The organism is Novilysobacter longmucuonensis, from assembly GCF_046600735.1.
GTDB classification, from domain to species: Bacteria; Pseudomonadota; Gammaproteobacteria; order Xanthomonadales; family Xanthomonadaceae; genus Novilysobacter_A; species Novilysobacter_A longmucuonensis.
Window position 1 is genome coordinate 1 of sequence record NZ_JBJMAW010000008.1, and the last position, 55,817, is coordinate 55,817.

Annotated in this window: 52 protein-coding genes and 1 pseudogene (1 of these 53 running past the window's edge); 31 read left to right on the forward strand and 22 right to left on the reverse strand. The window is 68.8% G+C overall.

Annotated elements, in window-relative coordinates; translation table 11 throughout:
• The first annotated feature begins 899 nt into the window (after nucleotides 1–899).
• From ACJQWM_RS09100 to ACJQWM_RS09115, 4 genes are all read left to right on the forward strand, one after another.
• Entirely contained in the window at nucleotides 900–2,420 is a 1,521-nt protein-coding gene (locus ACJQWM_RS09100) for an amidohydrolase family protein (protein WP_332706890.1), read from the forward strand.
• A gap of 244 nt (nucleotides 2,421–2,664) precedes the next feature.
• Nucleotides 2,665–2,886, forward strand: coding sequence for a hypothetical protein (locus tag ACJQWM_RS09105; RefSeq protein ID WP_332706886.1), 222 nt, complete (start codon nucleotides 2,665–2,667; stop codon nucleotides 2,884–2,886).
• Nucleotides 2,887–3,155: 269 nt separating this feature from the next.
• Nucleotides 3,156–3,656 (forward strand): P-loop NTPase family protein, encoded by a 501-nt coding sequence (locus ACJQWM_RS09110; RefSeq protein WP_332706883.1) that lies wholly within the window; start codon nucleotides 3,156–3,158, stop codon nucleotides 3,654–3,656.
• 251 nt (nucleotides 3,657–3,907) lie between these two features.
• Complete coding sequence (locus tag ACJQWM_RS09115) at nucleotides 3,908–4,369, forward strand: hypothetical protein (protein WP_332706880.1); 462 nt, start codon at nucleotides 3,908–3,910, stop codon at nucleotides 4,367–4,369.
• 63 nt (nucleotides 4,370–4,432) lie between these two features.
• Here ACJQWM_RS09115 and ACJQWM_RS09120 read toward each other — a convergent pair whose 3' ends face one another.
• From ACJQWM_RS09120 to ACJQWM_RS09140, 5 genes are all read right to left on the reverse strand, one after another.
• A complete protein-coding gene (locus tag ACJQWM_RS09120) occupies nucleotides 4,433–5,299 on the reverse strand; it encodes a pirin family protein (RefSeq protein ID WP_332706877.1) in 867 nt (288 codons plus the stop codon).
• Between the two features lie 194 nt (nucleotides 5,300–5,493).
• A complete protein-coding gene (locus tag ACJQWM_RS09125) occupies nucleotides 5,494–5,970 on the reverse strand; it encodes a class I SAM-dependent methyltransferase (RefSeq protein WP_332706874.1) in 477 nt (158 codons plus the stop codon).
• 363 nt (nucleotides 5,971–6,333) lie between these two features.
• On the reverse strand, nucleotides 6,334–8,688 hold the full coding sequence (gene rlmKL, locus ACJQWM_RS09130; RefSeq protein WP_332706871.1) for a bifunctional 23S rRNA (guanine(2069)-N(7))-methyltransferase RlmK/23S rRNA (guanine(2445)-N(2))-methyltransferase RlmL: 2,355 nt from the start codon (nucleotides 8,686–8,688) through the stop codon (nucleotides 6,334–6,336).
• 110 nt (nucleotides 8,689–8,798) lie between these two features.
• A complete protein-coding gene (locus ACJQWM_RS09135; RefSeq protein ID WP_332706868.1) occupies nucleotides 8,799–9,323 on the reverse strand; it encodes an alpha/beta family hydrolase in 525 nt (174 codons plus the stop codon).
• A gap of 1 nt (nucleotide 9,324) precedes the next feature.
• The gene (locus ACJQWM_RS09140; RefSeq protein WP_332706865.1) at nucleotides 9,325–9,852 is read right to left on the reverse strand and encodes an MOSC domain-containing protein; all 528 of its coding nucleotides are present in this window, start codon (nucleotides 9,850–9,852) and stop codon (nucleotides 9,325–9,327) included.
• A 110-nt stretch (nucleotides 9,853–9,962) separates the two neighbouring features.
• Between ACJQWM_RS09140 and ACJQWM_RS09145 the strand changes: the two genes are divergently transcribed.
• From ACJQWM_RS09145 to ACJQWM_RS09165, 5 genes are all read left to right on the forward strand, one after another.
• Nucleotides 9,963–10,547 carry an N-acetylmuramoyl-L-alanine amidase gene (locus ACJQWM_RS09145; RefSeq protein WP_332706899.1) on the forward strand — a complete coding sequence of 195 codons (585 nt, stop codon included), beginning with the start codon at nucleotides 9,963–9,965 and terminating at the stop codon, nucleotides 10,545–10,547.
• 128 nt (nucleotides 10,548–10,675) lie between these two features.
• Nucleotides 10,676–11,572 carry an acyl-CoA thioesterase II gene (gene tesB, locus ACJQWM_RS09150; RefSeq protein WP_332706862.1) on the forward strand — a complete coding sequence of 299 codons (897 nt, stop codon included), beginning with the start codon at nucleotides 10,676–10,678 and terminating at the stop codon, nucleotides 11,570–11,572.
• A gap of 3 nt (nucleotides 11,573–11,575) precedes the next feature.
• The gene (locus ACJQWM_RS09155; RefSeq protein ID WP_332706859.1) at nucleotides 11,576–12,397 is read left to right on the forward strand and encodes a putative signal transducing protein; all 822 of its coding nucleotides are present in this window, start codon (nucleotides 11,576–11,578) and stop codon (nucleotides 12,395–12,397) included.
• Nucleotides 12,398–12,581: 184 nt separating this feature from the next.
• Nucleotides 12,582–13,331 carry an arginyltransferase gene (locus ACJQWM_RS09160; protein ID WP_332706856.1) on the forward strand — a complete coding sequence of 250 codons (750 nt, stop codon included), beginning with the start codon at nucleotides 12,582–12,584 and terminating at the stop codon, nucleotides 13,329–13,331.
• Nucleotides 13,332–13,402: 71 nt separating this feature from the next.
• Nucleotides 13,403–14,608, forward strand: coding sequence for an endonuclease/exonuclease/phosphatase family protein (locus ACJQWM_RS09165; protein WP_411306793.1), 1,206 nt, complete (start codon nucleotides 13,403–13,405; stop codon nucleotides 14,606–14,608).
• Between the two features lie 116 nt (nucleotides 14,609–14,724).
• On the opposite strand, the gene ACJQWM_RS09170 is transcribed toward ACJQWM_RS09165, so the two are convergent.
• On the reverse strand, nucleotides 14,725–15,150 hold the full coding sequence (locus tag ACJQWM_RS09170; protein ID WP_332706853.1) for a hypothetical protein: 426 nt from the start codon (nucleotides 15,148–15,150) through the stop codon (nucleotides 14,725–14,727).
• A 44-nt stretch (nucleotides 15,151–15,194) separates the two neighbouring features.
• Nucleotides 15,195–16,418, reverse strand: coding sequence for a formate-dependent phosphoribosylglycinamide formyltransferase (gene purT / locus ACJQWM_RS09175; protein ID WP_332706850.1), 1,224 nt, complete (start codon nucleotides 16,416–16,418; stop codon nucleotides 15,195–15,197).
• Between the two features lie 166 nt (nucleotides 16,419–16,584).
• On the opposite strand from purT, the gene ACJQWM_RS09180 reads away from it, so the two are divergent.
• From ACJQWM_RS09180 to ACJQWM_RS09205, 7 genes and pseudogenes are all read left to right on the forward strand, one after another.
• On the forward strand, nucleotides 16,585–17,463 hold the full coding sequence (locus tag ACJQWM_RS09180; RefSeq protein ID WP_332706847.1) for a hypothetical protein: 879 nt from the start codon (nucleotides 16,585–16,587) through the stop codon (nucleotides 17,461–17,463).
• A gap of 302 nt (nucleotides 17,464–17,765) precedes the next feature.
• Nucleotides 17,766–18,626, forward strand: a complete 861-nt coding sequence (locus ACJQWM_RS09185) for an SPFH domain-containing protein (RefSeq protein WP_332706844.1) — start codon at nucleotides 17,766–17,768, stop codon at nucleotides 18,624–18,626.
• 187 nt (nucleotides 18,627–18,813) lie between these two features.
• On the forward strand, nucleotides 18,814–19,020 hold the full coding sequence (locus ACJQWM_RS09190; protein WP_332706841.1) for a type II toxin-antitoxin system antitoxin: 207 nt from the start codon (nucleotides 18,814–18,816) through the stop codon (nucleotides 19,018–19,020).
• Nucleotides 19,021–19,077: 57 nt separating this feature from the next.
• A pseudogene (locus tag ACJQWM_RS14250) lies at nucleotides 19,078–19,194 on the forward strand (hypothetical protein); the annotation flags it as partial.
• A gap of 112 nt (nucleotides 19,195–19,306) precedes the next feature.
• Entirely contained in the window at nucleotides 19,307–19,444 is a 138-nt protein-coding gene (locus tag ACJQWM_RS09195) for a hypothetical protein (RefSeq protein WP_332706838.1), read from the forward strand.
• A complete protein-coding gene (locus tag ACJQWM_RS09200; RefSeq protein WP_332706836.1) occupies nucleotides 19,441–20,049 on the forward strand; it encodes a PH domain-containing protein in 609 nt (202 codons plus the stop codon). Before ACJQWM_RS09195 ends, ACJQWM_RS09200 begins: the two co-directional genes overlap by 4 nt.
• 9 nt (nucleotides 20,050–20,058) lie before the next feature.
• Nucleotides 20,059–20,859: a M15 family metallopeptidase gene (locus ACJQWM_RS09205; protein ID WP_332706833.1), complete on the forward strand. Its 801-nt coding sequence runs from the start codon at nucleotides 20,059–20,061 to the stop codon at nucleotides 20,857–20,859.
• A 184-nt stretch (nucleotides 20,860–21,043) separates the two neighbouring features.
• Here ACJQWM_RS09205 and ACJQWM_RS09210 read toward each other — a convergent pair whose 3' ends face one another.
• The 5 genes from ACJQWM_RS09210 to ACJQWM_RS09230 all read right to left on the reverse strand — a co-directional run bounded on the left by ACJQWM_RS09210 (nucleotide 21,044) and on the right by ACJQWM_RS09230 (nucleotide 25,634).
• Nucleotides 21,044–21,718, reverse strand: a complete 675-nt coding sequence (locus ACJQWM_RS09210; RefSeq protein WP_332706830.1) for a DNA-3-methyladenine glycosylase family protein — start codon at nucleotides 21,716–21,718, stop codon at nucleotides 21,044–21,046.
• Nucleotide 21,719: 1 nt separating this feature from the next.
• A complete protein-coding gene (locus ACJQWM_RS09215) occupies nucleotides 21,720–22,097 on the reverse strand; it encodes a DUF423 domain-containing protein (RefSeq protein WP_411306780.1) in 378 nt (125 codons plus the stop codon).
• Nucleotides 22,098–22,238: 141 nt separating this feature from the next.
• Nucleotides 22,239–23,408: a polyketide cyclase gene (locus ACJQWM_RS09220; protein ID WP_332706725.1), complete on the reverse strand. Its 1,170-nt coding sequence runs from the start codon at nucleotides 23,406–23,408 to the stop codon at nucleotides 22,239–22,241.
• Nucleotides 23,409–23,781: 373 nt separating this feature from the next.
• Entirely contained in the window at nucleotides 23,782–24,423 is a 642-nt protein-coding gene (locus ACJQWM_RS09225; RefSeq protein ID WP_332706728.1) for a response regulator, read from the reverse strand.
• Nucleotides 24,420–25,634 carry a sensor histidine kinase gene (locus ACJQWM_RS09230; protein ID WP_332706732.1) on the reverse strand — a complete coding sequence of 405 codons (1,215 nt, stop codon included), beginning with the start codon at nucleotides 25,632–25,634 and terminating at the stop codon, nucleotides 24,420–24,422. The genes ACJQWM_RS09225 and ACJQWM_RS09230 overlap by 4 nt, the downstream gene beginning before the upstream one ends.
• A 181-nt stretch (nucleotides 25,635–25,815) precedes the next feature.
• On the opposite strand from ACJQWM_RS09230, the gene ACJQWM_RS09235 reads away from it, so the two are divergent.
• The 11 genes from ACJQWM_RS09235 (at nucleotide 25,816) to ACJQWM_RS09285 (ending at nucleotide 42,091) form a co-directional block, all read left to right on the forward strand.
• Complete coding sequence (locus ACJQWM_RS09235; RefSeq protein WP_332706735.1) at nucleotides 25,816–26,442, forward strand: GNAT family N-acetyltransferase; 627 nt, start codon at nucleotides 25,816–25,818, stop codon at nucleotides 26,440–26,442.
• Nucleotides 26,439–27,224, forward strand: a complete 786-nt coding sequence (gene minC / locus ACJQWM_RS09240) for a septum site-determining protein MinC (RefSeq protein ID WP_332706738.1) — start codon at nucleotides 26,439–26,441, stop codon at nucleotides 27,222–27,224. The genes ACJQWM_RS09235 and minC overlap by 4 nt, the downstream gene beginning before the upstream one ends.
• Before the next feature lie 145 nt (nucleotides 27,225–27,369).
• The gene (gene minD / locus ACJQWM_RS09245) at nucleotides 27,370–28,179 is read left to right on the forward strand and encodes a septum site-determining protein MinD (RefSeq protein ID WP_332706741.1); all 810 of its coding nucleotides are present in this window, start codon (nucleotides 27,370–27,372) and stop codon (nucleotides 28,177–28,179) included.
• A 3-nt stretch (nucleotides 28,180–28,182) separates the two neighbouring features.
• Complete coding sequence (gene minE, locus ACJQWM_RS09250) at nucleotides 28,183–28,464, forward strand: cell division topological specificity factor MinE (RefSeq protein ID WP_332706744.1); 282 nt, start codon at nucleotides 28,183–28,185, stop codon at nucleotides 28,462–28,464.
• Between the two features lie 130 nt (nucleotides 28,465–28,594).
• Nucleotides 28,595–29,044 (forward strand): hypothetical protein, encoded by a 450-nt coding sequence (locus ACJQWM_RS09255; protein WP_411306781.1) that lies wholly within the window; start codon nucleotides 28,595–28,597, stop codon nucleotides 29,042–29,044.
• A gap of 71 nt (nucleotides 29,045–29,115) precedes the next feature.
• Nucleotides 29,116–29,787, forward strand: a complete 672-nt coding sequence (locus tag ACJQWM_RS09260; protein WP_332706750.1) for a YrbL family protein — start codon at nucleotides 29,116–29,118, stop codon at nucleotides 29,785–29,787.
• Between the two features lie 447 nt (nucleotides 29,788–30,234).
• Nucleotides 30,235–32,229: a M2 family metallopeptidase gene (locus ACJQWM_RS09265; RefSeq protein ID WP_332706753.1), complete on the forward strand. Its 1,995-nt coding sequence runs from the start codon at nucleotides 30,235–30,237 to the stop codon at nucleotides 32,227–32,229.
• A gap of 419 nt (nucleotides 32,230–32,648) precedes the next feature.
• The gene (locus tag ACJQWM_RS09270; protein WP_332706756.1) at nucleotides 32,649–38,099 is read left to right on the forward strand and encodes a HAMP domain-containing protein; all 5,451 of its coding nucleotides are present in this window, start codon (nucleotides 32,649–32,651) and stop codon (nucleotides 38,097–38,099) included.
• Nucleotides 38,099–39,940, forward strand: a complete 1,842-nt coding sequence (locus tag ACJQWM_RS09275) for a response regulator (protein ID WP_332706760.1) — start codon at nucleotides 38,099–38,101, stop codon at nucleotides 39,938–39,940. Before ACJQWM_RS09270 ends, ACJQWM_RS09275 begins: the two co-directional genes overlap by 1 nt.
• Nucleotides 39,937–40,608 carry a sensor histidine kinase gene (locus ACJQWM_RS09280; protein WP_332706763.1) on the forward strand — a complete coding sequence of 224 codons (672 nt, stop codon included), beginning with the start codon at nucleotides 39,937–39,939 and terminating at the stop codon, nucleotides 40,606–40,608. The genes ACJQWM_RS09275 and ACJQWM_RS09280 overlap by 4 nt, the downstream gene beginning before the upstream one ends.
• Before the next feature lie 322 nt (nucleotides 40,609–40,930).
• Nucleotides 40,931–42,091, forward strand: coding sequence for an aromatic ring-hydroxylating oxygenase subunit alpha (locus ACJQWM_RS09285; RefSeq protein ID WP_332706766.1), 1,161 nt, complete (start codon nucleotides 40,931–40,933; stop codon nucleotides 42,089–42,091).
• A gap of 183 nt (nucleotides 42,092–42,274) precedes the next feature.
• On the opposite strand, the gene ACJQWM_RS09290 is transcribed toward ACJQWM_RS09285, so the two are convergent.
• Complete coding sequence (locus tag ACJQWM_RS09290; protein WP_332706769.1) at nucleotides 42,275–43,555, reverse strand: multidrug effflux MFS transporter; 1,281 nt, start codon at nucleotides 43,553–43,555, stop codon at nucleotides 42,275–42,277.
• 496 nt (nucleotides 43,556–44,051) lie between these two features.
• Here ACJQWM_RS09290 and ACJQWM_RS09295 point away from each other — a divergent pair, with 496 nt between their 5' ends.
• On the forward strand, nucleotides 44,052–44,597 hold the full coding sequence (locus tag ACJQWM_RS09295; RefSeq protein ID WP_332706772.1) for a DUF2058 domain-containing protein: 546 nt from the start codon (nucleotides 44,052–44,054) through the stop codon (nucleotides 44,595–44,597).
• Between the two features lie 84 nt (nucleotides 44,598–44,681).
• Here the strand turns inward: ACJQWM_RS09295 and ACJQWM_RS09300 are convergent, their stop codons facing one another.
• Complete coding sequence (locus ACJQWM_RS09300) at nucleotides 44,682–45,428, reverse strand: anti-sigma factor family protein (RefSeq protein WP_411306782.1); 747 nt, start codon at nucleotides 45,426–45,428, stop codon at nucleotides 44,682–44,684.
• Nucleotides 45,425–45,901 carry an RNA polymerase sigma factor gene (locus ACJQWM_RS09305; RefSeq protein ID WP_332704226.1) on the reverse strand — a complete coding sequence of 159 codons (477 nt, stop codon included), beginning with the start codon at nucleotides 45,899–45,901 and terminating at the stop codon, nucleotides 45,425–45,427. The genes ACJQWM_RS09300 and ACJQWM_RS09305 overlap by 4 nt, the downstream gene beginning before the upstream one ends.
• Nucleotides 45,902–46,129: 228 nt before the next feature.
• On the opposite strand from ACJQWM_RS09305, the gene ACJQWM_RS09310 reads away from it, so the two are divergent.
• The 3 genes from ACJQWM_RS09310 to ACJQWM_RS09320 all read left to right on the forward strand — a co-directional run bounded on the left by ACJQWM_RS09310 (nucleotide 46,130) and on the right by ACJQWM_RS09320 (nucleotide 49,139).
• Nucleotides 46,130–47,437, forward strand: a complete 1,308-nt coding sequence (locus tag ACJQWM_RS09310; protein ID WP_411306783.1) for a S8 family serine peptidase — start codon at nucleotides 46,130–46,132, stop codon at nucleotides 47,435–47,437.
• A gap of 103 nt (nucleotides 47,438–47,540) precedes the next feature.
• Complete coding sequence (locus ACJQWM_RS09315) at nucleotides 47,541–48,251, forward strand: hypothetical protein (RefSeq protein ID WP_332704220.1); 711 nt, start codon at nucleotides 47,541–47,543, stop codon at nucleotides 48,249–48,251.
• 69 nt (nucleotides 48,252–48,320) lie between these two features.
• Nucleotides 48,321–49,139 (forward strand): transporter, encoded by an 819-nt coding sequence (locus ACJQWM_RS09320; RefSeq protein ID WP_332704218.1) that lies wholly within the window; start codon nucleotides 48,321–48,323, stop codon nucleotides 49,137–49,139.
• A 119-nt stretch (nucleotides 49,140–49,258) separates the two neighbouring features.
• On the opposite strand, the gene ACJQWM_RS09325 is transcribed toward ACJQWM_RS09320, so the two are convergent.
• From ACJQWM_RS09325 to hfq, 7 genes are all read right to left on the reverse strand, one after another.
• Nucleotides 49,259–49,756, reverse strand: coding sequence for a metallophosphoesterase family protein (locus ACJQWM_RS09325; protein ID WP_332704216.1), 498 nt, complete (start codon nucleotides 49,754–49,756; stop codon nucleotides 49,259–49,261).
• A 315-nt stretch (nucleotides 49,757–50,071) separates the two neighbouring features.
• Nucleotides 50,072–51,364: an adenylosuccinate synthase gene (locus ACJQWM_RS09330; RefSeq protein WP_332704214.1), complete on the reverse strand. Its 1,293-nt coding sequence runs from the start codon at nucleotides 51,362–51,364 to the stop codon at nucleotides 50,072–50,074.
• Between the two features lie 408 nt (nucleotides 51,365–51,772).
• On the reverse strand, nucleotides 51,773–51,961 hold the full coding sequence (locus ACJQWM_RS09335; protein WP_332704212.1) for a DUF2065 domain-containing protein: 189 nt from the start codon (nucleotides 51,959–51,961) through the stop codon (nucleotides 51,773–51,775).
• Nucleotides 51,962–51,964: 3 nt separating this feature from the next.
• Entirely contained in the window at nucleotides 51,965–52,828 is an 864-nt protein-coding gene (hflC, locus tag ACJQWM_RS09340) for a protease modulator HflC (RefSeq protein ID WP_332704210.1), read from the reverse strand.
• Nucleotides 52,825–53,946, reverse strand: a complete 1,122-nt coding sequence (gene hflK / locus ACJQWM_RS09345) for an FtsH protease activity modulator HflK (RefSeq protein ID WP_332704208.1) — start codon at nucleotides 53,944–53,946, stop codon at nucleotides 52,825–52,827. The genes hflC and hflK overlap by 4 nt, the downstream gene beginning before the upstream one ends.
• A 146-nt stretch (nucleotides 53,947–54,092) precedes the next feature.
• Nucleotides 54,093–55,493, reverse strand: a complete 1,401-nt coding sequence (hflX, locus tag ACJQWM_RS09350) for a ribosome rescue GTPase HflX (RefSeq protein ID WP_332704206.1) — start codon at nucleotides 55,491–55,493, stop codon at nucleotides 54,093–54,095.
• Between the two features lie 80 nt (nucleotides 55,494–55,573).
• Nucleotides 55,574–55,817: the 3' portion of an RNA chaperone Hfq gene (gene hfq / locus ACJQWM_RS09355; RefSeq protein ID WP_332704205.1), read on the reverse strand. The gene runs 41 nt beyond the window's last position; 244 of the gene's 285 nt are visible here — the last part of the coding sequence; the start codon falls outside the window, past its right edge — the gene reads right to left on this strand; it ends in the stop codon at nucleotides 55,574–55,576.

Consider the following 55,817-nt stretch of genomic DNA (forward strand, 5'->3'; position numbering starts at 1 on the left):
GCTGACCCCGAGCGCCTACGCCGAGCAGCTGGCAGCCGATACCACTACGATGAACCCCGGACTCTAGATAGCCCCGCTACTGAAGGCGGGGGGACGTCGCATCTAAACATCACAGTTGAGTGGATCGATACGGGCGAGCTTGGCATCAACCTGTTAGCGCTCGGCATGCTGGTGTGGGCATTACGGCGGCGCGCACCTGGCAACTCATTCAAGGCGCAGCCACTTCGCGGCTCGGCCTAATTCAGACGTCAAGCGGTATGAAATATTTTCTCGCGTCCCTCGCACTCCCAGTCGTGGCCTTCTCTGCGCCGCAGGGCATTCCCCACGCCGAACTGGCTCTGGGTGGAATCTCCATTGACGCTACGGAACAACAGGTCCGTGAACGCCTAGGTCAACCTGTCGGTGTCTCTGAGGAGTTGGACTATCTCAATCGTCATCTGCGCTACCCGAACCTCATCGTTTCCTTCAGTGGTGACGTTGCCGCAAGCTTGTTCAGCGAAAGTCCACAGGCCTGCACACCTGCGGGCCTGTGCCCCGGCGACCCGCTCGAAAGCGCCCTAGGGCTCTATGGAGCACCCGAGCTGGTGGAACGAGAAGATGGCGCCACTTATTGGGAGTACTACACCAGCTTCCCATGTTGGCTTCAGATCGCCCCGAAAGGGAGTGAGGTCGGCACAATTCGGGTGGCATGCCAACCGTAACCTGCCGCCTAGCAACTCGTCCTGGCCGACGCCGCTTCGCGCGCGGCTTAACCAGCATTGGGCCGCAGGTGGCTCATCGCTATATTCCCCGGTTTCGTCGGAGCCTAGGCTGGTTTCGTCGCAAGCTCATTGCCGAGCACTTTCGGGGATCCCAAGCTCTTCGCCTGCCCCGTCACGGGTAGCCGTATGAAGGTTGGGATGGATCGCATGATCAGTGCTGCATCAGTTAAGAAGTGGACCCTGCTCTCGCTCATCCTCGTGCTGGCGCTCTGCGCGGCTTCGATCCTGTGGGTCGATCATCAACTCAGGCGCTTTGCGGGGGCTGCTACGGCGGTCGTCGATCACGTAGGCTTCGATGCGATGTCCGGGCCCACGGCCATCACTGATGTCCATGTCTTGTCTGCGGATGGGAATACGATGATCGGCGGCCACACCGTGCTGTTCGACCAAGGCAGAGTCGTGGCCATCGGAGAGAGATTGGAACTCCCCGAAGGCGTCAACGTAGTCGACGGCAGCGGGCGTTATCTGATTCCCGGACTAGTCGACGCCCATGTCCATCTGAAGCAGAGTCCGAACGACCTGTTGATCTACGTGGCCAACGGAGTCACGGGCATCCGCGAGATGAGCGGCAACGCGGATCATCTGGTCTGGCGCGACGAGATCGACGCGGGGCGCTTGGGCCCGCGAATGTTCGTGGCATCGGAGAAGCTGGAAAGCTGGGGATGGTTTGCGGGTCACTTTCAGCGTTGGACGCGCAACCGGATCAACGTCCGGCGGCCACAGGATGCCGAGGCAGTGGTCCGCTCACTGGTCGGGGATGGCTACGATGCGGTCAAGCTGGGAAGTATCCTGGACGAGGAGACATACCGGGAGATTGATCGGGCTGCGTCGGAGTCAGAGGTTGCGCTAATCGGACATTTTCCGGTGTCAGCCCCGCTCGATGCGCTTTGGACATCCGGGCAAAGCGAGCTTTCGCACATCGAGGAGATCGCGAAGGCGCTCAATGCGGAGTTCGGCTTCTTCACCACTGCCAACGCGGACGAGTACCTCGAATTCGTTGCACGACGGAGCGATGACGTGGCCGCGAAGCTGGCGGAGCATGACATCGCGGTGGTGTCGTCCCTGTGGCTGATCGAGAGCATTGCGCGGCAGAAGGTGGCCCCCGCGGATTTGGTCGAGGAGATAGAGCTGCGTTACGCCAATCCCGGGCTGGTCGAGGGGACGCCGCTGTCAAAGGGCTGGCTTCCCGGAAACAACGCTTATGAGATGGGCCCGGAGGCCAGCCCTGCCGAGCGCGAGGCGGCGGCGGCCTACTGGATGACCTTCGCCGAGGCGCATCGCATTCTACTGAGGGCAATGCGCGACAGGGGGGTCCATGTGCTGGCCGGCACCGACGCCAATACGGCCGGCACGGTTCCAGGTTTCTCCCTGCACGACGAGTTGAAGTCCTTGACCAGCGCGGGGCTAAGCCCGGCGCAAAGCTTGCGTTCGGCCACCGCTGCGCCTGCGGAGCGGATGAACCGGGAGGCCGGCAGGATCGCGCCGGGATACCGCGCCGACATGGTGCTGTTGCGCGCCAACCCGCTGGTGGATATCGCCAATACGCGGGCCATCGAAGGCGTGATCGTCGACGGCCGCTTTCTTGATCGCGCGCAACTGGATTCGATCTTGGCCACAGTGGAAGAAGCAAACGAAAGAAGTCGTACAATCGCGTTCTAGAAGCCCGAGGAACATGAGTGCTTTCAGATAATCTGTTCTAGAAATCGGCATCGCCGTAACAGCCGAAGCCGCTTTGCGGCACGGCGTGGTTCGGGCGTTGGACCTCCGGGAGTTCGTCGCCTAATTTGGCGTTTGATCCAGTGCTCCGGCCGTTCCATCGGGTATCACTTGCCGCCACGCACCGGGACTGCAAGCCTTCCGGGGCCAAGTTCGGTGCCGCTTACCGGACCAAAAGGAGCAGCGTATGAAAGCACTCATTGCCACGGTTGTTTGGTGCATTCTCTTTGTCCTGTGCTGGCCGCTGGCGCTGCTGGCCTTGGTTCTGTGGCCAATCGCTTGGCTGCTCGCCCTGCCGTTTCGCCTGGTGGGGATCACGTTCTCTGCTATGTTCGCGCTCTTGCATGCCATTCTGCTTCTACCTGCCCGCCTCTTTGGTTGGCGGCCGGGACATGCCGCGGCGGCCTAGCGGTTCGTTCAAGCCAAGGCCGCCTGGCGGCTCGGCTTGACTCAGGCGTTAGGCGCCAGGGTACCTAGCGATTCGTTCAAGCCAAAGCCGGTTCGCAGTTCGGCTTAACTCAGTCATGCGGCACGGAATGGAAGTGCTGGGGCTTGGCCGCATTCCTCGGCTTGGTGGAGCGGGAGAACTGGGCTCCGTGCGCTCCTATCCCCGACAGTGTTCCGTCGGCTGGCTGGCAGCAGCTTGCCGCCAGCTCGGTCCAGGCAACGGTCCCCGTCATGAAGATCCTTGTTTTCGGAAACTCCGGCTCGGGCAAGAGCACCTACGCCAAGGCACTCGCCGATGCGCATGGTCTGGCACACCTCGACCTGGATTCCATCGTCTGGGAGCCTGGCCAGATTGCCGTCCAGCGCGACCCGCAGGCAATCGCCGCCTCGCTGGGTGAGTTCGTGTCGTCCGAGGCGGCCTGGGTGATCGAGGGCTGTTACGGCGAACTCATCGAGCGGGCGTCCGCGTACTGCACTGAGCTGGTCTTCCTCAACCCGGGGTTGGCGGCGTGCCAGGCGAACAACCGCAGGCGCCCCTGGGAGCCTCACAAGTACGCCTCGATCGAGCAGCAGGATTCGTTGCTGGACGCACTGCAGTCGTGGGTGGCCGAGTACTACACCCGGGGCGATGCGTGGTCGTACCGGGCACATCGCCGGATATTCGATGCGCATGGTGGCGAAAAGGTCGAGTACGCCTGCACTCCACCGGTGTGCGCCGGCAGCGTAGCCTGACAACCGACCCTCTTCCGGTTTTCTGGCGCGGCCCTATCCGTGCGTTGGCCATGCGGCTGGCGGCGGCGCAGGGGCTTGGTCGCTGCAATTGCGCTGCGCCCACGCCCTCCATACGGCGTGGGCAATGCGGAACACGTGGCGTTTTGCGACCGACCGCAACACTGAATGGGCATGATTTGTCAATGCCCGGGCAGTGGACTAAGGTCGGACACGCGACAGGCGTCATCTGGACGCGAACAGGGGGCTATCACATGAACAAGACGGCGTTATGCATGCCGATGTTGCTGCTGGCGGGACTGGCGGCACCGGCCCAGGCACAGGATCCGGGGGCATGTCCGCGCCTGCCCGCCGACACGGGGTTGACCTGGGAACACCGCGGCAGCGGCAACTCGGATTTCTGCCGGGCGCTGCGCGGGGACGGCTCGGAGGCGTTCGGGCTGTACATCGCCGCGGAGTCGCCGTTCGAGCCCAAGCGCGGCAACCGGGAGGAGCAGGGCCGCATCGACGGCCGATCGGTGCAGTGGTACCGCGCCGAGATCGCGATCAGGCCGAACATCGAGGCGCGCGAGGCGCTGGTCGAACTCGATGACGGCCGTGTCGCGCATATCTGGCTGCAGTCCCCTTCGGGCGAGCAGCTTGATCGCGCGTTCCAGCTGACCGAGAGCCTGCAGTTCGGGCCCGACCGCAGCACACAAGTGGCGGCCGGCCAGTAGACCGGGCGGGTTTTCCGCCGAGACACGGGATGCGCCAGCCGCCGTCGCCATGCGGCTGCGGCGTCAGAATCGCCCTTCCTGGAAATCGGCGAACGCCTGCATCAGTTCCTGCCGGGTGTTCATGACGAACGGCCCGTGGCGCGCAACCGGCTCGCGCAGCGGGCGCCCCGCGACCAGGATCAGGCGCCCGCCCGCATCGCCGGCCTGCACCTCGAACAGCGGGCCACCACCCAGCACCGCCAGCTCCTGCGCGGCCAGCGGGCGCGCCGCTTCGCCGGCGCCGATCACCGCCGCGCCCTCGAACAGGTACGCGAACACGCTGTGGCCTTCGGGCAGCGGGTGCTCCCAACGGGCCCCGGCCGCGAGTTCGATATCCAGGTACACCGGGTCGGTCGCCGGCTGCGCGATCGGCCCCTGCGCCTCGCCGACCATCCCCGCGATCAGCTTCACCCTCACGCCTTCGGCCGGTTGCAGCTGAGGGATGCGCTCGGGCGCGAATTCCTGGTAACGCGGCGCAGTCATCTTGTCGCGCGCAGGCAGGTTGACCCACAACTGGAACCCACGCATGCGGCCTTCGAGCTGCTCGGGCATCTCCGAATGCACCAAGCCGCGGCCGGCGGTCATCCACTGCACGCTGCCGGGCACCAGCACGCCCTCGTTGCCGTGGTTGTCCTTGTGCCGCATGCGGCCGTCGAGCATGTAGGTGACGGTCTCGAACCCGCGGTGCGGGTGTTCGGGGAATCCGGCGAGGTAGTCCTCGGGACGGTCGGTGCCGAACTCGTCGAGCAGCAGGAACGGGTCGAGGTCCGGCAGTTGCGGGCTGCCGATGACGCGGGTGAGCTTGACCCCGGCGCCATCGGACGCGGGCTGGCCGCGCACGGTGCGGACGATGCGGGCGTGGCGGGTGGTGTCGGAGGTGACGGTGGGCATCGGTGGCTCCTGTGGCTCCTGTGGATCGCGCCGCGCCGACAGCGGCGCAGTGAACAGGATGGCGCCGGCGTGGTGAAGGGCCCAGCGTCGAAAGCGAAAACCTGTGTTGCGGAGGTGGAGGTAATGCGTAGGGCGGGTTTCAACCCGCCACCTCGGCTGGAATCGACGGGTTGAAACCCGCCCTACCGAGCTCTTCAGCGCGAGTAGACGTACACCGTCGCGGGCGGTACGTTGCGCAGCACGAAGGCGCCGCGGCGCACCTGCAGGGCCAGCTCGCGCAGCACCGGCTCGGCCACCGGAGCGTTGCGCCCGTAGGTGAACTGCACGAACACGCCACCGGCGCGCAGGCACGACAGTGCCCCCAGCAGGATGTCGCGCTGCAATGGGTGCGGCATCGCCAGCAGGCCGAGCCCGGACACGATGGCATCGGCGTGCCCGGCGGCCAGCCAGCCGCTGTCGGCGACCAGTTGCGGCAGCGAGCGGGCATCGCCGAGCACCACCGGCACCCGCGGGAACTGCCGTTGCAGATGCGCCTGCAGTTCCTCGTTGAGTTCGAGCACGAGCAGGTGCTCGTCGGCGATGCCGGCGTCGAGCAGCGCCTGGGTGATCGCGCCGGTGCCGCCGCCGAGCTCGATTACCCGCGCAGTGTCATCGGGCAACTGGGCGATCATCGCCGCGGCCAGCTCGAAACTGGACGGGGCGACGGCAGCGGTGCGGAGCGGGTTCTTCAGCCACTGGCGGAAGAAGGTCCATGCGGGCGGCTTGATGGCAGGTCACCTGGGCGATGCATCGCCGGTATCGTGACCGAGGCGATGTTCGGCAGCCGTTAATTGCTTCGTGGAGGGGGCGCCCGGTGGACGGTCCTGTTCCGCACGACGATCGCCGATCGCGAGAGCCAACCCATCCGCATCCCACCCTGTCCGGCCCCCAAGCACAGCTTGAGGGCGTTCATCGGCCCGCGAGCCAATGGCTCGCGAGCGGCCCTCTTCACCCCCTTGAAGGGGAAGGAGCTAAAAGCAGCAGCGTGGCGGACGTTACTTCACATCACTGTGGCGCCGGCGCAATCGCCAGCAGCGGTGGATGCGCGCGTCGCGGGCGAAGTCCGGCGGGATGGTCTGTGCGCTGATCTCCTCGCAGTCGGCGAACGCTTCGATGCTGGCCTGGTCCATGCGGAAGCGGCGGAAGTTGTTGGAGAAATACAGCACCCCCTCGCGCGCCAGCCGTGCCACCGCGGCGCGCAGCAGGCGCACGTGCTCGGCCTGCACGTCGAAATCCTGCGCGCGCTTGGAATTGGAGAAGGTGGGCGGGTCGCAGAAGATCAGGTCGTACTCGCCGCTGTCGTTTTCCAGCCAGGCCAGCGCGTCGGCCTGCACCAGGCGGTGGCGGGCGCCGCCCATGCCATTCTCGCCCAGGTTGTCGGCGCACCATTGCAGGTACGTTGCCGACAGGTCGACGGTGGTGGTCTGGCGCGCGCGGCCGACCGCCGCATGCATGGTGGCCGCACCGGTGTAGCCGAACAGGTTGAGGAAGCGGGTGTCCTCGGCCTCCTCGGAGATGCGCAGGCGCAGCGGACGGTGGTCCAGGAACAGGCCAGTGTCGAGGTAATCGAACAGGTTGACGCGCAGGCGTGCATCGCCCTCGCGCACGGTGACGAATTCGCCGCGCGCGTCGAGGTTTCCCGCTCTTAGATCCGCATACTTGCTGCCGCCCTTGCCCCGCGCGCGGGTCTTCATCGCGATCTGCTCGCGCGGCACCGCGAACACCTCGCGGGCCGCGGCGAGCAGCTCGTTGCGGCGGCGGCGCTGGTCGGGCTCGGGGATGTCGGCCGGCGCGGCGTACTCCTGCACGTGCAGGAAGATGCGCGGCGGGCTCTCCTCGGTCTGGTAGACGTCGATCGCGGAGGCGTACTCGGGCAGGTCGGCGTCGTAGGCGCGGAAGCAGGTGACGTGTTCGAGCTCGCGCCACGCCTTGAGCTTGCGCAGGTTCTTGCGCAGCCGGTTTGCGACCATCTGCGCACCTTCCGACAGCACCGGCGCCGACGCGGTGTCGGGTGAATCACGTTGCGGCAGCGCGATCGGGTCGCTGACGATCAGGGTGCATTCGATCGCGCCGTTGAACACCTGGTACTTCTTCGCCGCGCGCAGGCCGGTGGCGTAGGCCAGTTCGGCGTCGCCGCACAGCAGGCTGGCGCGCCAGGTCGGCACCGTGGTTTTCAGCGCGGTGCCGAGGGCGCGGTACAGCGCCGGGTCGGCGGCGAGGCGGGCGTCGTAGGGCGGGTTGCAGACGACGAGGCCGCTTGGCTGCACAGATCCGGCAAGCGGCTCCTGCGATTGGTGCTGTTGCTCGTCATCCCCGCGCAGGCCCGGATCCAGCGACTGTGCCTTCGCTTCTGCCTCTGCCCAAGGTCCGGCCGCCACCTTGTCATGGGCAGCGGAAACCGCTGGGTCCCCGCCTTCGCGGGGATGACCGATCATCTGGGGCAACGGCAATGTCTGCTGTTGTGCAACGTCCGCGACCTTCAGGTCGATCACGCCGGCCAGGCCGGCCATGACCTCGTTGTCGCGCGCGGAACGGATCGCGTGCGGGTCGATGTCGCGGCCAAAGAACACCGGGCGCAGCGCGGCGCGGCCGGCGGTCTCGCGCTGGCGGGCATCCTCGACCAGCGCCTGCCATGCGGCGCGGTCGAAGCCGCGCCAGAGGGTCGGCGGTTTGCCGCCGTGGCGCAACAGGCCGGGGGCGACGTCGGCGGCCATCAGCGCGCCTTCGATCAGCAATGTACCGCTGCCGCACATCGGGTCGAGCAGCGCGCCGCCGTCGGCGTACACCTGTGGCCAGCGGCCGCGCAGCAGCACCGCGGCGGCGAGGTTCTCCTTGAGCGGCGCCTCGCCCTGCTTCTGGCGCCAGCCGCGGCGGTGCAGCGAGCCGCCGCCCAGGTCGATCGACAGGATCGCGCGGCCTTTGCGCACCACCAGGTTCAGGCGCAGGTCGGGCGAGTCGACATCCACGTCCGGGCGCGCGCCGGTCTGGTCGCGCATGACGTCGACCACCGCGTCCTTGACCCGCTGCGCGGCGTAGCGCGCATGGGTGATGGCACTGCCGGAGACATGCGCATCGACGGCAAGGGTATTGCCGTTGTCGAGATGTTCCGGCCATGGCAATGCGGCGACGCCGGCGTACAGGGCGTGCTCGTCGGGACAGTCGAACTCGGTGATCGGCCACAGCACGCGGCTGGCCAGGCGCGACCACATGACCGCGCGCTGCGCATCAGCCAGATCGCCCTCGGCGTTGGCGCCGGCGAGCGCGGCGGTCGCGCGCGTGCAGCCGAGCGCGACCAGCTCATCGGCGAGCAGGTACTCGAGGCCTTTGCCGCAGCTTGCGAAGAATTTCAATGTCGGTCCGTTTGAAAAGTGCAGCGGGGTGTGGGTGGGATCTACCACGGGTGGGGCAATACAGCTCCGTTGCCCCCTCACCCCAACCCTCTCCCGAGGGGAGAGGGGGTTTAGAGGCTCGCGAGCAGCGCGCCGAACGCGTCGGCGCTGGTTTGCACGCTTGCGGCGAGACGGTGGCTGTCGTCGACCAGCAGCAGGCGGGCGCTGCGCGGTTGCGCCCAGTCGACCACCTGCGCGGCCGGGATCAGCTCGTCGTGCCAGCCGTGGATGATCGTGGTCGGCACGCGTGCGGCGTCGAGCGGGTGGTCCTGGTTGAGCCGGATCGGCGGCGCCATCAGGAACAGCCCGGCGACCGGCACCTGCATCGACACCAGCCCGGAGATCCAGGCGCCCAGGCTCGACCCGGCCAGCACCAGCGGCCCCTGCGCCGATGCGGCGCGGGCCAGATCGAGCAGGCGCTGGCGGCGCGCGGCGACGTCGCCGAGTTCGCCGGCCTCGCGCCGTGCATCCAGGTCGGTGTAGTCCGGGCGCTGGTGGGTCCAGCCGAGGCGCTCGGCGGCCTCGGCCAGCGCGGTGACCTTGGTCGCGTCGGGACCGCTTTCGAAGCCGTGGGAAAGAATGCAGTGTCCGCGCATGTCAGGCCGTTCCCGGCTCGGTGGCGGTGTCGAAGGCCAGCGCCGTCACCGCATCGCCCAGGCGGATGGTGCCGCCCTCGAGGATCCGCGCACACAGTCCGCCCATGCCGCGCATCGCGTTGTAACCGCCAGGTCCGAGCGCCTGCTCCATGCGCGAACACGGGTCGCAGGGATCGGTGCCTTCCAGCAGCGCCTCGCCGATGCGGAAGCGCCGGCCCTTGAGCGCGATCAGCGGCAGGCCGGAGACCACCAGGTTGCGGCGCAGCAGCGCCGGCAGCACCCGGGCGTGGCCGGACAGCGCCGCGATCACCGGCAGGTGCTCGGCCTGGATCAGGGTGACGTCGCGCTTGCCGCTGCCGCCTTTGTAGCGGTCACCGACCAGGCCGCCACCCAGCTCGGCGACCACCGCCTCCACCGCCACCATCGGCACGCCGCGCGCAGGGCGCAGGCCGATCCAGTCGACACGGCCGCAACGCGGCAGGTTGGCCATCAATCGGCCGAGCGCGGAATCGGCGGGAGGCAGTTTCATCGAGGCTGTCCAGTGGAACCGGAGCGGCGGAACCGGAGCGGGCGGAACCGCACGGATGGGGCCGGGCGGACCGGGCCGCAGCGGGGCCGAATGGTAGCATCCGGGCGATGCTGCCCGACCTGCCGCCGGCCCCGCTCCACGTCGATCCGCTGCCCTATGAGGCTCGGCTTGAGCCGCGTCCGCGCGAGCAGATCGACCTGGTGGTGATCCACTGCACCGAGGTGCCGGACTTGGCCACGGCGCGGCGCTTTGGTGAGCGGGAGATGTATCCCGGCTCGCGCACCGGCAACAGCGGGCACTACTACGTCGACCGCGACGGCAGCCTGCACCAGTACGTGGCCGCCGGGCGCGTGGCCAACCACACGCGCGGCTACAACCTGCGTTCGGTCGGGATCGAACTGGTCAATACCGGGCGTTTCCCCGACTGGCTGGACTCGCGCCACCAGGCGATGGAGGAGCCCTACACCGAGGCGCAGATCGTCGCGCTGATCGCGCTGCTGCAGCGGCTTCGCGCAGAGTTGCCCGGCCTGCGGTTCATCGCCGGGCACGAGGAGTTGGACACCACACTGGTGGCGGCGAGCGACGATGCCTCGCTGCAGGTGCACCGCAAGCGCGATCCGGGGCCGTTGTTCCCGTGGGAGCGGGTGATGGAGGCGATCGACCTGCAGCGCCTGCGGCCGGGCAACGCACTATAGGAGCGGCTTCAGCCGCGATCGGATACCTGGCTGATTGCGCCGATTTGGGACCGCGGCTGAAGCTGCTCCTACAGGGGCAGTGGCAGCCGACGGCTATACTGGCGCGCCTGTTTCCGACGACCGTGCGCATGACCTCCACCGTTTCCGAGTTGATCGAATTGCTCTCGCTCGAACGCCTCGAGGACAACCTGTTCCGTGGTCAGAGCCGCGACATCGGCACCAAGTACGTGTTCGGCGGGCAAGTGCTCGGACAGGCGCTTTCGGCGGCCCAGGCGACGCTGGAGGCCTCGCGCGCGGCGCATTCGCTGCACGCGTATTTTCTCAAGGCCGGCGACATCCGCGCGCCGATCGTCTACCAGGTCGACCGCACCCGCGATGGCGGCAGTTTCTCGGTGCGCCGGGTCACCGCGATCCAGCACGGTCAGCCGATCTTCTTTCTCGCCGCCTCGTTCCAGGAAGCGCAGGACGGCGGCGAGCACCAACTGACGATGCCCGAGGTGCCGGGGCCGGAGGACCTCGAGCCGGCGGCCGCGGTGCCGGACAAGGTGATGGCCACGCTGCCCGACAAGATCCAGCGCTGGCTGTCGCGGCAGGGACCGTTCGAGTTCCGCCACGTCTATCCTCGCGACGAGCTCAAGCCGCCCAAGCGACCGCCCTACCAGCAGGTCTGGTTCCGCCTGGGCGAGCGCGTCGGCGATGCGCCCGAGCTGCACCGGACCCTGCTCGCCTATGCCTCGGACTTCCACCTGCTCGGCACCACGACCTTCCCGCACGGCATCAGCTACTACCAGCCGAACGTGCAGATGGCCTCGCTCGACCACGCGCTGTGGTTCCACCGCCCGTTCCGGGCCGACGAGTGGCTGCTGTACTCGATCGACAGCCCCAGCGCCCAGGGCGCGCGCGGGCTCGCCCGCGGGCAGATCTTCGACCGCGAGGGCCGGCTGGTCGCCAGCACCGCGCAGGAAGGCCTGATCCGTGTCGTCGCCGATGCGCAGGCCGCCGCGCAAGTGCCGGCGAGGGGCTGAGCGATGCGCCAGGTCTTCAGCAGTCCGCGCCTGGAAAACGTCGAGAAGCTCGCCGAGCTGCTGCGCGAGGCCGACATCGAGGTACGCATCACCGACGGGCGCTCCTACCAGGGCAGCCGCCGCAAACGGTTCAGCTACGGCGACAGCGAGGGGTCACGGCCGGCGCTGTGGGTGGTGCGCTCGGAGGACCAGGTCAAGGCGCGCGCGATCCTGCGCGAGGCGGGCCTGCTCGACAGCACGCGGCCCGGCAGCTTTGCCGGCCCGTCGTTCCGGATGGAGCCGCCGCCCACCCCGCAGGCCGTCTCGCGCAAGAAGCGCGCATTCCGGGTCAAGCTGTTCCTGCTGGCGGGTATCTCGGTGGTGCTGGCGCTGATGATGTCGCACATCATCAACTACGAGCCGCCGCAGCAGCTCGCCTCGCCGCCGTTCGACGGCACCGCCGCACCCACGCTGCTGCCGGTGGCGCGCGCGGTGTTCGCCAGCGAGATTCCCGCCGCGCGCATTCCGATCGTCTGCCTGGCGGTCGACGGCAAGGACGCGCCGCAGCCGATGATCGAGGCATTGAGCAGCGATGCGGTGGCGGTGGTGCCGGCTTCGTACTGCGTGCGCGTGGCCGACGAGGACCGCGGCAGCTATCACCGCGCGTCGGGACGTGAGGCGATGCTGCTGGACGTGCACGGCTTCCGTGCGTCGTCCCCTGAACTCGCGCAGGTCCAATTCAGCGCCTACCACCACCGCCTGTTCGGCTCCTACAAGACCCTGGAAGTGCGGCGGGTGGACGAAAAGTGGCAGGTGACGCGGGTGCTCCGTCACGTGGCGTCCTGACGCCTCGGCATAGGGAAAAGTCAAAGGCAAATCTCCCCCGGCCCCTCTCTGTCAAAGAGGGGCTGGGGAGATTTGCTGTTGCTGTTGCTGTTGCGGTCGCAGAACCCGCTCCATCGCGGTCCACGCCGCGCCGGGACGTTCAAGTGAAGAGCGACCATGACACCGCCGGCGCTATGCTGCCGGCATGGGCACCGAGCACCACGACACCGACGACCTGCGCCTGTTCCACACCGGCGAGCACCCCTGCGGCTACTGGCCCGACCGCATTGCCCGCGACTTGGTGCTCGACCCGCGCGATTCGCGTCTGTCGCAGTGGTATCCGCTGGCGCTGGGCTGGGGATTCCGCCGCTCCGGCGACATTGTCTACCGCCCGCATTGCCAGGGCTGCCGGGCGTGCGTGGCGGTGCGCGTTCCGGTCGAGCAGTTCGTCCCCGACCGCAGCCAGCGTCGCTGCCTGGCGCGCAATACCGACCTGGAAATACGGGTATGCCCGGCGCAACGCAGCGACGAGCACCTCGCGCTGTACCGCCGCTATCTCTCCGCGCGCCATGCGGGTGCGGGCATGGACGGCCACGGCGCGCTGGAGTTCGACCAGTTCCTGATAGGGACCTGGAGCGAGAACCGGTTCCTGGAGCTGCGCGAGCGCGCCGAGCACGGCCAGGGACGCCTGCTCGCGGTGGCGGTTACCGACGTCGCCGAGCGGGCGCTGTCGGCGGTGTACACCTTCTTCGAACCCGAGGCCGCCGCGCGCGGACTCGGCACGCTGGCGATCCTCAAGCAGATCGAATGGGCCCGGCGCGAGCAGCGCAGCCACTTGTACCTGGGCTACTGGATCCAGGCGCACGCCAAGATGGACTACAAACGCCGTTTCCGGCCGCTGGAAGCGTTCGACGGTCGCAGCTGGCGCGATCTCGATGCCGGAGACTGTGTGTGACGTGGTCGACCCGTTTCGCCCTGGCAGCGGCTTGCCTGCTGGCCGCCGGCGCCATCGCCGGCTGCGTGCGACTGAAGGTCCACGGCGACAGACCCCCGGAGCTGCAGCCACAGGCCGACACGATGGCAACCGACCGGCCGCTGCGCGTGGCGACCTACAACACCTCGCTGTACGAGGACGCCGCGGGCGGCCTGGTCCGCCGCCTCGAGCACGGCGATCCCGAGGCACGCAACATCGCCGCGGTGCTGCAGCGGGTGCGGCCGGACCTGGTGCTGCTCAACGAGTTCGACCACGACCCGGCGCAGCGCGCGGCCGACCTGTTCCAGCGCGAGTACCTGGAGGTGGCGCAAGCCGGCGGCGGCGAGCCGCTGCACTATCGCTACCGCTATCTCGCACCGGTCAACACCGGCGTGCCGAGCGGGCTGGACCTGGACCGCGATGGCGTGGCGCGCGACAGCCGAGCCGCTGATGCGGACCGTGCGCACGGCAACGACGCCTGGGGCTACGGCCTGCACCCGGGCCAGTACGGGATGCTGGTGCTGTCGCGCTACCCGATCGATGGCGAGGCGGTACGCACCTTCCAGAGGCTGCGATGGAGCGCGCTGCCGGGCGCGAGGCAACCGCGCGATCCCGGCACCGGCCAGGCCTGGTACCGGCCGCAGGTCTGGTCGCAATTGCGGCTGTCGTCCAAGTCGCATTGGGACGTGCCGGTGCATACCCCGTTGGGCACCGTACACCTGCTGGCATCGCACCCGACGCCTCCGGTGTTCGACGGACCGGAGGATCGCAACGGCGCGCGCAACTTCGACGAGATCCGGCTGTGGCCCGAGTACCTGTCGGCCGACCCGGCGGCGGGCGATGCGTCCGACTGGCTGTGCGACGACCAAGGCCGGTGCGGCGGGCTGGCGCCGCAGGCGCGCTTCGTGATTGCCGGCGATCTCAACGCCGACCCGCACGATGGCGATGGCGCGCCCGGCGCGATCGCGCAGCTGCTGCAGCATCCGCGGGTGGATGCGCGGGTGGTCCCGCGCAGCGCCGGCGCGGTCGAGCGGGCGAGGCAGCGCGACCTGCCGCGCGACGGCGATATCGCCAGCCACACCGGTGATTTCGGTCCCGGCGGCGGCACCTTGCGGCTGGACTACGTGCTGCCCTCGCAAGGTTTCGCGGTGCGCGACGCGGGGGTGTTCTGGCCGGCGGACGGCACGGCGGAGGCGTCGATTGCCGGGGCCAGCGACCATTACCTGGTCTGGATCGATCTGGCCGACCCGGCCGAGTGACCGGCGCCGGCTCCCCGCAACCGCAGGAGCCGTAGGCTGGGCTGGCAAGCCCAGCACCGGGATCCACGAGTGCTGGGCTTGTCAGCCCAGCCTACGATCCGAAAGGGCCACAGGACTCACGCCTTGCCAGCACCCTCGCCCGCCTCCGAGGCCGCGGCCTCCTTGGTCGACGTCGCCTCCGGTCCGGCCGCGGCGTCGGTCGGCGGCTCCGCGCCAGTTTCGCCGGGGCCGACGGCCGGCAGTTGCGTGACCGGCCGCGGGCCGAAACCGAACGCCTCGTCGCTGCGCGCCGACACGATCATCCGCACCATGCTGGACGGCACCATCAGTTCCAGCTCGACCGGCTCGCCGCTGACGGTGTGGCCGTCGAGCGTCATCTCGATCAGCGCGCCGGCGGTGTCGATCTCCTGGCACAGCACGTGCGGGCCGCCCTTGCCGTCCTGCAGGTAAGGCTTGATCGCCTCGCCCAGGGCTTCCAGCGCCTGCGGGAACAGGAACACGGCGTAACCCTGGCTGTTGTGTTTCAGCAGTCTGTCGACCATCGATACGTCCTGTGACGGGGTGGGTGGTGGTACGGCGCGTCCGATCAGCGCAGCTCGATCCGCAAGGCGGCCGCGGCGGTGCGCGCGCGCTCGCGGGCCTGCTCGATGTCCTCGCCCAGCGCCAGCGTCACCGCGACGCGGCGCTGGCCGTCCACCCGCGGTTTGCCGAACAGCCGCAATTGTGTGCCGGCCTGCGCGAGCGCAGCGTCGACGCCACCGAATACCGGCACGCCGTGCCCATGCGCCAGCACCGCACATGACGCCGCCGTCCCGCTGGAACGGACCGACGGGATCGGCAGGCCGAGGATCGCGCGCGCGTGCAGCGCGAACTGGCTGAGCTCCTGCGAGGCCAGGGTCACCAGGCCGGTGTCGTGCGGCCGTGGCGAGACTTCGCTGAACCAGACCTCGTCGCCCTTGACGAACAGCTCGACACCGAACACCCCGAAGCCGCCGAGGTCGTCGGTGATCGCGCGCGCGATGTGCTGCGAGCGCTCCAGCGCGAGCGGCGACATCGGCTGCGGCTGCCAGCTTTCGCGGTAGTCGCCGTCGCGTTGCAGGTGCCCGATCGGCGCGCAGAAGGTGGTCCCGCCGGCATGGCGCACCGTCAGCAGGGTGATCTCGTAGTCGAAGTCGATGAAGCCCTCGACAATGACCCGCCCGGCACCGGCGCGGCCGCCGGTCTGCGCATGCGCCCACGCCGGATGGATGTCATCGGCGCCGCGCACCAGGCTCTGGCCCTTGCCGGAGGACGACATCACCGGCTTGACCACGCACGGCAGGCCGACCTCGGCCACCGCGGCGCGGTACTGCTCGTGGGTGTCGACGAAGCGGTACGGAGAGGTGGCCAGGCCGAGGGTTTCGGCCGCGAGCCGGCGGATGCCCTCGCGGTCCATGGTCAGCCACGCCGCACGCGCGGTCGGAATGATCCGGGTACGTGCTGCCGCGCCGCTGGCCTGCGCGGCGGGTTCGCGCTCCATCTCGCGCTCCAGTTCAACCAGCGTCGCGGTATGGATCGCCTCGATTTCCGGCACGATCAGCTGCGGGCGCTCCTGCGCGATGAGCGCGCGGATCGCATCGCCGTCGAGCATGTCGAGCACGTGGCTGCGGTGCGCAACCTGCATCGCCGGCGCATCGGGGTAACGATCGGCGGCGATCACCTCGCAGCCGAACCGCTGCAACTCGATCGCGACCTCCTTGCCAAGCTCGCCGGAGCCAAGCAGCAACACACGGAAGGCATGGTCAGACAGGGGCGTGCCGAGCGTGGTCATCAACGGTCCGTGCAGGTGTCAGGGGCTGGCCAGTCTAACTTCCACCTCGCGCGCTGGTCGCACGCCGGGACTTTGGCCGGCGCGGACGCCGTGCGATGCTTCGGCCATGCTTGATGCGCCTTTCCCGCATTCCCGCCGATGGAGGCTGCCCTGCACGATGGCGGCCATGGCTGTGGCGCTCGCGGTCGCGGCCGGCTGCACGCGCAGCAGCGAAGAACAGCCCGGCGCGCGTCCGAGCGGATTGCTGCTGGACCCGCAGATGAACGAGATCAGCGGGCTGGCGGCATCGCGGCGGCATCGAGACGTGTTGTGGATGCACGACGACGGCGGCAATCCCGAACGCCTGTTCGCGGTCAGCGACAAGGGCCGGCGGCTGGCGACGTTCGGGGTCGAGGGCATCGTCAAGACCGACTGGGAAGACATCGCCGCGTTCGAGCTGGACGGCCGCGACTACCTGCTGATCGCCGACACCGGCGACAACGGTGGCCTGCGCCACACCCTGCAACTGCACGTGATCGAGGAACCGGCGAGCCTGCAGAACGCGCGCCTGCAGCCGGTCTGGTCGATTGCCTTCCGCTGGCCCGACGGCGCCCGCGACTGCGAGGCGGTCGCGGTCGATGTGGCGCGCAACCAGGTCCTGCTGGTGTCGAAGAAACGCCAGCCGCCGCAGCTGTTCGCGGTGGCGTTGCGACCGGCCGGCACCGGCCTGCAGACCGCGGTGCAGCTCGGCGAGCTGGCCGGTGTGCCGCAGATGAGCGAACCGGCGCTGCAGCAGGCTCCGGCAAGCGGGCGCTACGACAGCCAGGTCACCGCGGCCGACATCTCTCCGGATGGACGCACGCTGGCGGTGATGACCTACCGCTACCTGCTGCTGTACCCACGCGCCGACCGCGAGGACTGGGGCACGGCGGTGTCGCGCGCGCCGCAACTGAGCGAGCTGCCGTGGCTGCCGCAGGCCGAGGCGCTGGGCTGGTCGGCCGACGGCGACGCGCTGTACGCGACCGGCGAGTTCGTGCCGGCGCCGTTGTATCGGATCACGCCGTAGCGCGGGGCTTTCGGACGTTGCCGGTAGCTGCGGCGCTGCGGCGCTGCGGCGCTGCGGCGCTGCGGGACTCGGGACTCGGGACTCGGGACTCGGGACTCGGGACTCGGAAAGCAAAAGACGACGGCAGGTCCCTCGCGTCGCTCAGTACGACGAACCGCGGAAACCGATTTTCTGCTTCCCGCTTTTCCGCTTCCCGCTTTTCCCGAGTCCCGAGTCCCGGGTCCCGGGTCCCGGGTCCCGAAACCTTGACTTGATATCAATTTGATATCAATAATGCGGCCACCATCCGATGAGGCCCTGCCATGAAAGAGAACCCGACCCGCTCCCTGCCCGGCATCCCGATGCTGCTGGTGATGCTCGCAGCGCTGCTGGGCGCGATCTGGCTGTTCGTCGTCGGCGTCCAGGCCGGCAGCGGCATGACCGCCTTCGGCGCGGCGCTGATCGGCGCGCTGGTGCTGTTCCTGATGTGCGGGCTGTACATGGTCGAGCCCAACCAGGCCGCGGTGCTGAGCCTGTTCGGCAAGTACATCGGCACGGTCAAGGACAACGGGCTGCGCTGGAACAACCCATTCTTCTCCAAGCGCAAGGTGTCCTTGCGCGTGCGCAACTTCGAGAGCGGCAAGCTCAAGGTCAACGAACTGGAAGGCAGCCCGATCGAGATCGCCGCAGTGATCGTGTGGAAGGTGGTCGATTCGGCCGAGGCGGTATTCAACGTCGACGACTACGAAAGCTTCGTGCACATCCAGTCCGAGGCGGCGCTGCGAGCGATGGCCACCAGCTATCCCTACGACAGCCACGAGCAGGAAATCTCCCTGCGCAGCCACCCCGGCGAGATCTCCGATCACCTCAAGCAGCAGCTCGACGAGCGCCTGACGACCGCCGGCGTCGATGTGCTGGAGGCGCGTATCAGCCACCTCGCCTACGCCCCGGAGATCGCCCAGGTCATGCTGCAGCGCCAGCAGGCCAACGCGGTGATCGCCGCGCGCACGCGGATCGTGGCCGGCGCGGTCGGCATGGTCGAGATGGCACTGGCCGAACTGCAGAAGAACGGCGTGGTGCAACTGGACGAAGAGCGCAAGGCGGCAATGGTCAGCAACCTGCTGGTGGTGCTGTGCGGCGACCGCAGCACCCAGCCGATCGTCAACACCGGTTCACTCTACTGATGGTCCGACACCCTGCCCTCGTAGGAGCGGCTTCAGCCGCGATCACGTCCCCCTGTAGGAGTGACGTAAGTCGCGACCGCGGGATCTCCGGACGTAGCGCGGTCGCGACTCACGTCGCTCCTACAAAGGTCGTGGCGCCTCGTCCCATCGCGGCTGAAGCCGCTCCTACAAGAGCGTCCGCGGCGCGATGAGCGAGAAAAAAGCCTACCCGCTGCGCATCAATGCCGAGGTGATCGCGGCGGCGCAGCGCTGGGCCGACGACGAACTGCGCAGCCTCAACGCGCAGATCGAGTACGTGCTGCGCGATGCGCTGCGCAAGGCCGGGCGCCTGCCGCAGGCCGGTGACTCATCCTCAAAGCCGGCATCTTCGAGGAAACAGGAGGGAAAACAATGAGCGCGCGTTGGAGCTACCAAGTGGTGGAGGTGCCGCTGAAGATCTTTTGGCGGCAAGCAGAAGGACAACGTCCAGGACACGCTCGACAAGCTGGGTGCCCAAGGGTGGGAGCTGGTCACCGCCCATCAGGCGGTGAGCGAAAGCACCCGGCTGTATTTGAAGAGGGAGCGCTGAACAGCCGCTGCCGTTCGGCACCCGCTCCACGCACCAGGGCAACTATGGATGAAAAGCCGTCCTGGCCCTGCGGCCTGAGACACTAAAGACAACCGCAACAGGAGAGACCGTCATGCTGCACATCGTGAGACTGCTCGAAAAACGTTTCCCCGCCCATGCCGCCTTCGTGCTGCCGGTGCTGCTGGTCTTGGTCGCACTCGGCCTGGTGGCCGGCATGGCGCTGCTGTGGATGCAAGGCACGCCGCGGTGAGATCCGCGCCGGGTACGGCCCGCATCGATCCGCGGTTGCAACTGCTGCCGCCGGATCGCCGCGCGCGGCTGTGGCTGCTGGCGCTCACGCTGATCCTGCCAGTGGCGATCACCGGGATCGCGGTCGGCGCCGCCCTCGCCGGCGGCTCCTTCAGCCCATGGCTGCTCGACAACGTGCCGCTCAGCGTATCGGCGGTCATTGTACTGGTCCTGGTGGTCAGCCTGCCGCTGTGGCTGGTGCTGGATCGGGCGATGCAGCGCCATCGACTGCTGATCCAGGACGGCGCGCTGGAGCTCCACACCAGTTTCTACCGGGAGCGCGTCGGCCTGGACGAACTGCAACTGGACGCCGCCCGGATAATCGACGTGCACGAGCACACCGGGTACAAGCCGCGGCTCAAGACCAATGGCTTTGCCCTGCCCGGCTTCCAGAGCGGCTGGTTCCGCTTGCGCAACAAGCACAAGGCGCTGGTGGCCGGGATCGGCGAGCGGCGCGCATTGTGGCTGCCGACCACCCGCGGCCACGGCCTGTGGCTGCAGGTGCGCCAGCCGCAAGCCCTGCTCGATGTGCTGAAGGACATGGCGCAGCCGCGCCGCGCTCGCTAACCTGCGGTGATGCCGATCCCCGACGCGACCCTGGTCAACACCCCCGACATCGAGGTCTGGCCCGGCGGCCTGCTGCGCGCGCGCAGCAACCGCGATGCGCGTGCGCTATCGCGTGCGTACCACGTGCTGCGGCGCAAGCGCGACGGCCGATACCTCGCCGCCGAGCTGCCGGAGGGCCTGCTACCGCTGGTGCCGAGGCTGATGCACGAGCCGGGCATCGATGCCGCGCTCGACGTGCTCGATACCCTCGACGCGCATCCCCGGCGCCGCCCTCACCGATACAGCGAACTGCCGCTGGACCGCCTGCACGAGCGCCTGCATTCGCTCGGCCTGGATGACGGTTACGGCGCGGGCACCGGCCTGCCGCTGGTGGCCGAACCGGAGCGGCTCGCACTGGCCGGGTTCGACCGCTACCGGCGGCCGCTGTGGCTGCTGCAACCGGCCGCGCGCGCCTGGTCGCACCTGCGGCAGGCCGCGTTGCGCGACGACGTGGTGCTGGAAGCGATCTCCGGCTACCGCAGCCACGATTACCAACTGGGCATCTTCGAACGCAAGCTCGCGCGCGGACTGGGTGTCGCTGAGATCCTCACCGTCAACGCCGCGCCCGGGTACAGCGAGCACCACTCCGGCCGGGCGCTCGACATCGGCACGCCAGGTGAGCCCGCGGCCGAGGAATCGTTCGAAAACACCGACGCATTCGCCTGGCTGCGCGGCAATGCCGGCAGCCATGGCTTCGTCATGAGCTACCCGCGCGACAATCCACACGGCATCGTTTACGAGCCGTGGCATTGGTGCTGGGCCCCGGCCTGAAGGCCTGCGATTCCGGCAGGTCGGCAGGGCCGGGCTGTTTCGGCCGGTGGTTGCGGGTCGCGACTTACGTCGCTCCTACACGGGGGGGACGTTGCGATCTTGCGTGATCGCTTGGGACCGGCTCTGGTTCGCGGCTGAAGCCGCTCCTACGGGAGGACGAGTCTTTGCCGCCGACCTCGCTGGCTCAGCCCTGCGAGCGCGGCGTCGGGGCTTTCGCCTGCACGGCCGCGTCGGCGATGCGCCACAGGTAGAAGCCGGCGTAGCTGCGGTACGGCGCCCAGCACTCGCCGCGCTCGGCCAGTTGCTTGGGCTTGAGCATCTCATCGAGGCCGTCGACGCGTTGCGCGCCCTTGCGGATGCCCAGGTCATCGATCGGCAGCACGTCGGGGCGGCCGAGCCGGAACATCAGCATCATCTCGACCGTCCAGCGGCCGATGCCGCGCACCGGCACCAGGGCGGCGATGATCGCCTCGTTGTCCATCGTGCCCATGCGCCGCAGGTCGGGGATTTCGCCGAGCGACTCGCGCCGCGCGAGATCGCGCAGCGCCAGCAGCTTGTTGCCCGATACTCCGCAGGCGCGGAGCGTGGCGTCGTCGCAGCGCGCCAGGGTGTCGCAATGGAAGCGCTCGCTGGCAATCGCGGTTTGCACACGCCCGACGATGGTCGCCGCGGCCTTGCCGCTGAGCTGCTGGTACAGGATCGCCCGGGCCAGCGCGTCGACCGGATCGAAGCTCTTGCGCCAGCGCGGGTCCGGCGCGAGAGCTCCGAGCTTGCGCATCCAGGCGCCGAGCTTGCGGTCGCGCCGGGCCAGGTGGGCGAAGGCGGCCTGGGTGTCGAATCCCCGGGCGTGCCGTGGCATCTCAGCGCCTCATCGCGTCGACCGCGTAGGCCAGCCACGCCAGGATCATCAGGCTGCCGCCGAACGGCGCGAGCCGCGTCGGCGCGTCGAAGAAGTGCGCAGCGAGCAGGCTGCCGGCGAACAGGCATGCACCGGCCGCGATGCCGAGCAGCGCGAGCAGCGTGAGCCGGCGCGCGGCCGCGCGAGCCAGCGCCGCGAGCGCCACGCCGTGGCCGAAGGCGAATACCGCCGCCAGTTGCAGCCGCGACGCCGCCTGCGGCTCCACGCCGTGCGCGGCGTACGCGGCCAGGGCCACCGCAGCGGCCGCCAGTACCGCGCCCAGCGCGGCCAGTGCGCGGGCGGGCCAGGGTGGCGGGAGGGTCTCGGTCGGATCGGTCATGGCGCGCGGGACGGCATCATGCACGCGACGATAGCAGGGCCGGAAACAAAAACTGGAAAAGAAGCCGGAAACGAAAAAGGCCGCGGGTTGCGCGGCGTTTCTCGGATCATCCGGCCACTGGCCGGACCGGTGCGGTAGGCGTCAGCGGATGGTCCACACCACTTCGTACTCGCCGTCCTCGCTGAAGCCGCCGTCGATGCCGTTCTCCCAGATCTCGTACGGCCGGCCGGTGGTCTCGTAACCCTGGGTCAAGGCCCAGGCGCGCAAGGCGTCGCGGACATTCGGAAGGTTGGCCATGTGGCCCTCGAACGGCACCACTGCGATCTCGCTGGCCGGCATGAAGACCGACTCGACCGGGCTGTCGAGGCCGTCCTCGATCTCGATCGCTTCGGTCGGCTCGGGGCCGGACGCGACCGGTGCGCTGGACTCGCCGTTTTCGTCGGCATCGGCATCCTCGGCATCGGCATCCTCGGCTTCGTCCGCCGAGTCGCCCTCGCCGAGCGCGCGCACCGGCACGGCGACGTCGAAGGAGTAGTTCTCGGAGCCGAACTCGTTGGTGATGATGCGGACCGGGCCTGTGGCCTCCAGGTCGTTGGCTTCGATCACCCGCTCGATCCATTCCAGGTTGCTGCGCATCTGGCGCTGCACCACCTGGTTGTTGCGCTCCACCGCCGCGGTCACCACCAGCAGCGTCTCGGCCGGACGACGGCCGATGGTCGGGACGCGGTCCGGGTTGTCCCGGCTGAGTTCGGTGTAGTCGACGTTGGGCACCGTGGCGAGCATGTTGCTCAGGCGCGACAGGCCCAGCTTCATGTCCTGGCCCATGTTGCTGCTGACGTACATGCCGGCGTAGCGGCCCAGCAGGTTCCAGCCGTAGTCGACATCGTAGGTCTGGGTGATCTCGATGTTGCGCCCCGAGCGGCCGGTCGGACGCAGCGTGTACTTGGTGCGCTTGTTCTCGCCGCGCTCCGCGTTGGTGATGTCCATCGAGATGCTGCGGTTGGGCTCGTTGGCGACGATCTCCCAACTGCCCTCGGCCAGGTTCTCGTCCAGCGAGGTGTACTCCAAGCGCGCGCCAACGCCGGAATCGGGGCCGGTACGCTCCAGTTGCACCGCCGAATCGCGCAGCACCAGCGGGTGCCAGTCGTCGAAGCGGCGGAAGCTGTTCAAGGTGTCATAGACGATGGTCACCTTGCGGTTGGTCTCCACGCTCTCGCTCAGGTGGCGGCTGTTGGGTAACAGCACGCCGATGATCAGGAACAGCGCAGTGACGATCGCCAGGGAAATCAGGATCTCGATCAAACGGGTCATTCAGGGTTCTCCAAGGCCGACCCCGGGGTCAGGGCCGGGGCGCAGACCTGCAATCCTAGCAAGGAAGCCGGGGCCGGCACAGCTGTTGCGAGGCGGAACCGGGACTTCGCCAGATCCGGACATGTGGACGCTCGGGGTCTGGACTGCGGACTGCGGGCTGCGGGCTGCGGGCTGCGGGACTCGGGACTCGGGGCTCGGGAAAGCGGAAAAGCGGAAAAGCGGAAAAGCGGAAAAGCGGAAAAGCGGAAAAGCGGAAAAGCGGAAAGCGAGCCGCCATCAGCATTGTCGCGCGGAGCGCAGCGAAGGACCCGCTGTCGGCTCTTGCTTTCCCCGAGTCCCGATTCCCGCGAGTCCCGCGGGTCCCGGCCCCGAATCAAACGAGTTGCAGCTCGAAGGCCTTGAGCACCGCCCGCGTCCGGTCGCGTACGCCAAGCTTGGACAGGATGTTGGAGACGTGGTTCTTGATGGTGCCTTCGGCGACGCCGAGCGAGTTGGCGATTTCCTTGTTGGAGAAGCCCCCGGCCATCAGCCGCAGGATCTCGGTCTCGCGTTCGGTCAACGGATCGGGCCGGTCCAGGCTGACGAACTCGTTACGCATGTGCTCCAGTCCCGACAGCAGGCGCTGGGTGACCGCCGGCTGCACCAGCGAACCGCCGCCGGCGACGGTCTGGATCGCGCCGACCAGTTGCTGCAGCGAGACGTCCTTGAGCAGATAGCCCTTGGCGCCGGCCTTGAGCCCGGCCAGCACCAGTTGGTCGTCGTCAAAGGTGGTCAGGATGATGGTCGGCGGCAGGTTGCCGGCGCGCGCCAGCGCCTGTAGCGCCTCCAGGCCCGACATCACCGGCATGCGCATGTCCATCAGCACCACGTCGGGCCCGAGCTGGGGGATCACCTCGACCGCCTGGCGGCCGTCGCTGGCCTCGCCTATCACCTCGATCCCCTCGGCCAGCGAGAGCAGGGACCGCACGCCTTGCCGCACTAGGTTCTGATCGTCTACGAGCAACACGCGAATCATGCGATGACTCCTTCAGTGGCAGCGGTCGTGGCCGCCGATGCCGGCAACGTCAGGTGCAGGCAGAAGCCCTCCTGCGGCCGCGTCTGTATGTCCAGGCTTCCGCCATATTGCTGCAGCCGCTCGCGCATGCCGCGCAGGCCGTTGCCGATCGCGGGGTCGTCGGCGCCGCGGCCGTCGTCGCGCGCGGTCATCGCGATGCAGCCCTCCTCGCGACGCGCCTGGATCCAAAGATTGTGCGCGCCGGCGTGGCGCACGGCGTTGGTGATGATCTCCTGCGTGCAGCGCAGCAGCACGTGCGCGCGCTCGGGGTCGTCCATCGTCAGCGGCTCCTGCACATCCATGTGGATGTCCAGTGACGGCACGTTCTCGGCCAGCGGGCGCAGGGCCGCGGCCAGGTCGATCGAACCGGTGTCACGCAGCTGGCTCACCGCTTCGCGCACGTCGGTCAGCAGCAGCCGCGCCAGGGTGTGGGCCTGCTGCACATGGTCCCTGGCCCGGCCCTGCGACAGGTGCCCGGCGACCTCGAGGTTCAGGCTCAACGCGGTCAGGTGATGGCCGAGCAGGTCGTGCAGCTCGCGCGAGATGCGGGTGCGCTCGTTGACTCGGGCGCTCTCGGCCAACAAGGCCCGGGTCGCGCGCAGCTCGGCGTTGAGGCGGCGCTGCTCCTCCTGCGCCAGCGACTGCTCACGGGCCACGAAGCTGGTGACGAACACGAACCCGGAGAAGCCCGCGTACAGCAGCGACTGCATCATCGCCTCGAAGAACGGGAAGTCCAGCCGCACGTAGACCGGCACGATGATCAGCTGGCTGAGTACCACCCACACCACCGCGATGCTCAACGGCAGCATCCACGGCAGCACGCTGGCGGTGACCATCAGCAGGATGCTGCCCAGGCCGCTCACGCTGAAGTAGCTCACCCCGACCGCGCTGCCGATCAGGATCAGCAACAACCCGTGGTCGAGCGGACCCGCCCGGCGCGAGCCCAGGGTCCGGGTCACCCAGCCATAGCTCAGCCCGAACGCGAAATACCCCGCCCACGCCGGCCAGCCGACCCGGGCGGTGAACAGCGGCTCCTCGACCATGCCCGCGGCGATCGCATCGATCGGGTCGACCGGCTGCAGCGCCAGCGACAGCAGCGGCAGCCCGACCACCGCCCAGGTGAACAGACCGGCGTAGCGCAGCAGTCGCGTGTGGTTCAGGCGGCTCAACATGGCTGCATGCTAACGGCATCGCGGGCCTTGCGGGGCCGTCCGAAAGTCATGGTCGCCGCGCCGTGCGCCCGTCGCCAACGCCGCCGCCGGGTGCCCGATATGGTCGCCGACGCCGGGTGGTCATGCGATAATCACCTGGCCGGCCGCCACAGGTCCCGGTCAGCAAATCATGGAGCCCGGAATGTCGATCGTCGTCCGCGACGTGCTTGAGCACGAGCTGGATTCCGTCCTTGCCCTCAACAATGCCGCCGGACCCGCGATTCTGCCGCTGGATGCGGCCAGACTGCGTCACTTCTTCGACAACGCCGAGTATTTCCGCGTTGCCGAACGCGACGACACCCTGGCCGGCTTCCTGATCGGCGTCGGCAGCGGCACGGCGCACGACAGCAGCAATTTCCGCTGGTTTCGCGAGCGCCACCCGGACTTCTTCTATATCGACCGCATCGTGGTGGCCAGCCGCCGCCGCGGCGGCGGTGTCGGCCGGGCGCTGTATGCCGATGCGCAGAGCTACTCGGAGCTGCGCTATCCACAGATGGCCTGCGAGGTGTTCCTGGAGGACGCCAACGACCCGGTCCTGCTGTTCCACGGGAGCTTCGGCTTCCGCGAGATCGGCCAGCACGTGATGCCGGAGGCGAGCGGCGTGCGCGCGGCAATGCTGATGAAGTCGCTGTGCAGCTATCCCTGGGTCCGCGAGATTTACGGCGACGCGCTGCCGCAGGAGGCCTGGCTGCCGCGGCCACGTCCGCAGACGGTGGTGCCCGCCGGCCTGGAGCAGCGCCCCACCGGCACCTGGGGCACGTCCTCGTGAGTGCCGCCGCGGCGGATTACGAGCAAGCCGGCGAACTCAAGATCGGCCAGGTCGGCATCGCCAACCTGCGGATCCGCACGCTCGACGCGGCGCGCCTGGCCGGGGAAATGCGCGAGCGGGTGCAGCGTGCGCCCAAGTTGTTCGAACGCGCGGCGGTGGTGCTGGATTTCGGTGGCCTCGCGCAGACCCCGGACCTGGTGACGGCGCGTGCCCTGCTCGACGGCCTGCGTGAAGCCGGGGTGCTGCCGGTCGCCCTCGCCTACGGCACGGCCGACACCGAGCGGCTGGCCGAGCAACTCGGCCTGCCGCTGCTGGCCAAGTTCCGCGCCCAGTACGAACGCGACGAAGATGCCGCGCTGGCGCCGCCAAGCCCGGCAGCGAAACGATCGCCGGCGCCGGCCGCGGAAACCGCTGCGCCCGCAGCCGCAGCCGGGCCGGCAGTTACGGGCAGCCCAGGGCTGATCCAGTCCGCCCCGGTACGCTCGGGCCAGCAGGTCTACGCCGACAACCGCGACCTGACGGTGCTGACCACCGTCGGCGCCGGGGCCGAGGTCATCGCCGACGGTTCGGTGCACATCTACGGGCCCTTGCGCGGCCGGGCCCTGGCCGGCGCGCAGGGCAACGAGAAGGCGCGGATCTTCTGCCGCGAGTTCCATGCCGAGCTGGTCGCGATCGCGGGCCATTACAAGGTGCTCGAGGACATCCCCAAGGAGCTGCGCGGCAAGGCCGTGCAGGTCTGGCTGGAAGACGGGCAACTCACCATTGCGGCGCTGGACACTTGATGACCGCAAATCGGGCATCCTGCCGCGATTTGCGGAAGAACCGCGCCGGCAAATCCGGCCCGGTTCTTTGCTGCTGGCATAAAACGCCAGCAGCGCCGGCACATCCATGTGCCGGAGACCTCACTACTCACCGGAGGATTTGAACTTGGCCGAAATAATCGTTGTCACCTCGGGCAAAGGCGGCGTGGGCAAGACCACGACCAGCGCCAGTCTCGCCTGCGGCCTTGCGCGCCGCGGCCACAAGGTCGCCGTCATCGATTTCGACGTCGGCCTGCGCAACCTCGACCTGATCATGGGCTGCGAACGCCGCGTGGTATACGACTTCGTCAACGTGGTCAACGGCGAGTCGAGCCTCAAGCAGTCGCTGATCAAGGACAAGCGCTTCGACAACCTGTTCGTGCTGGCCGCCTCGCAGACCCGCGACAAGGACGCACTGACCAAGGAAGGCGTGCAGAAGGTCCTCGACGACCTCGCCGCCGACGGCTTCGACTACATCGTCTGCGATTCGCCGGCCGGCATCGAGAAGGGCGCGTACCTGGCGATGTACTTCGCCGACCAGGCCGTGGTGGTGGTCAATCCCGAAGTGTCCTCGGTGCGCGATTCCGACCGCATCCTCGGCCTGCTGGCGTCCAAGACCCGCCGCGCCGAGAACGGCGAGCGCGTCAAGGAGCACCTGCTGCTGACCCGCTACAGCCCCAAGCGCGTGGAGACCGGCGAGATGCTCAGCGTCGGCGACGTCGAGGAGATCCTCGGCTTGAAGACTATAGGAGTAGTCCCCGAATCCACCGACGTGCTGCACGCCTCCAACAAGGGCGAGCCGGTGATCCTGGAATCCGAGTCCGACGCCGCCCAGGCTTACGACGACGCCGTCGCCCGCCTGCTCGGCGACACCCGGCCAATGCGCTTCGTGCAGGTCGAGAAGAAGGGATTCTTCAGCAAGATGTTCGGAGGTTGAGCCATGGGCCTGTTTGATTTCCTGCTGACCAAGAAGCAGACCGCCTCGGTCGCCAAGGACCGCCTGCGGATCATCGTCGCCCACGAGCGCGCCAGCCGCGGCGGCCCGGACTACCTGCCGATGCTGCAGCGCGAGCTGCTGGAGGTGATCCGCAAGTACGTCAACGTCGATGCCGAGTCGGTCAAGGTCGACCTCCTCGGCGAGGGCGATAACAAGGTGCTGGATATCTCGGTGGCACTGCCGGAGAAGGGCGAAGGCGGGGCGCGCGCGGTGGCCAGCGGCTGAGCATGGCCGGCGGCCCGTAGCCCTGCCTCTGTAGGAGCGGCTTCAGCCGCGATCAGAGACAATGCCGGCTGACGATTCCGGATCGCGGCTGAAGCCGCTCCTACACAGACGACCACCTACGCTTCCGCCGATGCTGACCCTCGCCGACATCGGTTTTGCTGCCGCGGCCGCCCTGCTCGCCCGCCACGGCCTGCAACTGGCGCGCGTGCCCGACGGCGCCGCCATCCCCGGCAGCTACTGGGGTGACTGCGAGGCCGGCCTGATCGGATCGACCGTGTATGCGCGCGCCGACACGCCGGTGCATTCGCTGCTGCACGAGGCCGCCCACCTGATCGTGCTGCCGCCGGAGCGGCGCGCGGCGGTTCATACCGACGCGACCGATTCGCAGGAGGAGGAAGACGCCGCCTGCTATCTGCAGATCCTGCTCGCCGATGAGCTGGCGGGCATCGGCCGCGCGCGCCTGATGGCCGACATGGACACCTGGGGCTACAGCTTCCGCCTCGGCTCCAGCCGCGCCTGGTTCGAACACGACGCCGAGGACGCCCGGCGCTGGCTGGTCGATCGACAACTGATCGCCTGACTTCGCCACCACCGCCGCTCTACCGTTCGGGCCGGTGAAATCGCCGCGATCTGGGGCAAACTCCCACGTTCATGGACGCCCTCCCGCGCAATCCGGCCTCGCCCGAACTCTGGAACGGCATGGAAGTGCTGGCCCACGGCGCGCACCGCATCTGCGTGCGCGACGCCGGCGCGCCGCAGTTCTGCCTCAAGTTCGAACGCCCCCTGCACGAGCGGCCCGCGTCCGGCCTGCGCCAGCGTGCGCGGCTGTGGCTCGGCCACCGGCTGCCGTACTTCGGCGACAACCGCGCCGAGCTGCGCGCCTATCGCGCGCTGCACCGGCGCATCGGCACTGCTGCGGATACGCCGTTCACACGCAGCCACGGCATCGTCGCCACGCCTTGGGGCGCGGCACTTCGCACCGACTGCGTACTGCTGGCGGACGGGCAACCCGCGTGCTCGCTGCACGCGCACCTGCACCGGCTCCGCTGCCACTCGCCGGTGTCGCTGTGCCAGGCGGTGATGGATTTCGAGCAGTGGCTGGTCGAGCACCGCTTGCCGCTGTTCGATCTCAACCCGGGCAACTTCGTGGTGGTGCCCCATGGCGACGGCTTGCGCCTGGTCTGCGTCGATGCCAAGTCGCTGGCGCGCGGCAAGGAGTTGCTGCCGCTATCGCGCTGGTCGAGCCGGCTGATGCGCCGCAAGATCCGCCGCCGCGCCGCCAGGCTCCGCGCCAGGATCGTTGAGGCTTTAGACACGGATTGACACGGATCGGAGCGGATACGGCAGAGGCTCGATGGCCCCGCTCCAATCCGTGTTTACCGCGTAGATCCGCCAAGACGCTCGGCCCATCAACGACTCGCCGGATGCCGACGCAGGGTGGGCACACTTTTTGTGCCCACCGCACGACGGCCCGATCCGCAGCGATGGGCACCGACAGCGCGCCCGCCCTACGGCTTTGCAGAATCAGGTTCTTGACGCGCGGGTTGGTGCGGATCAGAGCGATCGGGCTCAAGCGCAGTGGTCCGCTCCAACTCCGTGTTTATCCGCGTAAATCCGGGTCAAACGCTGTTGTCCGGCCGGCGGCGCCCGACGATCCCTCCCACCAGACGCCTGCGCGGGCCGCGGCCTGCGTCACTTGCACCGGGGTCACGCGGCCTCTAGCCTTCCGGCTTCGGCGCATCAGCGCGAGTCGTCCGGGAGAAGCCTTCCATGAAACCCATCCGCGCGCTGCTTGCGCTCAGCATCACCGTCGCCGTGCTCGGCCTGGCCGGCTGCGATCGCGACTCCGCCACCGACGATGCATCGCGCACGTCGGTGCCCGAGGGCGAGACCGCCGATCAGTTCATCGCACGCGTCAACGCCGAACTCAAGGCGATGTACCCGCAGCTGACCAAGCCGCAGTGGCTGTCGTCGACCTACATCAATGACGACACCCAGTTCCTGGCCGCCAAGGCCAACGAGCGCTACCTCGCCCAGCTCAACGACTGGATCGAGCAGGCCCGGCGGTTCGACGGCCAGGAAATGACGCCGCAGACCGCCCGCGCGATCCAGCTGCTCAAGCTGTCGACCTCGATGCCGGCGCCGCGTGACCCGGCGCAGCTGGCCGAGCTGACCCAGATCGTCGCGCGCATGGAAGGCATGTACGGCTCGGGCACCTACTGCACCGGCGAAGGCCGCGACGAGAACTGCCGCCAGCTCGGCCAGCTCGAGGACGTGCTGCGCAACGACCGCGACTACGACGACCAGCTCGAAGCCTGGCGCGGCTGGCACACCATCTCGCCGCCGATGCGCAACGACTACACGCGCTTCGTCGAGCTGGTCAACACCGGCGCCGGCGAGATGGGCTTTGCCGATGCCGGCGAGATGTGGCGCTCGGGCTACGACATGAGCCCGGTCGAGATCGCCGCCGAGACTGACCGCCTGTGGGGCCAGGTCAAGCCGCTGTACGAGCAGCTGCACTGCTACACCCGCACCCAGCTGGAGACCGAATACGGCGCCGGACAGGGCAGCGTCGCCGGCGGCATGCTGCCGGCGCACCTGATGGGCAACATGTGGCAGCAGGACTGGGGCAACCTGTGGGACATGCTGGTCCCCTACGAGAACGCCGGCAGCCTCGACATCACCGCCGCGCTTCAAGCGCAGTACAAGGAGAACTTCGCGGAGGCGCTGGACAGGAACGGCGACGAGCGCGATGTCGGCATGCTGGCGCAGCTCGAGCAGGACGCGCAGCTCGCCACCGCCAAGCAGATGACCGAGCGTGCCGAGGAGTTCTACACCTCGCTGGGCATGCCCGAGCTGCCCGACAGCTATTGGAAGAAGACCCAGTTCATCAAGCCGCGCGACCGCGACGTGGTCTGCCACGCCAGCGCGTGGGACATGAACATGGAAGGCGACGTGCGCACCAAGATGTGCATCAAGCCCAACGAGGAAGACTTCACCACGATCTACCACGAGCTCGGCCACGTCTATTACTACCTGGCCTACAACGACCTGCCGCCGCTGTTCCAGACCGGCGCCCACGACGGGTTCCACGAGGCGATCGGCGACACCATCGTGCTCGGCATGACCCCGGAGTACCTGGAGTCGATCGGCCTGGTCGAGGCGCAGCAGCGGAGCGAGGAGGCGCTGATCAACGCGCAGATGCGCATGGCGCTGGCGAAGGTCGCGTTCCTGCCGTTCGGGCTGATGATCGACCGCTGGCGCTGGGGCGTGTTCGACGGCTCGATCGAGCCGGGCGAGTACAACCAGGCCTGGTGGAACCTGAAGGCGCGCTACCAGGGAGTCGCCCCGGTGGAGCCGCGCGGCGAGGAGTTCTTCGACCCGGGCGCCAAGTACCACGTGCCGGGCAACACGCCCTATACGCGCTACTTCCTAGCCCACATCCTGCAGTTCCAGTTCTACAAGTCGCTGTGCGACGCCGCCGGCTACACCGGGCCACTGCACGAGTGCAGTTTCTATGGCAACGAGGCCGCCGGTGAGAAGTTCCAGGCAATGCTCAGCAAGGGCGCCAGCCAGACCTGGCAGCAGAGCCTCAACGAGCTGACCGGCGGCGAACGGATGGACGCCGCGGCGGTGCTGGAGTACTTCCAGCCGCTGCAGGCATGGCTGAACGAGCAGAACGAGGGCAAGAGCTGCGGCTGGCAGGCGAGCGCCGCCACGCCGCCCGCACCGGAAGGCGACGACGCCGCGCCGGCACAGGGCTGAACGCGCAGGTAGGAGGCCCGGGCAGGGTCAAGAGCAAATCCCCCCTGCCCCCCTTTTTCAAAGGGGGGAAGCAAAGCCGCTTTTGGCTCCCTCCTTTGGAAAAGGAGGGTTGGGGAGGATTTGCCGTTGCCTTGAAGCTTGCGACAACATCAGAAGCAGGTACTTCAGTCCTGTTTCAGAAAAAAAATACGCCGAGAAGCCGGCGCAGAGCGGGCTTCTCGCGTCTGGCGCAAGCTGCAGGAACCTGAACAGGCCGCGTGAGGGCGTCGTGAACGCCACGCTCACAACCGGACCCCTAAGGTCCGCAAGTTGCGTCTGCCAAGTCCATTGACTGCATGGGGGAGTGAGTGGCTACCGAAGTGAAAAGTGGTGCCCGTAAATCGACCCGCAGCCCTGCTGCGGCCGCCCAATCCGATCCGATGCAGGTGATGCTGGCAGCGATGCAGGCCGCCCGGCAGGGTGACTTCTCGGTGCAGCTGCCGCTGCACTGGGAGGGCGTGGAGGGCAAGATCGCCGAGACCTTCAACGAGATCGTGCTGTCCAACCGCCGCCTGGCCAACGAGCTGGCGCGGGTCGGGCAGAAGGTCGGCCGCGAAGGCCAGACCCGCCAGCGCATCGCGGTGTGGAACCGCCAGGGCGCCTGGGCCGACATGGAGCAGTCGGTCAATGACCTGGTCGATGACCTGGTGCGTCCGGTGGAGACCATCACCGAGGCGATGGCCGGCGTCGCCAAGGGCGATCTAACCCGCACCGTGCCGCTGGAGGCCGACGGCCGGCCGCTGCAGGGCGAGTTCCTGCGCTCGGCCACCATCGTCAACCGCATGATCGACCAGATGAGCGAGTTCAGCTCCGAGGTCACGCGCGTGGCGCTGGAGGTCGGCACGCATGGTCGTCTCGGCGGGCAGGCCAAGGTCAAGGGCGTGTCGGGTGTGTGGAAGGAGTTGACCGACTCGGTCAACCAGATGGCCTCCAACCTGACCACCCAGGTGCGCAACATCTCCGAAGTGACGATTGCCGTGGCCAGCGGCGACCTGTCGCGCAAGATCACCGCCGACGTGCGCGGCGAGATGCTGCAGCTCAAGGAGGTCATCAACACGATGGTCGACCAGCTGCGCGGCTTCGCCTCGGAGGTGACCCGCGTGGCGCGCGAGGTCGGCACCGACGGCAAGCTCGGCGGCCAGGCGATCGTGCCCGGCGTGGCCGGCACCTGGAAGGACCTGACCGACTCGGTCAACGCGATGGCGTCCAACCTGACCAGTCAGGTGCGCAACATCGCCGGGGTCACGATTGCCGTCGCGCAGGGCGACCTGTCGCGCAAGATCACCGTGGACGTGCGCGGCGAGATGCTGGAGCTCAAGGACACCGTCAACACGATGGTCGACCAGCTCAACGGCTTCGCCGCCGAGGTCACGCGTGTCGCAAGAGAGGTCGGTACCGAAGGCAAGCTCGGCGGCCAGGCCGCGGTGCCCGATGTCGCCGGCACCTGGAAGGACCTGACCGACCACGTCAACTCGATGGCCTCCAACCTGACCTCCCAGGTGCGCAACATCGCCGAGGTCACCACCGCGGTGGCCCGCGGCGACCTTTCGCGCAAGATCACGGTGGATGTGCGCGGCGAGATGTCCGAGCTCAAGAACACCATCAACACGATGGTCGACCAGCTCAACAGCTTCGCCGCCGAGGTCACCCGCGTGGCGCGCGAGGTCGGCACCGAGGGCAAGCTCGGCGGCCAGGCGCAGGTGCCCGGCGTCGACGGCACCTGGGCCGGCCTGACCGACTCGGTCAACGCGATGGCCTCCAACCTGACCAGCCAGGTACGCAACATCGCCGAGGTCACCACCGCGGTGGCCAAGGGCGACCTCTCGCGCAAGATCGGCGTCGATGCCCAGGGCGAGATCCTGCAGCTCAAGGAGACCATCAACACGATGGTCGACCAGCTCAACGGCTTCGCCTCCGAGGTCACCCGCGTGGCCAAGGAAGTCGGCACCGAGGGCAAGCTCGGCGGCCAGGCGATCGTGCCCGGCGTGGCCGGCACCTGGAAGGGCCTGACCGACAACGTCAACTCGATGGCGTCCAACCTGACCGCGCAGGTACGCAACATCGCCGAGGTCACCACCGCGGTGGCCAAGGGCGACCTGTCGCGCAAAATTGGTGTTGACGTCAAGGGCGAGATGTTCGAGCTCAAGGACACCATCAACACGATGGTCGACCAGCTCAACAGCTTCGCCGCCGAGGTCACCCGCGTGGCCAAGGAGGTCGGCACCGAAGGCAAGCTCGGCGGCCAGGCGCGCGTGCCCGGCGTGGCCGGCACCTGGAAGGACCTGACCGACAACGTCAACTCGATGGCCTCCAACCTGACCAGTCAGGTGCGCAACATCGCCGAGGTCGCGACCTCGGTGGCCAAGGGCGACCTCTCGCGCAAGATCGGGGTGGACGCGCAGGGCGAGATCCTGCAGCTCAAGAACACCCTCAACACGATGGTCGACCAGCTCAACAGCTTCGCCGCCGAGGTCACCCGGGTGGCGCGCGAAGTCGGCACCGAGGGCAAGCTCGGTTACCAGGCGGCGGTGCCCGGCGTGGCCGGCATCTGGAAGGACCTCACCGACAACGTCAACTCGATGGCGGCCAACCTCACCACCCAGGTGCGCGGCATCGCCAAGGTGGTGACCGCGGTGGCCACCGGCGACCTGGACCAGAAGCTCACCGTGGAGGCCAAGGGCGAGATCGCCGAACTGGCCGAGACCATCAACGGCATGACCGACACGCTGGCGATCTTCGCCGACCAGGTCACCACCGTGGCGCGCGAGGTCGGCGTGGAGGGCCGCCTCGGCGGCCAGGCCAAGGTGCCCGGCACCGCCGGCATCTGGGAAAACCTCACCGCCAACGTCAACCAGTTGGCCGACAACCTGACCACCCAGGTGCGCGCGATCGCCGAGGTCGCCACCGCGGTGACCCAGGGCGATCTGACCCGCTCGATCCAGGTCGACGTGCGCGGCGAGGTCGCCGATCTCAAGAACAACATCAACGCGATGATCGGCACCCTGCGTGCCACCACCGAGAGCAGCAGCGAGCAGGACTGGCTCAAGACCAACCTGGCCAAGTTCAGCGGCATGATGCAGGGCCAGCGCGACCTGATCACGCTCGGCCGCATGCTGCTGTCGGAACTGGCGCCGCTGGTCAACGCACAGCAGGGCGTGATGTACGTGGTCGAGACCGAGGACGGCCGGCGCCGGCCACACCTGCGCCAGCTCGCCGGCTACGCCGACTCCGCCAGTTCGCCGACCGCGCCGCGCACGCTGCAGTTCGGCGAGGGCCTGATCGGCCAGTGCGCCGCGCAGGGCCAGCTGATCCTGATCGACAACGCGCCGGCGCACAGCGCGGCGCTGGCGTTCCCGGACAACGGCGAGCAATCCGCCGGCAATCAGGCCGCCTCGGTGCAGATCGAGTCCGGCCTGCTCAGCGCGGTGCCGCGCAGCGTGATCGTGCTGCCGGTGCTATTCGAGGACCAGGTCAAGGCGGTGCTCGAGCTGGCCTCGCTGTCGGAGTTCACCCGCTCCCAGCGCGCGTTCCTGGAGCAGCTCTCGGGCAGCATCGGCATCGTGCTCAACACGATCGAGTCGACCATGCGCACCGAGCGCCTGCTGGCGCAATCGCAGCAGCTGGCCGGCGAATTGCAGTCGCAGCAGAACGAGCTGCAGCAGACCAACGAGGACATCGCGCTGAAGGCGGCGCTGCTGGCCGAACAGAAAGCCGAGGTCGAGCAGAAGAACCAGCAGATCGAACACGCCCGCCGCGCGCTGGAGGAAAAGGCCGCGGAACTGGCGCTGACCTCGCGCTACAAGTCCGAGTTCCTCGCCAACATGTCGCACGAGCTGCGCACGCCGCTCAACAGCATCCTGATCCTGGGCCAGCAGCTGGCGGAGAACCATGAGACCAACCTCAACCCGCGCCAGGTGGAGTTCGCCAAGACCATCCATGCCGCCGGCACCGACCTGCTGCACCTGATCAGCGACATCCTGGACCTGTCCAAGATCGAGTCGGGCACGGTCACCGTCGACAGCGAGGACCTGTCCTTCGAGCACCTGCGCGAAAACCTGGGGCGCGGCTTCCGCCACGAGGCCGAGCGCCGCCACCTGGAGTTCTCGCTGGACATCGAGCCCGAGCTCGGCACCGCCCTGCACACCGACCCCAAGCGCCTGCAGCAGATCCTCAAGAACCTGCTGTCCAACGCCTTCAAGTTCACCGAGCAAGGCAGCGTGCGGCTGCGGGCGCGCAAGGTCAGCAGCGGCTGGAGCGAGGGCCATGACGTACTCGACCACGCCCAGACCGTGGTGGCCTTCGAGGTCACTGACACCGGCATCGGCATCTCGCCGGAGAAGCAGAAGATCGTGTTCGAGGCGTTCCAGCAGGCCGACGCCGGCACCTCGCGCAAGTTCGGCGGCACCGGCCTGGGCCTGGCGATCAGTCGCGAGATCGCCGGCCTGCTCGGCGGCGAGCTGCGCCTGCACAGCACCGTCGGCGAAGGCAGCACCTTCATCCTGTACCTGCCGCTGAACTACGTCGGTGCCGACCGCGCCCACAGCGCGCGCGCGGCGCAGGCGATGGCGCAGACCAGCAGCACCCAGGAGCCGCCAGTGCGCGTGCTGGAGCATGCCCTGGAGCGCGTGGCCGACGACCGCGACCTGCTCGCGCCGGGCGAGCCGATCCTGATGGTGGTCGAGGACGATGCGCGCTACGCCAGCGTGCTGCGCGACCACGGCCGTTCGCAGGGCTTCCGCGTGCTGGTCGCCAACACCGGCACTGAGGCGCTGCGGCTGGTGCGCGACTACAAACCGACCGCCATCTCGCTGGATATCGTCCTGCCCGACATGCTGGGCTGGACCGTACTGGCGCGGCTCAAGCAGGATTCGGCGACGCGACACATCCCGGTGCAGATCGTCACCGTGGAGGAGGAGCGCCAGCAGAGCATCGAGCGCGGCGCGTTCGCCTACCTGGCCAAGCCGGCCAGCACCGAGACCATCGATGCGGCGCTGCAGCGAATCAAGGACTACACCCTGCCGCGGGTCAAGCGCCTGCTGATCGTGGAGGACGACGCCAACGAGCGCATGAGCATCGAGGAGCTGATCCGGCACGACGACCTCGCCATCGACACCGTCGGCACCGGTACCGAGGCCCTGGTTGCGCTGGACGCGACCCGCTACGACTGCGCGGTGGTCGACCTGCACCTGCCCGACATGAGCGGCTTCGAGCTGCTCGACCGCATCCAGGCGCAGCCGAGCCTGCATGAGTTGCCGATCGTGGTGTTCACTGGCAAGGACCTCAGCGCCGAGGAGGACCTGCGCCTCAAGAAAGTCGCCAAGAGCGTCGTTATCAAGGGTGTGGAATCGCCCGAACGCCTGCTCGATGAGACTGCGCTGTTCCTGCACCGGGTCATCGCCGACCTGCCGCCGGGCAAGCAGCGCATGGTCGAGCGCCTGCACGCATCCGACGAGGCGCTGCAGGACAAGCGCGTGCTGGTGGTCGATGACGACGTGCGCAACATCTTCGCGCTGTCCAGCGTGCTGGAGCGCCACGGCATGGAGGTCATCACCGCCGGCAACGGCCAGGATGCGATCGAGATGGTCGCCAACGACGAGGACATTGCGCTGGTGCTGATGGACATCATGATGCCGGGCATGGACGGTTACGACACGATGCGCGAGATCCGCTCCAAGCCCGACTCGCGCGCCCTGCCGATCGTCGCGCTGACGGCCAAGGCGATGAAAGGCGACCGCGAGAAGTGCCTGGAGGCCGGCGCGTCCGACTACCTCGCCAAGCCCGTGGTCACCGACCAGTTGCTCGGGGTGCTACGCCAGTGGCTGCATCGCTGATGCCATCGCCGTCCACCTCCACCGCCACCGCCCGCAAGATGGCCCACGCACTGGCCAGCGAGCCGGTCAAGATCCTGCTGGTCGACGACCAGCCGGGCCGGCTGCTGACCTACCGCGCGATCCTGGAGCCCCTGGGCGAGCAGCTGGTCGAGGCCAGCTCGGGTATGGAAGCACTCAAGCGACTGATGGATGACGAGTTCGCGCTGATCCTGCTCGACGTCAACATGCCCGGCATGGATGGCTTCGAGACCGCCAGCCTGATCCACCAGCACCCGCGCTTCGAGAAGACCCCGATCATCTTCGTGACCGCGGTCAACGTCACCGACATGGACCGGCTGCGCGGCTACAAGCTCGGCGCGGTCGACTACGTGACGGTGCCGGTGATCCCGGAGGTCCTGCGCAGCAAGGTCGAGGTGCTGGCCGAGCTGCACCGCAAGCGCAGCGAGCTGCAGTCGCTCAACACCAGCCTGGCGGCCGACAACCAGGCCCTGCAGCGCGAGAAGGCACGCGAGCTGGAGGCACTCAACGAATCGCTGCGCGTGGCCAACGATGCGCTGGCGGCGCGCAACACCGAGCTGCAGGTCGAGATCAGCGAGCGCTCGCGCGCCGAGCGACTGCTGCGCGATGCCGACCAGCGCAAGAACGAGTTCCTCGCCACCCTCGCCCACGAACTGCGCAACCCGCTGGCGCCGCTGCAGAACGCGCTGGCGATCCGCCGGCTCGAGCTGGGCGAACCGCCCGGCCCGCTGCAGAGCACGATGGAGCGGCAGCTGGCGCTGCTGGTGCGGCTGATCGACGACCTGCTCGACATCGCCCGCATTACCCAGAACAAGCTCGCGCTGCGGCGCGAATCGACCTCGCTGGAGGACGTGCTGCATGCGGCGGTGGAAATCGCCCGGCCGCTGCTCGATGCCGGCGGGCATGACTTCAGCCTGCGCCTGCCGGACCGGCCGGTCGCGCTGCTGGCCGACCGCATGCGCCTGTCGCAGGTGTTCGCCAACCTGCTCAACAACGCGGCCAAATATTCCGATCCGGGCGGCCGGATCGAATTGGCGGCCGAGCTGGTCGACGACGATCAGGTGCTGGTGCGCATCAGCGACACCGGCATCGGTCTGGCGCCGGAGCAGCTGGAGGCGGTGTTCGGCCTGTTCAGCCAGGTCGACAGCACGGTCGAGCGCAGCCGCGGCGGCCTCGGCATCGGCTTGACCCTGGTGCAGAAGCTCGCCGAGATGCACGGCGGCCGGGTCGCGGTGCACAGCGCCGGGCTCGGCCAGGGTTGCATCTTCAGCGTACGGCTGCCGGTCGGCGCGGCGGCCGCGTCGGCCCCGCCGGGGCTGCCGGCGGGGACCTCGGGGGAAGCGTCGAGCGAACCGGATTCGAAATCCCCATCCAATTGCGCGGACAATGGCGCCATGGCCGAGCCCCCAACCGACGCCGCCGTGCCCGCCGACCCCACGCGCGTGCTGGTGGTGGACGACAACCGCGACGCCGCCGACACCCTGGCGATGATGATCCGGCTGCTCGGCCACGAGGTCGCGCAGATCTACGACCCGATGGCAGTGGAGGACGAGATCGAGCGTTTCGCACCCGACCTACTGTTCCTGGACGTCGGCATGCCCGGCCGCAGCGGCTATGACATCGCCTCCAGCCTGCGCCAGCGCGAGGACGGCAATGCGCTGGAGATCATCGCGGTGACCGGCTGGGGCCAGCCCGAGGATCGCCGCCGCACCCGCGAGGCGGGCTTCGACGAGCACCTGGTCAAGCCGCCGCAGTTCGAATCGATCCGCCGCATCTGCAGCCGCGGCGGGCGCACGCGCAAGGCCGAGACCGACGACGCGTGAGCCGCCCCCGCACCGCCTGGATGAACCGGCTTGCGCACGACCTGCGCGGACCGCTGTCGCCGATGCAGACCGCGGTGTTCCTGTTGCGCGACGACCGCGTCGAGCCGCCCGAGCGCACCGAGCTGCTCGACATCGTCGACCGCCAGACCCGCCGTCTGGGCGGCATGATCGATGAGATCGGCGACTGGGTCCGCGCCGAGCAGGGCCGGCTGATCTCGCGGCGCGAGGATATCGAGGTGGCGATGCTGCTCGACGAGATCGCCCCGCGCCTTGGCGGTGCGGCGCCGCAGGTCCGGTTCGCACCGGGCACCGAGGCGTCGCAGTTGAACGGCGACGCGCTCCGGCTCGGGCAGCTGCTGCGCACGGTGCTCGGCTTCCGCTTCAAGCGCGGCGAGCAAGCGCCGGCCCAGGTCGAGGTCGAACCCGGCGGCCTTGGCCGCGTCCGCCTGCGGCGGCGCCTCGATTGCCCCTATCAGGCCCGCGACCAAGCCGGGATCCTGCTCGAGGAACCGCTGCCCGAGCCGCTGGACGAGGGGCTCGGGCTGGGCCTGCTGGTCGCGCGCGCGATCGCGGAGGCACACGACGGCCAATTGCGCGCGCACGCCCCCGACGGCGACACCATCGAGCTGATCCTGGAGCTGCCGCTGGCCGGGAAATCACCGGGCTGAGCTGGTGCCCTCTCTTGGCAGAGGGAGCAGAAAGCAGGAGCACATCCCCCCAACCCGCCCGGCCCTCAGGCATAGCCTTTTCGGGCGTTCATCAACGCGGGAACCTGCGGTTCGCAAGCGCGTTGCTTCACCCTTTTCCAAAGGAGGGAGCTTGTTTTCCGCTTTTTTCAAAGGGGACGCTTGCTTTGAAGCGGCCTCGCGGCTTTGCTCCCCTCTTTGAAAAAGAGGGGCTGGGGGGGGAGATTCGCTCTGTCCGGCCACGACAGCAGGCCGGCCATTGCGTGTGTAGAGCCACGCCCCCCGATACCCCTAAACTTCCACCATGCCCATCACCATCCAGCCTCCCAGCGCCGATCTCGCACCCCAACCGCTCTCGCACGCGACCGCGTTGCCGGCGCGGTTCTACGTTGAGCCGGAGATGGCCGCGATCGACCGCCGCGTGGTGCTGGACCGCGGCTGGCAGCTGCTCGCGCACGTGTGCCAGCTGCGCAACCCCGGCGATCACGTCGTGTCCGACTTCGCGGGATTGCCGGTGATCGCGGTGCGCGGCGCCGATGAGGCGGGCGGCCCGGGTGATATCCGCGTGTTCCACAATGTCTGCCGCCACCGCGCCGGCCCGATCGCCAGCTGCGACGGTCTGGCGGCCAGGTCGCTGCGCTGCCGCTACCACGGCTGGACCTACGGCCTGGACGGCGTGCTGCGCTCGGCCCCGGAGATGGGGCAGGCGGAGGATTTCGATGTCGGCGCGGTACGCCTGCCGCAGTTGCGGGTGCATGTCTGGCAGGGGCTGGTGTTCGCCGCGGTGGCCGAACCGGCGATGGCATTCGAGGCATTGGTGGCCGGCATCAACGCGCGCATCGGCAGCGCCCGCGGGCTCGCGCACTACGGCCACCATCGCCGGGTCGGCTACGACGTCGCCTGCAACTGGAAGGTCTACGTCGACAACTACCTGGAGGGCTACCACGTCCCGCACATCCACCCCGGCCTAAACGCGCTGCTCGACTACCGCAGCTACGTCACCGAGACCGCCCACTGGTACTCCTACCAGTGGAGCGCGCTGGAAAGCGCGGGCGAGCTGTACGGCGACGGCGACGCGCTGTACTACTGGCTGTGGCCCAACACGATGCTCAACATCCTGCCGGGCCGCCTGCAGACCAACCGCGTGGTGCCGCTGGGGGTGGACCGTTGCCGGGTCGAGTTCGACTTCTACTACGCCCTTGATGGCGATGCCGATACGGCCGGCGCCCGGCGCGAGGCCGACCTCGCCTTCAGCGACGAGGTCCAGCTGGAGGACCTGACCATCTGCGAGGACGTGCAACGCGGGCTCGCTTCGGGCTCCTACCGGCCCGGCCGGCTCAACCCGCTGCGCGAGAACGCCGTGCACCATTTCCACGAACTGCTGCGCGCGGCATACCGCCAGGACCCTTGGTCCTCCCACCACAACCCCGCTTCCGTAGGAGCGGCTTCAGCCGCGAGCTCTTGATTGACGACAAAAGCATCGACACGGATCAAAGCAAAGAATTGCGGATAAAGCTTCTGGATATCAGGTGCTTTACCTGCCTTGATCCGTTCTTTTTCGCTCTGATCCGCGTCAAATGCTCTTGGCCAGACTTCGGCCCCGATCGCGGCTGAAGCCGCCCCTACGGCTTCAGGAGGCCGCTTGCCCTTAGATCGACTCCCCCGGCACCGAGGCCGCTTCCCGGTTGCGCGCCTCCATCGAGCGCGATGCGCCCGACTCCCAGCGCCAGAACAACCAGCCCAGCAGGGTGAACAGCGCCGCGCCCAGTGCCAGGTGCAGTGCATCGTCGCTCAGCAGCGGCGAGATCACCCCGGCGGTCAGCGAGTGCAGCACCAGCCCGGTAAACGCCTGCAAGGACGACGCCGAGCCACGCTGGCGCGGGTACATGTCGAGGATCGCCAGAGTCAGGATCGGGAACACCAGCGCGATCCCGAACGCGTTGAACGCCAGCGGCAGGATCGCCCAAGGCACCGCCGGCACCGCCACCAGCAGGTTGTAGGCCACGTTGCTCAACGCCGCCAGCCCGCAGCAGACAAAGCCCAGGTTGGCCAGCCGCGTGCCGGTCATGCGTCCGGCCGCCCGCCCCGACAGGTACGCGCCCAGCATCATCCCGCTGATCATCGGCACGAAAAACCAGGCGAAATCACCCTCCCCCAGCCGCTGGCCGTCGCGCCGCAGCAGGTCCAGGACGAACGCCGGTGCCGAGGCGATATACAAAAACAGCGCACCGAAGTTGAACGCACCGGCCGCGGCCAACCGCTGGAACCGCGGGTTGAACGCGATCGCGACGTAGTCGCGCAGCAGCCTGCGCGGCGACACCCGGGCTCGCGCCGACGGCGGGTGGGTCTCCGGCAGCATCCGCCAAGTCGCTACCAGCAGCACCAGTGAGAACGCCACCAGGAACCAGAAGATCGCCGGCCAGCGGCTCCAGCCCAGGATCCAGCCGCCGATGATCGGCGCGATCGCCGGCGCGATGCCGAAGATCATCGACACTTGGCTCATCAGGCGCTGTGCATCGTCCCCGTGCAGCACGTCGCGGATCACCGCGCGTCCCACGATCAAGCCGACGCCGGCCGACAGCCCCTGCAGCGCACGGAACACCAGCAGCGTGCTCAGCTCGGTCGCCAGCGCGCAGCCGACCGAGGCCAGCGTGAACACCGACAAGCCGCCCAGGATCACCCGTCGCCGCCCGATCGCGTCCGACAGCGGCCCGTGCACGATGCTCATCAGCGCATAGGCGACCAGGTAGACGCTGATCGTCTGCTGCATCGCCAGCTTGTCGGCACCCAGCTGCGCGCCCATCTGCGGAAACGCCGGAAAGATCGTGTCGATCGAGAACGGCCCGAACATCGCCAGCCCGCCCAGCAGCAGTGCCAGCCGGCGGATCGACAACCCCGAGTGTCCCTGCGAGACCGGCGTGCCGCTCATCGTGCGGCGCCGGTGGCGGGGACACAGGGCACGGCAGCCGCGGCATCGCGCACCCGCAGGACCGCCTGATCCACCTGCAGTGGCGAAAACGGCGGATGGACGGGCATCGGGATTCTCCGGCGCGACAGACGGTGCGGGCGCAGCAGAATAGCAATGCGGCAGGCGGCTGAACGCAGGGATAGCGCAACAGCGCGTTGCCACTGCCGCGGGTGGTCTTTCGATCGTGCCCTACGCCGCTTTGCCCAGATCGCTTCTGCACTGCCCGCCACCGGCGGCCCTTGTCCTTGCGCGCAGGCACGCGTCCCGCCCACTCCGAGCCGGGCCAATCATCAACACCGCCCAGGTAGGAGCGACGTGAGTCGCGATTCGCTACTCCGATGGCTGGCATGATCGCGGCTCACGCCGCTCCTACCGGTTCACGCTGCAACTGGAGCGCATCGAGCGGCGGTTCTACAATCACGGATCGCGATCCCGCGATGCCACGCCCGATGCCGCCATGCGAAATCCCCTGCAGGAACAACTCCTCAAGGCGGGGCTGATCAAGAAGAGCCAGGCCGCCGAACTGGCCCGCGAGCAGGCGCGGCAGCGCAAGGGCAAGGCGCCGCCGCCAGCCCCGGTCGAGCAGGTCGATACGCAGCAGTTGCAGGCGCAACGGGCCGAGCGCGATCGCGCACTCTCGGCCGAGCGCAATGCACAGGCCCGGCTCCACGAGCAACGCGCGCAGGTGCGCCAGCTCATCGAAACCAACAAGGTCGGGCGCGAGGGCGAGATCGCCTACCGTTTCCCCGACCAGGGCAGGATCAGGAGCGTGTTGGTAACCGAGTCGCTGCGCACGCAACTGGCCAGCGGCGCGCTGGTGATCGCCCGCCACGGTGACGGCTACGAGCTGCTGCCGCGTGCGGCCGCGGACAAGATCCGCGCGCGCGACGCCGCGGCGATCGTGCTCGACCACGGCCGTACCGAGGATACGGCCGCGCCGGACAAGGGGGAGGACGATGACTTCTACAAGCAGTTCCAGGTGCCCGACGATCTGATCTGGTAGCCGCGCGGCCGCCCGGCTTCGCTTTCGCGGGCGCCGCGCACCTTCGAAATCTGGCTACCCGACTTTCCGCGACGGCGTCGCCTGCTAGCGCCAGCCTGCATCGCGTGCGGCGCGTTCGCCGGCGCCGTCCAGCGGTTCGCCGTCCAGGCGTGCGTCGACCTCGGCCAGGATCGCCGGCGGCAGCGTGGTGGAGGCCAGCCGCAGTTCACCGCCGGCCGCCGTCGCCTCGCCCAGTGCCCTCACGCGCCAGCCATCGCCCTCGCGGCAGGCAAGGCCGGCGACCGCCTGCGGCCGCTCCAATACGAACGTGCGGCAGTAGTCGCCGTCCTGCGCGCGGAAGCTCAGGCCGACTGCCACCGGCCCCGCGGCCGGGCCAGCGCTGGACAGGCGGCTATCGAGTGCCTGGGCGAGCTCGGCGCCGGCCACCACGCCTTCGCCGGACATCTCCAGCAGCGCCGCCGGGCCGTCCGGCCGCAGCCACGGCGCGGCCAGCACGCCCAGGGCGAGCGACGCGGCCAGCGCGGTCCATTCGGGCCAGCGCCAGCCACGCCGTGCGGCGCGTGCGTCCCGCGCCGCCTGCAGCGGCAGCACGGTGCCGGCGTCCTGCGCAGTTGCGGTCGCATGGGTCGCAGCCAGAAGGCGCCCCGGCAGCGGTTCGTCCAGCACGGGCGCGAACGCCTGACGCAGTCGCTCGCGCAAGGCGCGCTCGGCGGCGACCTTCGCGGCGACCGCCGGATCCTCGCGCATCGCCTGCTCGACCACGGCCGCGCCGTCGGCATCGAGTTCGCCGTCGACATAGGCGTGCAACATCGGTTCGGACACCTTCTTCATTCCCGGTCATCTCCCAGCATGCGCTGCAGTGCCTCGCGGCCGCGTGCGAGGCGGCTGGTCACGGTGCCGATCGGCACCTCCAGCGCCGCGGCGGCCTCCTTGTAGGACAGCCCCTCGACCAGCACCAGCGCCACAGCGGCCCTCTGTTCCTCCGGCAATCGCACCATCGCCGCCTCCACCGACAGCACCACCGCGTGCGCATCCACACCATCATGGCCCACGGCCTCGCCCTCCTCTTCCGGGGCGAATACCCGTCCACGCCGCTGGCGGGCACGCACCTCATCGAGCCAGGCATTGCGCACGATGCCGAACAGCCACGGCTCCAGTGCCTGGTCGGGCCGCCACTGCGACGCGCGTGCCAGTGCACGCTCGATCGCGGTCTGCACCACGTCGTCCGCGTCCTGCGGATGGCCGGTCAGGCTGCGCGCGAATCGCCGCATCCGCGGCAGCAGCTCGCACAGTCGTTGGTGCATGGGCGGGTCGGTTTCCGGGGCCTTCATCTATCAATACGTCCGGGGCGGGCGATTTCTTCCATTCAGCGTGGATCTCGGTGCGGTCTGTACGCTGGCGCCGCATCGCGCCACGCCGCACGATTTTTGTGACGTGTTTATGCAACACACGCATCGTTGCGATGCACGATGCGCCGGATGCTAGCACCGGCGCCTCCCACGCCTGCCCGATTCCACGGACCCCCCGCACGCATGTTCATCTGCCGTCGCCCACTGCTGTCATTACTGCTTCCCGCCCTGGTGCTGGCGGCCATGGCCATGCCGGCCCATGCCCAGCTCGTCGGCGGCATGCGCGCAGGCAGCCTGCCGGTGACGGTCCCCGGTCAGCGGCGCGTGTCCGGCGCGGTGCCGCGGCTGCGGCGCGACCTGCCCGATGTGGTCCCGGAAGCGGCGTCGCGGCTCGGCAACCCCCGGCTCGAACGGCTGCTCAGGCGCCACCCGAAGCTGCTCGACGTCGACCCGGCCGGCGCGCCGGTGGTCCGCAGCGAAGTGGTCGCGATAGACCCTAGCGTCGAGGCGCTGCAACTCGCACGCGTGGCCGGCTTCAGCGTCGGCGACGAGCGCACGCTGCAGGCCCTGGGGCTGCGCGTCGTCGTGCTGCGCAGCCCCGAGGGCACCGGCACCCGCGCGGCATTGCAGCAGCTGCGCCGGCTCGATCCATCGGGCAGCTACGACTTCAACCACCTGTACTCCGGTGCCGCCGGCGCTATGGCCGCGGGCCCGGTGCGTGCACCCGTGTCCGGGCCGGCCGCACCTGCGGTCCGCATCGGCTTGATCGACAGTGGCGTGGCGCGCGGGCATCCGGCGCTGGCCGGGGTCGACGTGCACAGCTGGGGCTGCGACGGCGCGCCCGTCGCCGATGCGCACGGCACTGCGGTGGCCTCGTTGCTGATGGGCGCAGCGGACGGCGGCGCGGCGTCGGGCGGCACCCTGTTCGCGGCCGACATCTACTGCGGACGCCCGACCGGCGGCGCGGTGACCGGCTATGCCGAGGCCATGGCGTGGCTGGCGCAGGAAGGCGTCGGGGTGATCAACCTGAGCCTGGTCGGCCCGCACAACGCCCTGCTGCGGCGCGCGACCGAGGCGCTCGCGGCGCGGGGACACGTGCTGGTGGCGGCGGTCGGCAACGACGGCCCGGCGGCGCCGCCGCTGTTCCCGGCGGCGTATCCCGAGGTGATGGGCGTCACCGCGGTCGACCGCCGCCAGCGTGCGCTGCCCGAAGCCGGGCGCGGAGTGCAGGTCGACTTCGCCGCGCTCGGCAGCGAGCTGCGCGCCGCACGGCCCGACGGCCTGTGGGGCACGGTGCGCGGCACCTCGTTCGCCGCACCGCTGGTGGCCCGGGCCGCCGCCGCCGCATACCTTGTTGCGCCCGACCCGGCCCGCGCCGCACAACTTCGCGCGCAAATGGCCGAGCGCGCGCGTGACCTGGGCACCGCCGGGCGTGACGACACCTATGGCCATGGCCTGGTCGCACCGGCCGCGGCGACCGGCTCACGCTGAACGAACCCTGAGTACGGCCGGAGCGGCGGGAAGAAACCGGCGAGCCCAGTCGTAATCCCTGCAAGAGCCGCGGAATGGTCCGCCGCCAGAGGAGACGACACCGATGAATTCCAGACTTCTACTGCCCAGCATCCTGTTCACCAGCCTGCTTGCCCTGCATCCGGCCGCGTCCGCGCAGGAGGCTTCGGCCGACGCGGTCGCCGCCGCCGCGGCGCACGCCGAGGTCCCGACCCGGCAGCTCGCCGAGCGTTACGCCTACCTGGTCGGTACGACCGAAGCCGCGGCCGAGCTGGTCCAGAGCATGCGAGCGGACGCCGACACCGGCACCGTCATGGGCTACGGCGAGATCGACATGGCGCTCGCGCTGTCGGGTGCGCTGATCGAGGCCGGCAACGTCGCCGACATCGATGCCGCGACCGGTACGGTCATGCAGCTGCGTGCCGACGGCGTGGGCTGGGGCGAGATCGCGCAGACGCTCGGCTTCAACCTCGGCGACGTGGTCAGCGCGGCCCACCGTGTCGATGCGGCCGGCCAGGCCGGCGCGCAGGCCGGAGCGGCTATGGCCATTGCCGAAGAGGCACGGGGCCGCGCCGCCGCAAGTGCCGGCGCCGAGACCGCGGCGTCGGCCCGCGTCCAGGCCGGCGTGGGCGCCGATGTGGCCGCCGATGCGCGGGTGAACGCGCGTATCGACGCGGGCCTGCGCGGCACCACCTCCGGCCGCCCGGTCGGCGTCAGCGTACCGGTCCTGCCGCAGCGGGTCGAGCGCCCGGCACGGCCGGAGCGCCCGGTGCGTCCCATCGGCGGCGGTCGCTGATCCATGTTTGACCCGTCGAGCGCGACCGGCGCTCGACGGTTTTTTCTCTGATCGACAAAGGGTTACCCGATGATGCGTTTCCGTCTCACCATGATGTTCGCAGCCCTGGCCGCGACCGGCCTCGCCCACGCCGCCGACGGCAGCACTACTGTCGGCATCGGCGTCGACTACAACAGCGGCGACTACGGCTCGGAGATCTCCACCGACATCCTGTCGGTCCCGTTGGACCTGCGCCACCGGCGCGGCAACTGGAGCCTGCGCGCGAGCGTGCCGTGGCTGCAGGTGTCGGGCGATCCGAACGTGTTGCCGGCGGTCGGCCCGGTGCCGAACTTCAACCCGGTCGGACGCGGCCGCACCGGCCTGGTCGGCGGCCCGCCCGGCGGCGGCGAGGAAGCGTCGCCCGAAAGCGGCAGCGCCTCGGGCATCGGCGATGTGACCCTCGCCGCGGCCTACTCGCTGCCGACCGGCAACGCGGTGGGCGTCGACCTCGGCGCCAACGCCAAGATCGCCACCGCCGACGAGGACAAGGGCCTGGGCACCGGCGCCAACGACTATGGCGTCAGCCTCGACCTGTATCGCGACTTCGATGGCACGGTGCTGTTCGGCGGCGTCGGCCACACCTGGCTCGGCAGCTCGACCTACATCGACGTGGACAGCGTGCAAAGCGGCAATTTGGGCGTGAGCCAGCGCGCCGGACGCGGCCGCCTGGGCGTGATGTACGACCACCGCACCGCCAGCGCCAGTGGCCTGGACGACCGCCGCGACGCGATTGCGTTCTTCAGCCTGCCCAACGCCAGTGGCGGCAGGATGCAGCTGTACGCCAGTCGCGGCCTGTCCGACGGCAGCCCCGAATGGGGCGCGGGGATCGCGCTCAGCACCGGGTTCTGACGTTCGAGGCGCCAAGCCGCGTGCTGCCGCGCCAATGCTTCGGTGAAAAAGCCCCGCACTCGCGGGGCTTTTTCATGGCTCGCCCCGGGTGGCGGGACACGGCGACAGGGGCTGCGCGGTCATCGCACCGCGGCTCGGGATTCATCAGGCCCACCGCCACCGAGCAGGTCGACGATGCGCGGCGTGATCGACCGATCCACCACGATGAGTTCGGCGGCCGTGGTCGGCAGGCTGAACCGCCGCCGGCCGGCACTGCCGGGATTGACGAAGAGCACCCCGTCGCGCTCTTTGATCAGCGGGCGATGCGAATGCCCGGACAAGACCACGTCGACCCCTGCGGCGGCCGGATCGATGTCCAGCTCGGCCAGATCGTGCAGTACGTGCACGCAGATTCCGCCCAGGGTCACGCGCTGGATCTCGGGCACCGCCTCGGCCCACTCGCCGGTGTCGATGTTGCCGCGGATCGCCGTCACCGGCGCCAGCGCGGCGAGTTCGGCCAGTATCTCCGGTCGCCCGATGTCGCCGGCATGCACGATGTGATCGCAGCCGCGCAGGAACTCGATCGCCTCCGGTCGGAGCAGGCTGTGGGTGTCGGAGATGAGGCCGATGCGGAACATGGTGCGGGTCCCGGGTCGTGAGGCTTTTCCGCCTGGGCGAATGTGTCGGATGCCTTTGCGGGCAGCCTAGGCTTGCGCGCGCTTGTGCCCGGTGAGGGCGTGGCGGTCGTGCCGCGGGTTGCTGCGGAGGCACCCGGCCCACACAGCAAAAGGCCGCGCGGGCGCGCGGCCTTTAATGACATCAGGCGTCGAGGCAAGCCGCTGCAGGGCGTGCCGCGGCCAAATGGCGCGTGCCCTCACCCCGGCCCTCTCCCGCCAGCGGGAGAGCGGGCACAAGTTGGCCGGTCCGGGCTCTGCGCGTGGACGGGCGCGCCCTCAGGCCCACGGGTCCTGCAGCACGATGTTGGCGTCGCGGTCCGGTCCGGTGCTCACCATTGCCAACGGACAGCCGGACAGCTCCTCCAGCGCGCGCAGGTAGGCGCGGGCGGCCGGCGGCAGCTGCTCCCACTCGGTGATGCCGTGGGTGGACTCCTGCCAGCCGGGGAACTCCAGGTACACCGGCTCGCACTCGTCCCAGCCCTGCGCGTCCAGCGGGGCGTACTCGGTCTGCTTGCCGCGGTACTGGTAGCCGATGCACATCTTCAGGGTCGGCATGCCGTCGAGGATGTCGAGCTTGGTGATGCACAGGCCGCTGATGCCGTTGATCGCGACCGCGCGCTTGAGCGCGACGATGTCGATCCAGCCGCAGCGGCGCGGGCGGCCGGTGGTGGCGCCGAACTCCTGGCCGCGCTTGCGGATGCCCTCGCCGACCTCGTCATGCAACTCGGTCGGGAATGGTCCGCCGCCGACTCGGGTGGCGTAGGCCTTGGCGATGCCGAGCACGTAGTCGATCGCGTCGGCGCCGACACCGGTGCCGGCCAGCGCGCCGCCGACGGTGGTGTTGCTGGAGGTCACGTACGGGTAGGTGCCGTGGTCGATGTCCAGCAGCGAGCCCTGCGCGCCCTCAAACAGCACGCGCGCCCCGGACTTGCGCAGCTCGTGCAGAATGCCGGCGACGTCGGACTTCATCGGCTGCACGTACTCACCGAATTCCAGCGCCTCATCGAGCGTGCGCTGGAAGTCGACCGGCTCGACCTTGAGGTACTGGGTCAGCACGAAGTTGTGGTAATCCAGCGCGGCGCGCAGCTTCTCGGCCAGCTGCTCGGGATAGTGCAGGTCCGCAATCCGGATGCCGCGGCGGGCGACCTTGTCCTCGTAGGCCGGGCCGATGCCGCGCCCGGTGGTACCGATCGCCTTGCCGCCAGCGGCCTTCTCGCGGGCCTGGTCCAGGGCGATGTGGTACGGCATGATCAGCGGCGTGGCCGGGCTGATCTTCAGCCGCGAACGCACGTCGATACCTTCGGCCTCCAGCTCCTCGATCTCCTTGCGCAGCGCGGCCGGGCTCAGCACCACGCCATTGCCGATCAGGCACAGCGCGCCATCGCGCAGGATGCCCGAGGGGATCAGGTGCAGCACGGTCTTCTTGCCGCCGATGACCAGGGTGTGGCCGGCGTTGTGGCCGCCCTGGAAGCGCACCACCGCGCCGATCTGCTCGGTCAGCAGGTCGACGATCTTGCCCTTGCCTTCATCGCCCCACTGGGCCCCGAGAACGACGACTGACTGACCCATTGCATTGCTCCTGGCACATGGAAATCCGGCGTGGGGCCGGCTTGGCGGAAAAGTCCGCACACAGAAAAAGCCGGCGGGAATGCCCCTCCGGCTTTTGTGCATTATCCCGGTTTTGGGGGGTGGGGGCCAGAGCGTAGAGCCGAGCTAGCTCGGCCGCCTTGGGTTGCTCGATTGCCGGGCTTGTTGGGCTGCCCGGATGCGCTGCGAGCAGGCTCGGCACTACGGGAGACGGGCCTCACGGATCTTCGCGATGGTGGGGGGCACAAAGAATGGTGCCCACCCTACCGGGGCCCGGCTCCGGGTAGGAGCGACGTGAGTCGCGATCGGGGTCGGGCGTGTGGTTGGTGGTCGCAACTTACGTCGCTCCTACAAAAGCTCGCGGCTGAAGCCGCTCCTACAAAAGGCTGTTTACCGGCGCACCAGCCACAAGGCTGCGAGGCCGAGGCCCAATACCACGGCGCCCAACAGACGCACCTGGCGGTCGGGCAGCGCGAGCAGCTGCTCGGCGGCGCGCTTCCAACTGCCGGGCGCGACGAACAGGAACAGGCCTTCGAGCACCGCGACCAGGCACAGCGCCGACAGCAGCTCGGCGGCCACGGATCAGTCGTCGTCGGTCAGGTATTGGAGGAACGCATCGTCGCGGTCCAGCACGATCACCGACTGGCCATCGTCGAAGGACTCGCGATAGGCCTCCAGGCTGCGCTGGAATGCATAGAACGCCGGGTCCTTGTTGGCCGCCTGGGCATAGGTGCGGGCCGCCACGGCATCGCCTTCGCCGCGCAGCAGCTGGGCGTCACGCTCGGCCTCGGCCACGATCACCACCTGCTCGCGGTCGGCCTGCGCGCGGATGGTCTGCGCTGCCTCGGCGCCCTCCGCACGCAGCCGGCTGGCGACCTGCTGGCGTTGCGCGCGCATGCGCCGGTAGACGTCCTGGATGACCTGGCTGTCGGTCGGCAGGTCGATGCGCTTGATGCGCAGGTCGACGATCTTCACCCCGACCGTGTCGGCACCGCGGTTGATGCCGGCAAGCTGGCGCTCGATGATTTCCGAGCGGTCGCCGGAGACCACCTCCTGCAGCGTGCGCTCGTTGATCTCGTTGCGCAGCGAATCCTTGATGATCGGGGCCAGGCGCGCAACCGCGATTTCCTCGCTGCCGCCGGTGGCGCGATAGAACGCACGCACGTCCTCGATCATCCCAACGGCAAAGAAGTCGACCGCGACGTCCTTGCGTTCGGAGGTGAGGTAGCGCTCCGGCTCGGCGTCGAGCACCGTCAGGCGCCGGTCGAACACGCGCGCGGTCTCGACCAGCGGCACCTTGAAATGCAGGCCCGGGCCCAGGTCGGTGCGGGCCACGCGGCCGAGGTTGAGGACCATACCGGTCTCGCCGGGGGCGACCACGAACATCGAGCCGAGCAGGCCCAGCAGCACGAGTGCTGCCGCGGCGATCCACAGGGAAAACTTCATCGAGCCACCTCTTCACGGCCGCTCGGACGCGGCTGACGGATGCTGTTGCGGGAGGATCCGGACGTGTCCGGCGGGGCCAGCAGTTCCGGGGTCAGCATCGGCGTCACCGGCCGGTCGGCGTTGCGCGAGTCGCGGCTCGCGCCGGCGCCCTCGGCCATCGGCACGTAGATCAACTGGCGCGAGTCGCCGCCGACGATCTTGCGGTTGTCGGCCAGTACCTGCTGCACGGTCTCCAGCCACAGGCGCTTGCGGGTGACCTCCGGCGCGTCCTGGTAGGCGTCGACCAGCAAGGAGAACCGATCGGCATCACCTTCGGCGCGCGCGACCGCCGCGGTCTTGTAGCCTTCGGCGGTGGTGCGCAGGCGTGCAGCCAGGCCGCGCGCCTCCGGCACGATCTGCGCGGCGTAGGCGCGGGCCTCGCTGATCAGGCGGTCCTTGTCCTGCTGGGCGCTGTTGACGTCGTCGAAGGCCGGCTTGACCTCTTCGGGCGGGCGCGCGTTGGCCAGGTTGAGTTCGGTCACGATCAGCCCGGTGCGGTAGGCCTCCAGCGAAGCCTGCAGCTGCTCGCGGGCCGACACCGCCAGCGCGTCACGCGCGCCCAGCACGGTGTCCAGCGTGGAGCGGCCGACCTGCTCGCGCACGGTGCTCAGCGCGGCCTGCTGCAGCATGAGGTCGGCATCGCGGGTGCCGAACAGGTAGCGCTGCGGATCATTGACCCGGTACTGCACGTTGACCTCGACCTGCACGATGTTCTCGTCGCGCGTCAGCACCGGCACGTTGGTGCTGAAGGTCTTGATCGCGGTGGCGTTGACCTTGGTCACCCGCTCGATCGGCCATGGCCACTTGAAGTTGGGGCCCGGCTGCATGATCCGCGCGACCTGGCCGAAGCGCTGCACCACGCCGCGCTGTTGCTCGTTGATCAGCACGAAGCAGTTGAACACCAGCCACAGCGCGAATGCGAGCAGCACCCAGCGCAGAATGCCGCCGCCACCGCCGCCATCGAACAGGCCGCGCAGCGGGTCGAGCAGCGCATCGAGCCCGTTGCCACCGGGGCGTTGCCGCGGCGGGCGATTGGACCCGCCGCCGGAGTTGTTGTTGCCAGGGGTGTTCCAGGCCATGCCCGCTCCAGGTGAATAAAGTCTCGTATCTGCGATCGTGCAGGCGGACGCCAGTCAGCTCGCGGCGCCCGGAGTGCTTCCAGGTGGGGTGATCCCAAGTGGGGTGATTGTCAGGTGAGTGATTCTAGGTGGGGGCCCGGGTGGGCTCAAGCAAGCCCCGGGCCAGGGTGGTCGCTGTCATCGTCCAGGCCGGTGCCACCATCATCGACCAGAGGACGCAAGGCGTCGCCGTGTTCCTGTACGAACAGGCGCTGCGCGTCGACTTCGGCGATGTCGATCTCGAGCCGCCAGCCGTGCTCGTCGGCGTGCTCGCTGCGCACCGCCCCCAGCTCGTGCAGGCGCGCGCGCAGGCGTGCCGCGCGTGAGGGCACATGCACTTCGCCGCGCACATGGCGCAGCTCCAGGGCCTCGCCGACGGCGGTGCGCAGCAGGTCCAGGCCGAGCCCGTCGCGGGCCGACAGCCACACCCGCAGGCGACCCTGTTCGGCCGGGCGGTCCAGCCGCGGGCGTGCGCGCGGGTCGGGGCTGCGCTCGTGGCTGTCGTCCTGGTGGGGCCCGTCCGCGGCCCGGCCGTGGTCGAGTTTGTCGATCTTGTTGAACACCAGCACCTGCGGGATGTCCGCCGCGCCGATCTCGCCGAGCACCTCGTCGACCTGGGCGATGCGCTCGTCGCGCAGCGGGTCGGCCGCATCGATCACGTGCACCAGCAGGTCGGCCTCGCGCGCCTCCGACAGGGTCGAGCGGAAGGCGGCGACCAGCGCATGCGGCAGGTCGCGCACGAAGCCGACGGTATCGGCCAGCACCGCGCCGCCGCCGGCAAGATCGATCCGGCGCACGGTCGGGTCGAGCGTGGCGAACAGTTGGTCGGCAGCAAAGGCCTGCGCGCCGGTCATCGCGGTGAACAGGGTCGACTTGCCGGCGTTGGTGTAGCCGACCAGGGCCACCCGCGGCAGCGCGCTGCGCATGCGCGCGCGGCGCATTTGGGTGCGCTGCACCTCGACCTTGCCGAGCCGCTTCTGCAGCGATTCCAGCCGCTGCTGCAGCATGCGGCGGTCGAGCTCGAGCTGCGTTTCACCCGGACCGCGCAGGCCGATCGAACCGCCGCGCTGGCGTTCCAGATGGGTCCAGCCACGCACCAGGCGCGTCGACATGTGCTTGAGCTGAGCCAGTTCGACCTGCAGCTTGCCCTCGAAGCTCTGCGCCCGCTGCGCGAAGATGTCGAGGATCAATCCGGTGCGATCGACCACGCGGCGCTGCAGGATGCGTTCGAGATTGCGCTCCTGGGTCGGCGAGAGCGGGTGGTTCACCAGGATCAGGTCGGCCCCGGTGGTGTCGGCGGCGGTCTTGAGTTCCTCCAGCTTGCCGCTGCCCATCAGGGTGGCGGCATTGGGCCGGTCGATGCGCGCGGTCAGCACCGCGGCGACGGTCGCGCCGGCCGAACGCGCCAGGTCGGTGAACTCCTCCATCAGCCCCTCGTCCGGCGGGCCGCCCGCATGCGGCTGGATCAGCAGCGCGTGCTCACCCTTGCGGGATCGTTCAAAGAACACGCGCGCTCCTCATGCGGTCCACGGCGATGACCTCGACACTGTTGTCTACAAGCACGCGCGTGCTCGCGGCGTCGTCGCGATCACTCGGCGTCGTCGCCGTCGCTGCCGTTCTCGCCGTTGCCTTCGCCCGACTGCACGTGGCCACCGCCCGGCCCCACCCGCACGTTGCGCGCCGGCACCACGGTGGAGATCGCATGCTTGTAGACCATCTGGCTGACGGTGTTGCGCAACAGCACCACGAACTGGTCGAACGATTCGATCGTGCCCTGCAGCTTGATGCCGTTGACCAGGTAGACCGAGACCGGCACGCGTTCGCGGCGCAGC

Bases quoted from the DNA above. Each gene is read 5' to 3' on its own strand.
- ACJQWM_RS09100 (WP_332706890.1), top strand. From the start codon at position 900: ATGGATCGCATGATCAGTGCTGCATCAGTTAAGAAGTGGACCCTGCTC.
- ACJQWM_RS09105 (WP_332706886.1), top strand. From the start codon at position 2,665: ATGAAAGCACTCATTGCCACGGTTGTTTGGTGCATTCTCTTTGTCCTG.
- ACJQWM_RS09110 (WP_332706883.1), top strand. From the start codon at position 3,156: ATGAAGATCCTTGTTTTCGGAAACTCCGGCTCGGGCAAGAGCACCTAC.
- ACJQWM_RS09115 (WP_332706880.1), top strand. From the start codon at position 3,908: ATGAACAAGACGGCGTTATGCATGCCGATGTTGCTGCTGGCGGGACTG.
- ACJQWM_RS09120 (WP_332706877.1), bottom strand. From the start codon at position 5,299: ATGCCCACCGTCACCTCCGACACCACCCGCCACGCCCGCATCGTCCGC.
- ACJQWM_RS09125 (WP_332706874.1), bottom strand. From the start codon at position 5,970: ATGATCGCCCAGTTGCCCGATGACACTGCGCGGGTAATCGAGCTCGGC.
- ACJQWM_RS09135 (WP_332706868.1), bottom strand. From the start codon at position 9,323: ATGCGCGGACACTGCATTCTTTCCCACGGCTTCGAAAGCGGTCCCGAC.
- ACJQWM_RS09140 (WP_332706865.1), bottom strand. From the start codon at position 9,852: ATGAAACTGCCTCCCGCCGATTCCGCGCTCGGCCGATTGATGGCCAAC.
- tesB (WP_332706862.1), top strand. From the start codon at position 10,676: ATGACCTCCACCGTTTCCGAGTTGATCGAATTGCTCTCGCTCGAACGC.
- ACJQWM_RS09155 (WP_332706859.1), top strand. From the start codon at position 11,576: ATGCGCCAGGTCTTCAGCAGTCCGCGCCTGGAAAACGTCGAGAAGCTC.
- ACJQWM_RS09160 (WP_332706856.1), top strand. From the start codon at position 12,582: ATGGGCACCGAGCACCACGACACCGACGACCTGCGCCTGTTCCACACC.
- ACJQWM_RS09170 (WP_332706853.1), bottom strand. From the start codon at position 15,150: ATGGTCGACAGACTGCTGAAACACAACAGCCAGGGTTACGCCGTGTTC.
- purT (WP_332706850.1), bottom strand. From the start codon at position 16,418: ATGACCACGCTCGGCACGCCCCTGTCTGACCATGCCTTCCGTGTGTTG.
- ACJQWM_RS09180 (WP_332706847.1), top strand. From the start codon at position 16,585: ATGGCTGTGGCGCTCGCGGTCGCGGCCGGCTGCACGCGCAGCAGCGAA.
- ACJQWM_RS09185 (WP_332706844.1), top strand. From the start codon at position 17,766: ATGAAAGAGAACCCGACCCGCTCCCTGCCCGGCATCCCGATGCTGCTG.
- ACJQWM_RS09190 (WP_332706841.1), top strand. From the start codon at position 18,814: ATGAGCGAGAAAAAAGCCTACCCGCTGCGCATCAATGCCGAGGTGATC.
- ACJQWM_RS09195 (WP_332706838.1), top strand. From the start codon at position 19,307: ATGCTGCACATCGTGAGACTGCTCGAAAAACGTTTCCCCGCCCATGCC.
- ACJQWM_RS09205 (WP_332706833.1), top strand. From the start codon at position 20,059: ATGCCGATCCCCGACGCGACCCTGGTCAACACCCCCGACATCGAGGTC.
- ACJQWM_RS09210 (WP_332706830.1), bottom strand. From the start codon at position 21,718: ATGCCACGGCACGCCCGGGGATTCGACACCCAGGCCGCCTTCGCCCAC.
- ACJQWM_RS09215 (WP_411306780.1), bottom strand. From the start codon at position 22,097: ATGACCGATCCGACCGAGACCCTCCCGCCACCCTGGCCCGCCCGCGCA.
- ACJQWM_RS09220 (WP_332706725.1), bottom strand. From the start codon at position 23,408: ATGACCCGTTTGATCGAGATCCTGATTTCCCTGGCGATCGTCACTGCG.
- ACJQWM_RS09225 (WP_332706728.1), bottom strand. From the start codon at position 24,423: ATGATTCGCGTGTTGCTCGTAGACGATCAGAACCTAGTGCGGCAAGGC.
- ACJQWM_RS09230 (WP_332706732.1), bottom strand. From the start codon at position 25,634: ATGTTGAGCCGCCTGAACCACACGCGACTGCTGCGCTACGCCGGTCTG.
- ACJQWM_RS09235 (WP_332706735.1), top strand. From the start codon at position 25,816: ATGTCGATCGTCGTCCGCGACGTGCTTGAGCACGAGCTGGATTCCGTC.
- minE (WP_332706744.1), top strand. From the start codon at position 28,183: ATGGGCCTGTTTGATTTCCTGCTGACCAAGAAGCAGACCGCCTCGGTC.
- ACJQWM_RS09255 (WP_411306781.1), top strand. From the start codon at position 28,595: ATGCTGACCCTCGCCGACATCGGTTTTGCTGCCGCGGCCGCCCTGCTC.
- ACJQWM_RS09260 (WP_332706750.1), top strand. From the start codon at position 29,116: ATGGACGCCCTCCCGCGCAATCCGGCCTCGCCCGAACTCTGGAACGGC.
- ACJQWM_RS09265 (WP_332706753.1), top strand. From the start codon at position 30,235: ATGAAACCCATCCGCGCGCTGCTTGCGCTCAGCATCACCGTCGCCGTG.
- ACJQWM_RS09270 (WP_332706756.1), top strand. From the start codon at position 32,649: ATGCAGGTGATGCTGGCAGCGATGCAGGCCGCCCGGCAGGGTGACTTC.
- ACJQWM_RS09275 (WP_332706760.1), top strand. From the start codon at position 38,099: ATGCCATCGCCGTCCACCTCCACCGCCACCGCCCGCAAGATGGCCCAC.
- ACJQWM_RS09285 (WP_332706766.1), top strand. From the start codon at position 40,931: ATGCCCATCACCATCCAGCCTCCCAGCGCCGATCTCGCACCCCAACCG.
- ACJQWM_RS09290 (WP_332706769.1), bottom strand. From the start codon at position 43,555: ATGAGCGGCACGCCGGTCTCGCAGGGACACTCGGGGTTGTCGATCCGC.
- ACJQWM_RS09295 (WP_332706772.1), top strand. From the start codon at position 44,052: ATGCGAAATCCCCTGCAGGAACAACTCCTCAAGGCGGGGCTGATCAAG.
- ACJQWM_RS09300 (WP_411306782.1), bottom strand. From the start codon at position 45,428: ATGAAGAAGGTGTCCGAACCGATGTTGCACGCCTATGTCGACGGCGAA.
- ACJQWM_RS09305 (WP_332704226.1), bottom strand. From the start codon at position 45,901: ATGCACCAACGACTGTGCGAGCTGCTGCCGCGGATGCGGCGATTCGCG.
- ACJQWM_RS09310 (WP_411306783.1), top strand. From the start codon at position 46,130: ATGTTCATCTGCCGTCGCCCACTGCTGTCATTACTGCTTCCCGCCCTG.
- ACJQWM_RS09315 (WP_332704220.1), top strand. From the start codon at position 47,541: ATGAATTCCAGACTTCTACTGCCCAGCATCCTGTTCACCAGCCTGCTT.
- ACJQWM_RS09320 (WP_332704218.1), top strand. From the start codon at position 48,321: ATGATGCGTTTCCGTCTCACCATGATGTTCGCAGCCCTGGCCGCGACC.
- ACJQWM_RS09325 (WP_332704216.1), bottom strand. From the start codon at position 49,756: ATGTTCCGCATCGGCCTCATCTCCGACACCCACAGCCTGCTCCGACCG.
- ACJQWM_RS09330 (WP_332704214.1), bottom strand. From the start codon at position 51,364: ATGGGTCAGTCAGTCGTCGTTCTCGGGGCCCAGTGGGGCGATGAAGGC.
- hflC (WP_332704210.1), bottom strand. From the start codon at position 52,828: ATGAAGTTTTCCCTGTGGATCGCCGCGGCAGCACTCGTGCTGCTGGGC.
- hflK (WP_332704208.1), bottom strand. From the start codon at position 53,946: ATGGCCTGGAACACCCCTGGCAACAACAACTCCGGCGGCGGGTCCAAT.